We start from the raw sequence: 48,948 nt of genomic DNA, 5'->3' as shown, positions 1-48,948 counted from the left end.
GGCAGGCAGGTGCTCCGCGCGGGCCGGCGGTCGGTGAATCCGCTGGCCGTCGGGCATGGGCATGCCGACAAAAATCAGTCTGTTCGACAATGACTCCGCCTGCCATGCGGACGAACCCGACAGCCGCCTGATCCGTCATCCTTTCCTGTTCCGCTTTATCCATCCCTGCGCGCCATCACGGCCGCGCGTGCCGACAATCACCCTGCCTTCATCCCCCAGGAGCGGATCGTGTTCGTGATTTTCGGTGCATCAGGCAACGTCGGCCTGTCGACTGTAACGACCCTGCGCCGCGCAGGGCACCCCGTGCGCGCGGTGCTGCGCGACGCGCGCCACCGCGAACGCTTCGCGCAGCTCGGCTGCGACGTCGCGCTCGCCGATTTGACGGATGCCCCGGCGGTCGCCGCAGCGATTGCGGGCGCGCAAGCGGTGCAGATGCTGTGTCCGGTGCCCGTCGCCGACAGCGACCCGGCCGCAACGATGGAACGGACGATCGACATCGCGACCGGCGCACTCGTCGCGGACCCGCCGCCGCTACTGCTCGCGCTGTCGGACTACGGTGCCGAGCGCGACGGCAACACGGGCATCACGCGGCTCTTTCATCGTATGGAAGAGAAGCTGAAAACGGTGCCGACCCGGCTCACGCTGCTGCGCGCGGCCGAACACCTGCAGAACTGGGCACGCGTGCTGCCGGTCGCGCTCGGCACCGGCGTGTTGCCGAGCTTTCATCATCCGGTCGACAAGATGTTTCCGACGGTCTGGGCGCCCGACGTGGGTGTCGCGGCGGCACGGCTGCTGCTCGATCCGGCGCAACCGGGCAACGGACCGCGCATCGTCAGCATCGAAGGGCCGCGGCGCGTGAGCGTGCGGGATATCGCGGCAACACTCGGCGCGGCGGCCGGGCGCGAGATCGTCGCACGCGAACTGCCGCGCGACGCATGGACCGCAACGCTGCTGCGCGCGGGGCTCGGCGAACGCCATGCGCAGTTGATCGTCGATCTCTACGACGTGCACAACGCGGGGCAGATCGACGTGGAAGCCGGCGTGTCGGAGCGGCTATACGGCGCGACGTCGCCGGAGGATGTGCTCGCGCAACTGCTGCGCCGGGACGGGCGCTGAGCGAAGCGGCGGCTGAAGGCGTGCGCGATGCGCGTTACGCCTGCCGCTGCGTCCTGCTGGTCACCACATACGCCACCGACCCGATCACGATCCCCCAGAACGCGGACCCGAGCCCGAGCCACGTCATCCCCGACGCGGTTGCGAGGAACGTGATCACCGACGCTTCGCGGTGCGCCTCGTCTTCGAAGATCCCGTGCACGTTCGACCCAATTGCGCCGATCAGCGCGAGCCCGGCGAGGATCGCGACGAACGCCTTCGGCAGCGCGAAGAACAGCGTGACGATCGTGCCCGCGAAGAACCCGCCGATCAGGTAGATCACGCCGTTCGCGATGCCCGCGATATAGCGCCGGTCCGGATCCTCGTGCGAATCCTTGCCCGTGCACAGCGCCGCGGTGATCGCCGCGACGACGATCGTGATCCCGCCGAAGCACGCGACGACGAGCGACATCACGCTGGTCGCGGTGATGATCGGCCGCGCGGGCGTGTGGTAGCCCGACACGCGCAGGATCGCCATGCCCGGCAGAAACTGGCCGGTGAGACTCACGACGACGAGCGGCAGCGCGAGGCTGAGTGTCGTGCCGAGCGTCCATTCGGGCGCGATGAAGATCGGCCGCGCGATGCTCGGCGTCACGTTGCCGAGATGCGTCATCCCGAGCAGCGTCGCGAGCGCGGCGCCGGTCAGCAGCACGAGCACGATGCTGTAGCGCGGCAGCACGCGCTTGAAGATCACGTACGCGGCGATCATCCCGAATCCGAGCACCGGCTGCGCGGTGGCGGCGGAGAACGCGTGCATGCCGAACGGCAGCAGGATGCCGGCCATCATCCCGCACGCGATGCCGCGCGGAATGTGGCGCACGAGGCGGTCGAAATAGCCGGTGATGCCGATCGCGAGGATGATCAGCGCGGCGGTGATGTACGCGCCGACGGCCTGGTTCAGCGTCAGTTGCGGAAAGAGGCCGACGAGCAGCGCGGTGCCGGGCGCCGACCATGCGGTGATCACCGGCACCTTCAGCTTCCAGCTCGCGAACAGGCCCGACACGCCGGCGCCGATCGAGATCGCCCAGACCCACGACGACACCATCGCATTGGACGCATGCGCGGCCTGCGCGGCCTGGAAGAAGATCGCGAGTGGGCCCGCGTACGAAATCAGGACCGCGAGAAAGCCCGCGGTAATCGCGGAGATGGACCAGTCGTTGCCGATCGAGCGGATCGCGCCGGGCGAGGTGTTCGGTTGCATCGTCATAGGGGTAACGCGCGCGGCCGGGGGCCGGATCCACGGCGGAAGGTTGTCTGATAGCCCGGAGGTGCCGATATTTTCGGCGCTGTCGATGGAATTGACAATTCATCGACAGATATCAACACTGTTTACTTTTGATAAACAGTCAGGGCGAACGAGATGGACAGATTGCTGGCGATGCGGCTCTTCACGTGCATCGTCGATTCCGGCAGCTTCACGCGCGCCGCGCAGCAGCTCGGCATGCAGCGTGCGTCGGCCACGCAGATCATGAAGCAGCTCGAGTCGCATCTTGGCGCGCGGCTGCTGGTGCGCACGACGCGGCATGTGAGCGCGACGGTCGACGGTGCGGCTTACTACCGGCGCTGCGTGGATATCCTGGACGGGATCGACGAGGCGGAAGCGTCGTTCTCGCACGCGGCGCGCCATCCGCAGGGCGCGCTGAAGGTCGATCTCGCGAGTTCGTTCGCGCGGCTCGTCGTGATTCCGGCGCTCCCCGAATTCTTCATGCGCTATCCGCAGGTCACGCTCGACATCAGCGTCGGCGACCGCCGCGTCGATCTCGCGCGGGAAAGCGTCGACTGCGTCGTGCGGATCGGCGAGCTGACCGATTCGTCGCTGGTTGCGCGCCGCGTCGGCCTGCTCGAGCAGGTCACGTGCGCGAGCCCCGGTTATCTGGCCGCGCATGGCCGGCCGCGCAATCTCGCCGATCTCGCGAAGCATCGGGAAGTCGCGTATGTGTCGGCGTCGAGCGGCAAGCGCGTGCCGCTCGTGTTCGGCACGGACGGCAACGCTCGGACGACGGAGCTGCCCGCATCGGTGTCGGTCAACAACGGCGACGCATACGTGACGGCCTGCGAGGCCGGGCTCGGGATCATTCAGGTGCCGCGCTATCACGTGGTGGAGAAGCTGCGCGGCGGCACGCTGACGGCGATCCTTACGCGGCTGCGCCCGCCGCCGTTGCCGCTGTCGGTGCTGTATCCGCATCGCGGCCATCTGTCGCCGCGGCTGCGGGTGTTCATCGACTGGATCGGCGAGCTGGTGCGCGAGCGCGCCTGGTGACACCGGCGACGCAGGCCCGGCGAGCCGTCACGTACTGATCCGGGGATAGCCGTCGACGGTGGCCACCTGCGCGCCGCTTCCGGTCGACAGCGACGCCGTGCCGCGATCGAACGGATGCACGGGCGCATCGGTCGGCGTCCACGCATGGCGCGCCAGCAGTTCGCGATAGCCGCCGCGAATCACGAAACCGCCGCATTTCTCCGCATACGCATCGCGCCGCATCCGGTACGCGCGCGGCAGGTCATACCACGGCAGCTTCGGCAGGTCGTGATGAACGAGGTGATAGTTGTTGTTCAGGTACAGCAGCCGCATCGCGAAGCCGGCTTCGTTGATCGCGATGCGCGCCTTCGGATGCGGCGCGGCGCGATGCTCGAACAGCGAGCGGATCATCGCGAGCGACAGCGCGGGCCATGTGATCGCCAGCAGGTAGTACCACCACGGCACGCCGATCGACCACTGCAGCCAAGCGAGCAGTGCGGCCACGCTCGCCGCGTGCGTCAGCCACATCGGCAGATAGCGGAAGTCCCCGTGTCGAAGCGAGGCGAACGCGTCGACGAACATCGCCGCGACGCTCGTCGGCGGACCGAATGCCAGTCGTCCGACGAAGGTTGTACGCGCAACGGTGAGTGCGCGACGCCAGCGCGGCAGCTGCACCCACCGGTCGCGCGACACGTAGTTGGTTTCCGGATCGACGCCCGGCACGGTCAGGTCTTCGTCGCGGTGATGGTCGAGGTGCGTGTCGCGATACAGCGTGTACGGATACCAGACCGTCAGCGGCGGATAGCCGAGCAGCCGGTTCACGAACGGGGAACGCGTCGGATGGCCGTGCAGCAGTTCGTGCTGCAGCGACATGTGCCACGCGCCGAGCAGGATCAGCGGCGGCGTCGCGGCCGCGAGCGACAGGCGCTCCGCGCGCAAGAGCAGCAGCACGGCAAGCCAGCCGCCGTAGATCGCGACGACGAGCAGCCAGGTCGGCCACTCGGTGCGGGCAGTGAAGCGGGCGTCCAGCGCGGCGATCGCGCGCGCGTGGTCGACATCGAAGTATTCGGCCATGTGCTGACGGGGACGGATCGGAGGCGGTGCGGGACGCGGAGGATCGAGCGGGGCCGGATCGGGCGCTACCTGCCGGCTCGCGGCGCCTGCCGGCGCGTATTCGTATGCGAACGATATCGGGCCTGCGTCGTGAGCCAAACCAATCGATTCGGATTTGCTTATCGCTGCCGAGCCGATAAGCTTTGGCGCGCGCCGTGCCGGCTCCGACGCCCGTTACGGTACGCGAACCGGTTGACGCCGCGTGCCCGACGATGCATAGAATGCCCGCATGAGCTCATGGATCGCCGCACTGCCGATGTACAACGTGACGCCGCGCCACGCCGCACTGTGGCGCGCGTTGCTGCGCGACGCGCTCCACGCGTTCGCGCGCACCGGCGGCCCTGCCGGCGTTGCGCTGCCCGTCGAGCCGTTCGACGATCTGCACGCGCTGTGGCGGCGCGGCGACCTGCTGCTGTCGCAGACATGCGGCTATCCGTACCGGATGCTCGGATTACGCGATGCCGTGCGGTTGATCGCGACGCCGGCTTTCGATGCGCCGGGTTGCGACGGCGCGCACTACAGCAGCATGCTGGTCGTGTCGGCGCGGGTGCATGACGGCGGCGCGACGACGCTGGCCGGCTGTCGCGGGTTGCGCGCCGCATTGAACGGGCGCGACTCGCACAGCGGGATGAATGCATTCCGGCATGCGGTCGCGCCGCATGCGCATGACGGGCGCTTCTTCGGTTCCGTGCAGACATTCGGCTCGCACCTGGGCGTGCTGCAGGCACTGGCCGCCGGCGACGCCGACTGTGCGGCGATCGACTGCGTGACGTTCGCGTATGTGCGCGACGCGCTACCCGAGCGGTTGAACGACATCCGGATCGTCGGCGCGACGGCGACCGCGCCGGGATTGCCGTTCATCGCGTCGAAGGCGCTCGACGGAGCGCGCGTGCACGCGTTGCAGGCGGCGCTGGATCATGCGGTTGCGGCCGATCCGCAACGCGCGGGCGTGCTGCGGCTGACGGGGTTCGAGCGGTTGTCGCCCGGCGCGTACGACGCGATCGACCGCTTCGAGCAGGACGCCGCCGCGCACGGGTATCCCGAGCTCGCGTGAGCGGGGCGTCGTCCTAAAACGGCAACGTACCGGGCGGCGCATTGCGCACTACCGCAAGCGTCGCGCCGATATGGTCTTCGAGTGCGAGGGCGGCGCGCGCATCGGCGCGGCGCATCGCGGCTTCGAACAGGCACGTGTGCTCCGCATGCACGTCGCGCTTCGAATCGCCGAGCCCGATGCATACGCGCCGGTAGCGTTCGCTCTGCTGCGAGAGCATGCGCAGGATCAGGTAGGTCCACGGCGTCGCGGCCGCCGAGATCAGCGCTTCGTGAAAGCGCCGGTTGCACGCTTCCCACGCGGCGCGGTGCTCGATCGACACCGGCTGCTCCCACGCCGACAGCATGTCGAAGCTCTGGCGCACGCGGTGCGCCCACGCGTCGTCGCCGCGCCGCACCGAGTCGCGCAGCGCATCGACTTCGATATGAATGCGCAGCCGCGTGATCGCTTCCAGATCGTCGACCGACATCGGCGTGACGCGAAACCCGCGCTGCCCTTCGGCCACGACCAGCGCATCGCTGACGAGCCGCGTGAGCGCCTCGCGCAGCGTGCCGGCCCCGACGCCGTACACGTCCTTCAGGTGTTCGACGCGCAGCTTCGCGCCGGGCGGGTAATGCCCTTCGATGATGTGCTGCCGGAGCTGGTGATACGCGTGCTCGCTGAGCGTGCGGGCGTGCGGTTCGGTGTCGTCGGCGGCGGCCGGTTCGAGCGCCGGCAAGGCGTCGTCGAACGGATGGGCGGGCAGGATGGTGTTCATGTCACGCGTCCTCCTGATCCTGTTTGCGGTTGAGGCGATAGCTGAGCTGCGCGCGCGTCAGGCCGAGCAGGCGCGCGGCGGCCGACAGGTTGCCGTTCGCGCGGTCGACGGCTTCGTGCAGCAGCGCGCGCTCGAGGCCGTCGAGCCCGCCGCTGCCCTGCAACTGATCGAGGATCGTTGCGCAGTCGATCGACATCGCGGTCGCCGGCCGGATCTGCCCGGCCCGGTCGACCGTCGCGCCGCCGGGCGAGCCGACGCCGGGGAACAGGTCCTTCGCGTCGACCGGACGGTTCGGGCGCGACAGGATCACCGCGCGCTCGATCAGGTTCTCGAGCTCGCGCACGTTGCCGGGCCAGCGGTAGCCGCGCAGCGCATCGTACGCGTAGTCGGTCAGCGTCGGCGCGGGCTTGCCGTGCAGCGCCGCGAAGCGTTCGAGCATCGCGTCGGCGAGCGGCGCGATGTCGTCCTGCCGTTCGCGCAGCGGCGGAATCAGCACCGGGTACACGTTGATCCGGTAGTAGAGGTCGGCGCGGAACGTGCCGTCCCGCACGGCCTGTTCGAGATCGCGGTTGGTTGCCGCGACGACGCGCACGTCCACCTTCCTGCCGTTGGTCGCGCCGAGCCGTTCGACCTCGCCCTCCTGGAGCACGCGCAGCAGCTTCGCCTGCACGTCGAGCGGCAACTCGCCGATTTCGTCGAGAAACAGCGTACCGCCGTCCGCACGCTCGAAACGCCCGGCGCGCGCGGCTTGCGAGCCGGTGAACGCGCCTTTCTCCGCACCGAACAGTTCGGACTCGATCAGCGCATGCGGAATGGCCGCGCAGTTGATCGCGACGAACGGCTTCGCTGCCCGCGGGCTGAGGCTGTGCAGCGCGCGCGCGAAGCGCTCCTTGCCGACGCCCGTTTCTCCGGTGAGCAGCACGGCGACCTTGGTCGGCGCAGCCGTCTCCAGCAGCGCATAGGCGGCGCGAAACGCATCGGAGCGCCCGACGAGCCGGGTCCGGCCGTCGTCGGGTGTCATCTCCAGGCGCAGAGATTCGACCTCGGTCTGCAGGTCGCGGATCGTGTTGATCAGCGAGTCGGCCTTGAACCACGACGAAATCTCTTCCGCGTCGGGCCATTCGTCGGCCGGCTTGCCGACGATCGTGCAGTGCGGGTCGTGCATACCCACGCAGGACGTTTCCTTGAACAGGATCGTCCGGCCGATGAAGGCGCTCGTGTAGCCGGTCGCATAGCCGATCAGCATCCAGCACACGGGTTCGGGCTGCGGTCCGAACGTGCGGCGGTGCACGTCGGCCTCCCACGAGTGTTCCCAGCGGTATTCGCAGTAGAACGCGCCCGTCGCGGGATCGGCCTCGAAGCGCAGCGGCGTGACCTGCACCGCGCCTTCGAGCATGTGCAGCTGGGGGCCGACATGAAACATGTCGAATAGCGATGCGCCGCTGCGGATCTCGCGGGCGAGCGCCGCGTCGCGTTCGCCCGCGGCGAAGCCGACCCGGGTGAAGAAACGCCGGGTCTGCGCGGGGCCGACGCTTTCCATCAGCTCCTGGCGCAGCGTCGCCAGCGCGCCGGCATGCAGCAGCACCATCCGCTGTCCGGCCAGCCAGATGCGACCGTCGCTCGCCGAAAAATGGATCAGCTTGCGCAGGTCGGTGTCCGGCGGCAAAGGGGGCAGGCTGGGCCGCGTCATGTCTCCTCCATCGAGATTTCTCGTGATTTCAATAATTTTGTCGATCGGCGCCGCGGCGGGTACATCGATTTGATCATTTCATCAAATGCGCCGAAGCGGGTTGCTCAAATGATGAAAAAGGCCGCCGGATATGAGGTTTGGCGCGATCGCCGACGCCTGTTTTCCGTTCTGGTTAACCGCTATTGTGGGTCGCGAAATTGAACTGCGCGTCAGGGCTTTCCCTGAATTATCGAGATTTTTTGCTGCCCCGGCCGAACGTGGCATGGATGCTGCATTGAAGTCCGGCATGGAGGCGACACCGATCATGAATCAGCACCACACCGATCCTTCCCCGCTCGATCCCGGCCGCAAGTGCGTCCGCGTGACCGGCACGAATGTCCGCGGCTTCGTCGAATTCGAGTTGTCGATCGGCGGCGCGCCGGAACTGTTCGTCGAGCTGACGTTGTCTCCTGCCGCCTTCGATGCGTTCTGCCGCGAACAACGGGTGACGCGGCTCGACGTCGAAGCGAACCCATGACCTTGAGGAGCAAGAAGTGACCATCGAGCTGAAGACAGTCGACATCAAGCCGCTCCGGCACACCTTTGCGCATGTCGCGCAGAACATCGGCGGCGACAAGACGGCGACGCGCTACCAGGAAGGCATGATGGGCGCGCAGCCCCAGGCGAACTTCCATTATCGGCCGACCTGGGATCCGGACTACGAGATCTTCGATCCGTCGCGCTCGGCGATCCGGATGGCGAACTGGTACGTGCTGAAGGATCCGCGCCAGTTCTATTACGCATCGTGGGCGACGGCGCGGGCGCGCCAGCAGGATGCGATGGAGTCGAACTTCGAGTTCGTCGAATCGCGCCGGATGATCGGCCTGATGCGCGACGACGTGGCCGCGCGGGCGCTCGACGTGCTGGTGCCGCTGCGCCACGCCGCGTGGGGCGCGAACATGAACAACGCGCAGATCTGCGCGCTCGGCTACGGCACGGTGTTCACGGCGCCCGCGATGTTCCATGCGATGGACAACCTCGGCGTCGCGCAGTACCTCACGCGTCTCGCGCTCGCGATGGCCGAGCCCGACGTGCTGGACGCGGCCAAGGCGGCCTGGACCAACGACGCCGCCTGGCAACCGCTGCGCCGCTACGTCGAGGACACGCTGGTCGTGACCGATCCGGTCGAGCTGTTCATCGCGCAGAACCTCGCGCTCGACGGCCTGCTGTATCCGCTCGTCTACGACCGCTTCGTCGACGAACGGATTGCGCTCGAAGGCGGCTCGGCGGTCGCGATGCTGACCGCGTTCATGCCCGAGTGGCACACCGAATCGAACCGCTGGATCGACGCGGTCGTGAAGACGATGGCCGCCGAATCCGACGACAACCGCGCGCTGCTCGCACGCTGGACGCACGACTGGTCCGCGCGCGCCGATGCCGCGCTTGCACCGGTGGCGGCACGCGCGCTGCAGGACGCCGGCCGGGCCGCGCTCGACGAAGTGCGCGAGCAGTTCCAGGCGCGCGTTGCCAAGCTCGGCATTGCGCTCTGACGACGGGAACCCTCCCCTAACCCAAGGAAAGCCAGCATGTCCAACGTATTCATCGCCTTTCAGGCCAATGAGGACTCCAGACCGATAGTGGAGGCGATCGTCGCCGACAACCCGCGCGCGGTGGTGGTCGAGTCGCCCGGCATGGTCAAGATCGACGCGCCGGACCGGCTGACGATCCGCCGCGAAACGATCGAGGAGCTGACCGGCACGCGCTTCGACCTGCAGCAGCTTCAGGTCAACCTGATCACGCTGTCCGGCCACATCGACGAGGACGACGACGAGTTCACGCTGAGCTGGTCGCACTGAACGCCGCGCAACGCGCACCGACAATACCGGAGACACGAATGGACACGCCAACGCTCAAGAAAAAACTCGGCCTGAAGGACCGCTACGCGGCCATGACGCGCGGCCTCGGCTGGGAGACGACCTACCAGCCGATGGACAAGGTTTTCCCGTACGACCGTTACGAGGGCATCAAGATTCACGACTGGGACAAGTGGGTCGATCCGTTCCGCCTGACGATGGATGCGTACTGGAAATACCAGGGCGAGAAGGAAAAGAAGCTGTACGCGGTGATCGACGCGTTCACGCAGAACAACGCGTTCCTCGGCGTGAGCGACGCCCGCTACATCAACGCGCTGAAGCTGTTCATCCAGGGCGTGACGCCGCTCGAATACCTCGCGCACCGCGGCTTCGCGCACGTCGGCCGGCACTTCACCGGCGAGGGCGCGCGCATCGCGTGCCAGATGCAGTCGATCGACGAGCTGCGGCACTACCAGACCGAAACGCACGCGATGTCGACGTACAACAAGTTCTTCAACGGGTTCCATCACTCGAACCACTGGTTCGATCGCGTCTGGTACCTGTCGGTGCCGAAGTCGTTCTTCGAGGATGCGTATTCGTCGGGGCCGTTCGAGTTCCTGACCGCGGTCAGCTTCTCGTTCGAATACGTGCTGACGAACCTGCTGTTCGTGCCGTTCATGTCGGGCGCCGCATACAACGGCGACATGTCGACCGTCACGTTCGGCTTCTCCGCGCAATCGGACGAGTCGCGCCACATGACCCTCGGCATCGAATGCATCAAGTTCCTGCTCGAACAGGATCCGGACAACGTGCCGATCGTGCAGCGCTGGATCGACAAGTGGTTCTGGCGCGGCTACCGGCTGCTGACGCTGGTCGCGATGATGATGGATTACATGCAGCCCAAGCGCGTGATGAGCTGGCGCGAATCGTGGGAGATGTACGCGGAGCAGAACGGCGGCGCGCTGTTCAAGGATCTCGCGCGCTACGGCATTCGCGAGCCGAAGGGCTGGCAGGACGCCTGCGAAGGCAAGGATCACATCAGCCACCAGGCGTGGTCGACGTTCTACGGCTTCAACGCGGCATCGGCGTTCCACACCTGGGTGCCGACCGAAGACGAGATGGGTTGGTTGTCGGCGAAGTATCCCGACTCGTTCGATCGTTACTACCGTCCGCGCTTCGAGTACTGGGGCGAGCAGGCAAGGGACGGCAACCGCTTCTACATGAAGACGCTGCCGATGCTGTGCCAGACGTGCCAGATCCCGATGCTGTTCACTGAGCCGGGCAACCCGACGAAGATCGGCGCGCGCGAATCGAACTACCTCGGCAACAAGTTCCATTTCTGCAGCGACCACTGCAAGGAAATTTTCGACCACGAGCCGCAGAAATACGTGCAGGCGTGGCTGCCGGTGCACCAGATCCATCAGGGCAACTGCTTTCCGCCCGATGCGGACCCGGGCGCGGAAGGCTTCGATCCGCTCGCCGCGGTGCTCGACTACTACGCGGTGACGATGGGCCGCGACAACCTCGATTTCGACGGCTCGGAAGACCAGAAGAACTTCGCGGCCTGGCGCGGCCAGGCCACGAGCAACTGACCCGCAACCGACACGCAATCTTGACGAGGGCCCGCGAAGCGCCGATGCGCGAACGCGGGCCGACAGGAGACAAACATGGCCGTCATCGCGCTCAAACCCTACGACTTCCCGGTGAAGGACGCCGTCGGGAAGTTTCCGGCGCCGCTGCTCTACGTGTGCTGGGAAAACCACCTGATGTTTCCGGCGCCGTTCTGCCTGCCGCTGCCGCCCGACATGCCGTTCGGCGCTTTGGCCGGCAACGTGCTGCCGCCCGTCTACGGCTATCACCCCGACTTCGCGAAGATCGACTGGACGCGCGTCGAGTGGTTCCGTTCGGGCGAACCGTGGGCGCCGGACCCGGCGAAGAGCCTGGCCGACAACGGCCTCGGGCACAAGGACCTGATCAGCTTTCGCACGCCGGGCCTCGACGGCCTCGGCGGCGCGAGCTTCTGACCGCCACGCGGACGAGCGAACCATCATGAGCCACCAACTTACCATCGAGCCGCTGGGCGTCACGATCGAGGTCGAGGAAGGACAGACGATGCTCGATGCCGCGCTGCGCCAGGGCATCTACATTCCGCATGCGTGCTGTCACGGGCTGTGCGGCACCTGCAAGGTCGCCGTGCTCGACGGCGAGACCGATCTCGGCGATGCGAACCCGTTCGCGCTGATGGATTTCGAGCGCGAGGAAGGCAAGGCGCTCGCATGCTGCGCGACGCTGCAGGCCGACACCGTGATCGAGGCCGACGTCGATGAAGAGCCGGATGCGGAAATCATCCCGGTCAAGGACTTCGCGGCCGACGTCACGCGCATCGAACAGCTCACGCCGACCATCAAGTCGATTCGGCTGAAGCTGTCGCAGCCGATCCACTTCCAGGCGGGCCAGTACGTGCAGCTCGAGATTCCCGGCCTCGGGCAAAGCCGCGCGTTCTCGATCGCGAACGCGCCGGCCGACGTCGCGGCCACCGGCGAGATCGAGCTGAACGTGCGGCAGGTGCCGGGCGGGCTCGGCACGGGCTATCTGCACGAGCAACTGGCGACGGGCGACCGCGTGCGCCTGTCGGGCCCATACGGCCGCTTCTTCGTGCGCCGCTCGGCCGCGCTGCCGATGATCTTCATGGCCGGCGGGTCGGGGCTGTCGAGCCCGCGCTCGATGATCGCGGACCTGCTCGAAAACGGCGTCACCGCGCCGATCACGCTGGTCTACGGTCAGCGCAACGCAAAGGAGCTCTATTACCACGACGAATTCCGCGCGCTGGCCGAACGCCATCCGAACTTCACGTACGTGCCGGCGCTGTCGGAAGGCGCGCCGGATGCGGGCGGCAATGTCGCGCAAGGGTTCGTGCACGACGTCGCGAAGGCGCATTTCGACGGCGACTTCTCCGGACACCAGGCATACCTGTGCGGCCCGCCCGCGATGATCGACGCGTGCATCACGACGCTGATGCAGGGGCGCCTGTTCGAGCGCGACATCTATCACGAGAAGTTCATTTCGGCGGCGGACGCGCAACAGACGCGCAGCCCGCTGTTCCGGCGGGTGTGACATGGACGCGGGCGGCGTATGCGGGACGGTCACGATCGCGCAGACCGACGAGCGCTATGCGTGCGTGTCCGGCGAATCGTTGCTGGCCGGCATGGCGAAGCTCGGCCGGCGCGGCATTCCGGTCGGCTGCCTGAACGGCGGGTGCGGCGTGTGCAAGGTGCGCGTGCTGCGCGGTGCGGTGCGCAAGCTCGGGCCGGTCAGCCGTGCACATGTAAGTGCGGAAGAAGAGAACGACGGCTATGCGCTTGCGTGCCGCGTCGCGCCGGACGGCGACGTCGAGCTCGAAGTGGCCGGCCGGCTCAGGAAGCCGTTCTTCTGCGGCACGGCATGTGCCGGCACGACGGTCATCAACAAGTAACCAGGAGGAGACTCACCATGGGTGTGATGCGTATTGGTCATGTCAGTCTGAAGGTGATGGACATGGAAGCGGCGCTGCGTCATTACGTGCGCGTGCTCGGCATGCAGGAAACGATGCGCGACGCGGCGGGCAACGTCTACCTGAAATGCTGGGACGAATGGGACAAGTATTCGCTGATCCTGTCTCCGTCCGATCAGGCGGGGCTCAAGCATGCCGCATACAAGGTCGAGCACGACGCCGATCTGGATGCGTTGCAGCAGCGCATCGAAGCGTACGGGATCGCGACCGAGATGCTGCCCGAAGGCGCGCTGCCGGCGGTCGGCCGCCAACTGCGATTCCTGCTTCCGAGCGGTCACGAACTGCGGCTGTTCGCGAAGAAGGAACTGGTGGGCACCGCGGTCGGCTCGCTGAACCCCGATCCGTGGCCCGACGACATTCCGGGCTCGGCCGTGCACTGGCTCGACCACTGCCTGCTGATGTGCGAACTGAACCCGGAGGCCGGCGTGAACCGCGTCGAGGAGAACACGCGCTTCATGGCCGAGTGTCTCGACTTTCATCTGGCCGAGCAGGTGATGGTCGGCCCGGGCAACACGATCCAGGCCGCGACCTGGATGTTTCGGAGCACGACGCCGCACGACATCGCATTCGTCGGCGGCCCGCGCAACGGCCTGCATCACATCGCGTTCTTCCTCGACGACTGGGCCGACGTGCTGAAGTCGGCCGACGTGATGGCGAAGAACAAGGTGAAGATCGACGTTGCGCCGACGCGGCACGGCATCACGCGTGGCACCACCATCTATTTCTTCGACCCGAGCGGCAACCGCAACGAGACGTTCGCGGGGCTCGGCTACCTCGCGCAACCCGATCGCCCGGTCACGACGTGGACCGAGGAGGAGCTCGGGCGCGGGATCTTCTTCCACTCGGGCGAGCTGAACGAAGCGTTCACGACCGTCTACACCTGATCTCGCAAGGAGCACGGCGCCATGCATCGAAACGATACGAACCGGAGCGTCGACGTGCGCACGATCGACTGGCTCGCCGCGTCGCGCGCGGCGCAGGCGGCGGCCGAGGCCGCCGGGCGGCTCGGCGTGCGCGTGAACGTCGCGGTGGTCGATGCGGCCGGCCTGCTTGCGGCCTTCGTGCGCATGCCCGGTGCGCCGCTGCATTCGATCGACATCGCGATCGACAAGGCATACACGGCCGCGAGCTTCGGCTTGCCGACCGGCGCGTGGCACGACGCGCTGGCGACGCACTCGGACGCAGTGCGGCAGGGCCTCGTGCTGCGCGCGCGCTTCGTCGCGTTTGGCGGCGGGCTGCCGATCGTCGACGACGGCGCGTTGATCGGCGGCATCGGCGTATCGGGCGGCAGCGAGGCGCAGGACGAGCAATGCGCGCACGCGGGGCTCGACGCAGCCGGCTTCGGCGGCCCATGAAACACGACGCGCGAACAGGCTTCACGCCCCCACGGATCACGGATTCACGACTATCGGTACCCACATCATGTACGACACCGAACCCATCGCCGCGACACGCGGCCCCGCCGGCGGGCAGCCGGAACCGCGGCTCGTCCGCAACTTCATCGACGGCGACTATCGCGCGGGCGAACGCTGGTTCGACAAGCGCTCGCCGCTCGACAACGCGGTGATCGCACGCGTGGCCGAAGCGAGCCGCGCCGATGTCGACGCCGCGGTACAGGCGGCGCGCGCGGCGCTGGCCGGCCCGTGGGGCGGCCTGGGCGTCGCGCAGCGCGTCGAGATCCTGTATGCGGTGGCCGACGGCATCACGCGCCGTTTCGACGATTTTCTCGAAGCGGAAGTGGCCGATACCGGCAAGCCGGTGAGCCTCGCGAGTCATATCGACATCCCGCGCGGCGCCGCGAACTTCAAGGTGTTCGCCGACGTCGTGAAGAACGTGCCCGGTGAAACGTTCGAAATGGCGACGCCGGACGGCGCCGGCGCGCTCAACTACGCGATCCGCCGCCCGGTCGGCGTGGTCGGCGTGATCTGCCCGTGGAACCTGCCGCTGCTGCTGATGACGTGGAAGGTCGGGCCGGCGCTCGCGTGCGGCAACACGGTGGTCGTGAAGCCGTCGGAGGAGACGCCGCAAACGGCCGCGCTGCTCGGCGAAGTGATGAACGCGGCCGGCGTGCCGCGCGGCGTCTACAACGTCGTGCACGGCTTCGGGCCGGGCTCGGCCGGCGAATTCCTGACCACCCATCCGGGCGTGAACGCGATCACGTTCACCGGCGAGACGCGCACCGGCGCGGCCATCATGAAGGCCGCGGCCGACGGCGCGCGGCCCGTCAGTCTCGAGATGGGCGGCAAGAACGCGGCGATCGTGTTTGCCGACTGCGATTTCGACGCGGCTGTCGAAGGCACGTTGCGCTCGTGCTTCGCGAATACGGGGCAGGTCTGTCTCGGCACCGAGCGCGTCTATGTCGAGCGTCCGCTGTTCGAGCGCTTCGTCGCCGCGCTGAAGGCCGGCGCCGAGCGGCTGCGCCCCGGCCGCCCTGAAGCGGAGTCGACCGGCCTCGGCCCGCTGATCAGTCAGGAACATCGCGACAAGGTGCTGTCGTATTACCGCCAGGCGGTCGAACTCGGCGCGACGGTCGTGACGGGCGGCGGCGTGCCCGACATGCCGGACGACCTGCGCGACGGCGCGTGGGTGCAGCCGACGATCTGGACCGGCCTCGGCGACGATTCGCCGATCGCGCGCGACGAGATCTTCGGGCCGTGCACGCTGGTGATGCCGTTCGATTCCGAAGCCGAGGCGATCGGCCGCGCGAACGCGAATGCGTACGGGCTGTCGACCGCGATCTGGACCGGCAACCTGTCGCGCGCGCATCGCGTCGCCGCGTCGATCGACGTCGGCATCGCATGGGTCAACTCGTGGTTCCTGCGCGACCTGCGGACCGCATTCGGCGGCGCGAAGCAATCGGGCATCGGCCGCGAAGGCGGCGTGCATTCGCTCGAGTTCTACACGGAGCTGCGCAACGTCTGCGTGAAGCTCTGACCCACCCGTTACCGACCGGAAAACTTTTATGGACTCCACGTTGATTACCACGCTGGGCGACCGTCTGTACGACGCGATGACGTCGCGCACGCCCGTCGCGCCGCTGACGTCGCAGCACGAAGACCTGTCGGTCGACGACGCGTACCGGATCCAGCAGCGCTTCGTGCAGCGCCGCCTCGATGCGGGCGAGACCGTCGTCGGCAAGAAGATCGGCGTCACGTCGAAGGCGGTGATGGACATGCTCGGCGTGTACCAGCCCGACTTCGGCTACCTGCTGTCGGGCATGGTGTACGGCGAAGGCGAGTGCATCGCGCTCGACACGCTGATCCAGCCGAAGGCCGAAGGCGAGATCGCCTTCGTGCTGAAGCGCGACCTGCTCGGCCCGGGCGTGACGAACGCGATGGTACTGGCGGCGACCGAATGCGTGATGCCGTGCTTCGAGATCGTCGATTCGCGCATTCGCGACTGGAAGATCCGCATCGGCGACACGGTGGCCGACAACGCGTCGTGCGGCGTGTTCGTGCTCGGCGACCGTGCGGTGAGCACGCGCAGCGTCGATCTGTCGACCTGCGGGATGGTGCTCGAGAAGAACGGCGACGTGATCGGCACCGGCGCCGGTGCGGCCGCGCTCGGCTCGCCGGTGAATGCCGTCGCGTGGCTCGCCAATACGCTCGGCCGCCTCGGCATTCCGCTGAAGGCCGGCGAAGTGATCCTGTCCGGCGCGCTCGCTGCAATGGCGCCGGTCGGACCCGGCGACAACTTCCGCGTGTCGATCGGCGGGATCGGCGCGTGCTCGGTACGGTTCGCGTGAGCGTCGCCCGTTCCCCATTTCAGTCAAACGAGGAATTCCCCATGACCCGAAAGATCCGTTGCGCGCTGATCGGCCCCGGCAACATCGGCACCGACCTGCTCGCCAAACTGATGCGCAGCCCCGTGCTCGAACCTGTGTGGATGGTCGGCATCGATCCCGATTCGGACGGCCTGAAGCGTGCGCGCGAACTCGGCCTGAAGACCACTGCCGAGGGTGTCGACGGCCTGCTGCCGCACGTGCAGGCCGACGGCGTGCAGATCGCATTCGACGCGACGAGCGCGTACGTCCACGCGGAGAACAGCCGCAAGCTGAATGCGCTCGGCGTGCTGATGATCGACCTGACGCCGGCCGCGATCGGCCCGTACTGCGTGCCGCCCGTCAATCTGAAGGACCACATCGGCTCCGGTGAGATGAACGTCAACATGGTCACCTGCGGCGGCCAGGCGACGATCCCGATGGTGCGCGCGATCTCGCGCGTGCAGCCGGTCGCATACGGGGAGATCGTCGCGACCGTGTCGTCGCGCTCGGTCGGCCCCGGCACCCGCAAGAACATCGACGAATTCACGCGCACCACGGCGGCGGCCGTCGCGCAGGTCGGCGGTGCGAAGCAGGGCAAGGCCATCATCGTGATCAACCCGGCCGATCCGCCGCTGATCATGCGCGACACCGTGCACTGCCTGACGGAAAGCGCGCCCGACGAAGCGCGCATCGTCGAATCGGTGCACGCGATGATCGCCGACGTGCAGCGTTACGTGCCGGGTTACCGGCTCGTCAACGGGCCGGTGTTCGACGGCAACCGCGTGTCCGTCTATCTCGAGGTCGAAGGCCTCGGCGACTACCTGCCGAAATACGCGGGCAACCTCGACATCATGACGGCCGCTGCCGCGCGCACCGCCGAAATGTTCGCCGAGGAACTGCTGGCCGGGCGCCTCACGCTGGCGTCGGCCGCGCAGGCGGCCTGACGCGCGCAGATGCGACTTCCACGACCGGACAAAGAGGAAACGGCAATGAATCTCAAAGGCAAACGCATCACCGTCCACGACATGACGCTGCGTGACGGCATGCACCCGAAGCGTCACCAGATGACGCTCGATCAGATGCGCTCGATCGCGACCGGGCTCGACGCGGCCGGCGTGCCGCTGATCGAGGTCACGCACGGCGACGGCCTTGGCGGCTCGTCGGTCAACTACGGCTTTCCCGCGCATACCGATGCGGAATATCTCGGCGCGGTGATCCCGCTGCTCAAGCGCGCGAAGGTGTCCGCACTGCTGCTGCCGGGCATCGGCACCGTCGATCACCTGAAGGAAGCGCATGCGCTCGGCGTACATACGATCCGCGTCGCGACGCACTGTACCGAGGCCGACGTCTCGGAGCAGCACATCGCGATGGCACGCAAGCTCGACATGGATACCGTCGGCTTCCTGATGATGAGCCACATGAACAGCCCCGAAGGACTGGTGAAGCAGGCGAAGCTGATGGAGTCGTACGGCGCGAACTGCATCTACATCACCGATTCGGCGGGCTACATGCTGCCCGACGACGTGAAGGCTCGCCTGGGCGCGGTGCGCGATGCGCTGCAGTCCGACACGGAGCTGGGTTTTCACGGCCACCACAACCTCGCGATGGGCGTCGCGAACTCGATTGCGGCGATCGAGGCCGGCGCGAACCGGATCGACGGCGCGGCGGCGGGGCTTGGCGCCGGCGCGGGCAACACGCCGCTCGAGGTGTTCGTCGCCGTGTGCGAGCGGATGGGCATCGAGACCGGCGTCGACGTGTGGAAGATCCAGGACGTCGCGGAGGATCTCGTCGTGCCGATGATGGACTTCCCGATCCGCATCGACCGCGACGCGCTGACGCTGGGCTATGCCGGCGTCTACGGGTCGTTCCTGCTGTTCGCGAAGCGGGCCGGCGAGAAGTACGGGATTCCTGCGCGCGACATCCTCGTCGAGCTCGGCCGGCGCGGGATGGTCGGCGGGCAGGAGGACATGATCGAGGACACCGCGCTGACGCTCGCGAAGGCGCGCGCCGCGCAAGCGAAGCGGGAGGCCGCATGAACCTGTCGATTGACACGATCGAGTCGCTGGCCGCGCATCTCGACGACTGCATGCGCGACGCGCGCGACACGCCGAAGATCACCGACCGTCATCCGGAGATGGACTGGGACGACGCCTACGCCGTGCAGGATGCGATCCGCCGCCGGCAGCTCGCGCGCGGCGCGCGCATCGTCGGCTACAAGGCCGGCCTGACCTCGCACGCGAAGATGCGGCAGATGGGCGTCGACACACCCGTGTTCGGCTTCCTGACCGATATCTGCGATCTGCCCGACGGCGGCGAGTGCGATACGTCCGCGCTGATTCATCCGAAGGTGGAGCCGGAGATCGCGTTCGTGACGAAGGCCGAGCTGAAGGGGCCGGGCTGCCATGTCGGCGCGGTGCTCGCCGCGACCGACTTCGTCGTCGCCGGGATCGAGGTGATCGACAGCCGCTACCGCGATTTCAAGTTCGACCTGAAGAGCGTGGTGGCCGACAACACGTCGGCCGCGCGTTTCGTCGCGGGCGGCCGCCCGCTGGCGGTGGACGGCGTCGATCTGCGCACGCTCGGCATCGTGCTCGAGAAGAACGGGCAGCCGGTCGCGTTCGGCGCCGGCGCGGCGGTGCTCGGGCATCCGGCCGCCGCGATCGCGATGCTCGCGAACCACCTGGGTGCGCGTGGCGAATCGATTCCCGCGGGCAGCCTGATCCTGTCGGGCGGCATCACGGAGGCGGTGGCCGTCGCGGCCGGCGACAACGTGACGCTGCGCGTGCAGGACGTCGGGTCGGTCGGCCTGCGCTTCATTTGAACGTCCTGAACGAAAGGGAGGCCATCGTGCCGGTAGCGCATCTGTACATCCTCGAAGGCCGCGACGACGACAAGAAGGAACGCCTGATCGCCGAGGTCACCGAAGCCATCCATCGCTCGCTCGATGCACCGATCGAATCGGTGCGCGTGATCATCACCGAGATGCCGAAAGCGCACTTCGGGATCGGCGGGCAGAGTGCGAAAAAGCGCGGACGCTGACGCAGCGTGCGCCACGGAAATCGACTGGAGGAGCGTCATGTCAAGCAACCCTGAAATCGGCCGCCGGATCGTCGCGGGCGGCCTCGACACCAATTATCACGACGTCGGCGACGGGCCGCCCGTGCTGCTGATCCACGGCTCCGGCCCGGGCGTCACGGCTTACGCGAACTGGCGGCTCACGATGCCCGCGCTGGCCACGCAGTTCCGCGTGATCGCGCCCGACATGGCCGGATTCGGCGAAACCGAACGGCCGAGCGGGTACACCTATTCGATGGACAACTGGGTCGATCACGCGCTCGGCCTGCTCGATGCGCTCGGCGTCGAGCGCGCGCACGTGATCGGCAATTCGTTCGGCGGCGCGCTGGCGCTTGCGTTGGCGGTCCGCGCGCCCGAGCGGGTCGGCCGGCTCGTGCTGATGGGCGCGGCGGGCACGCGCTTCACGCTGACCGAAGGGCTCGACGCCGTCTGGGGTTATACCCCGTCGATCGCGAACATGCGCGGTCTGCTCGACATCTTCGCGTTCGATCGCACGCTCGTGAACGACGAGCTTGCGAAGCTGCGCTACGACGCGAGCGTGCGGCCCGGCTACCAGGAGGCGTTCGCGAACATGTTCCCCGCGCCGCGTCAGCGCTGGGTCGATGCGCTCGCGAGCGAAGAGACGAAGCTGCGCGCGCTGCCGCACGACACGCTGATCGTCCACGGTCGCGAGGATCGCGTGATTCCGCTCGACAGTTCGATGAAGCTACTGGAGTTGTTGCCGAACGCGCAGTTGCACGTGTTCGGCCGCTGCGGGCACTGGACGCAGATCGAGCACGCCGCACGCTTCAACCGGCTCGTGATCGAGCACTTCAACGAGTAGGCGAACGGCGGGGCGATCAGGGCGGACATAAAAAATCAATTCAGTAGAACGAATATTGGAGACATCGATGAAACGAAAGGCTGCATTCGGACTGGTCTCGCTCGCCGCGTGCGCGGGCATGGCGCTGAGCACGGGCGCGCGGGCGACGGAGGGGGGCGGCGATACGATCGGCGAGGGCGCGGAGGCGTTCTTCGCCGGTGCGTTGCCGCCGGCCGGGCTCTACGGGTTGCTGTACTACACCCATTACCATGCGTCGCACTTCAACGATTCCCACGGCAACAGCTCGGTGCCGGGCTTCAAGCTCGATGCCGACGTGCTGATTCCGCGCGTCGTCTGGATGTCGAACCTGTCGGTGCTCGGCGGGCGCTACGGCGCGTATGCGGTGCTGCCGATGGAGCATCTGGCGCTGGATGCGGGCGGCGCGTCGTTCGACCGCACCAATCTCGGCGACCTGATCGTCAGCCCCGCGCTGATCGCATGGGGTTCGGGTGCGTTGCGCACCGTCGCGGCGATCGAGTTCGTGTTCCCGACCGGCCAGTACGACATGCATGCGGCGCTGAACACCGGCAAGAACTACTACACCGCGCGGCCGGTGTTCGGCGTGTCGTGGTTGCCGAACGACAAGGTCGAGGTGTCCGCGAAGTTCACGTACAGCTTCAACTCGCCGAACAACGACACGCACTACCACTCGGGGAACCTGTTCCACGTCGACTACTCGGCGAGCTATGCGGTCACGCCGAAGGCGCGGGTCGGGCTGTCGGGGTACTTCGTCAAGCAGACGACCGACGACATGCAGAACGGGCAGGCGGTCGGGGGCGACGGTTTTCGCGGACAGGCGTTCGCGATCGGGCCTGGTTTCCGTTACCAGTTCAGCAAGGTCAGTCTGGAAGCGCGCGTCGTGAAGGAGTTTTTCGTGCGCAACCGGCCGGCCGGCGAGGCCGTGTGGGCGAAGGCCGTCATTCCGTTCTGACGCGCCGGCGCGTGCGGGCGAGGCGGCGGGGAACGGGGCGCGGTAAGGCAGTGTCTGGCGATGCTCGGCGGGCGTGCCGCATAAGCGCTGCGGCCCGCCCGTCCGGCATCACCTCGTCACTCTTCGTCCATCAGCCGGACCTTGACCCGCTTGCCCTTGATTTTCCCCGCATTGAGCTTGCGCAGCGCGTCGTGCGCGACGCCGCGCTCGATCGCGACGTAGGTCGAGAACTCGGTCACGTTGATCTTGCCGATCTGCTTGCCGTCGAAGCCCGCGTCGCCGGTCAGCGCGCCGAGCACGTCGCCGGGGCGGATCTTGTCCTTGCGCCCGCCGAGGATCTGCAGCGTCTCCATCGGCGGCAGCAGCGTGCCGTCGCCGGCCGGCTTCAGTTCCGCGAGCGGATGCCATTCGACCTCGCGCTTCTGCGCCTGCTCGATCGCGCCGACGCGGCCCATCTCGTCCATGCTGGCGAGGCTCAGCGCCCAGCCTTCCTGGTCCGCGCGGCCGGTACGGCCGATGCGGTGCACGTGCACTTCGGGGTCGGGCGTCACGTCGACGTTGATCACCGCTTCGAGTTGCGCGATGTCGAGCCCGCGCGCGGCGACGTCGGTCGCGACCAGCACCGAGCAACTGCGGTTCGCGAACTGGATCAGCACCTGATCGCGCTCGCGCTGGTCGAGCTCGCCGTGCAGCGCGAGCGCGTGGAAGCCCTGCGCGTGCAGCACGTCGAGCAGGTCGCGGCATTGCTGCTTGGTGTTGCAGAACGCGATCGTGCTGACCGGGCGGTAGTGATTCAGCAACTGGCCGACCGCGTGCAGCCGCTCGGTTTCCGCCACTTCATAGAAGCGCTGACGGATCTTGCTGTTGTCGTGACGCTCCTCGAGCTTCACTTCCTTCGGGTTGCGCAGGAACTGCTGGCTCAGCTTCGCGATGCCGTCCGGATAGGTCGCCGAGAACAGCAGCGTCTGGCGCGTCGTCGGGCACATCCGCGCGACCTTCGCGATGTCGTCGAAGAAGCCCATGTCGAGCATCCGGTCGGCCTCGTCGAGCACGAGCGTGTTCAGCGCACCCAGCTTCAGGTTGCCGCGGTCGAGGTGATCCATGATCCGGCCCGGCGTGCCGACGACGATATGCGCGCCGTGCTCGAGGCTCTGCGCCTGCGGGCGCATCGGCGTGCCGCCGCACAGCGTCAGCACCTTCACGTTTTCCTCGGCGCGCGCGAGGCGGCGCACTTCCTGCGCGACCTGGTCGGCGAGCTCGCGCGTCGGGCACAGGATCATCGCCTGCACGTCGAAACGGCGCGTGTCGAGGCGCGCCAGCAGCGCGAGCGAGAACGCGGCGGTCTTGCCGCTGCCCGTCTTCGCCTGTGCGATCAGGTCATGGCCGGCCAGCGCGATCGGCAGGCTCGCGGCCTGGATCGGCGTCATGTCGACATAGCCGAGCTGCGCGAGGTTCGCGAGCGCGGCGGGCGTCAGCTGCAGCGCGCTGAACGGCGTGGCGGTCGGTTGGGTCAAGAGATGTCTCCGAGGTAGGGGCGGCCTTCCATCTGCTCGTAGACGACCTTGCCTTCGTCGTCCTCGAAGCGTTCGAGATAGTTGCGGGCGCCGCACAGCGGGCAGCGGAACAGCAGCCCCTGGCCTTCGTCCTTGATGACGACGTCGGACGTCTCCCACTGCGTGCCGCAGCTCTGGTTTCGGCAGGTAAACACGGTCTTTCTCCAGCTGAATTCGGTTGTGCGCCCCTGGCAGGCGGGCGCGGGCGCCGCATGGCCACGGCAGTCGCGCGCACCCGCGGGAGCGGGGCGGAGCGGACGGTGGCGTGAGGGTGCGACGCTGCGGATGATGGATCGGGAGGGCGATTCGGGATCGCGCGTGCCGCAATTCTAGCGGATACCGCGCGCGGTGCCGGGCCGGATGGCGCAGAACCGGCGGAATCGACCGGTTTCGTCCAGCCGCCGCCGGGGTACGGCCGGCGGCGCGCGCCCGATCGCCGGGCGTCGACGCAAAAACGGCCATCCTCGCGGATGGCCGCAGATTGCCCGCCGTCTCCCCGTTCTCCGGAGCGGCCGGCGGTCCGTCATTCAGGTGCGACGGGCGCGGGCGAACGGGCAACGGCGCGCCTGGCCTGCGGCGCGTTGCCGTCCGGCGGATTACAGGGCCATGTCGGCCGCTGCCCTGGCTGGCCGGGCGGGCGCCGCGGCGGCACCCGACGGGGCAGGGGCGCTGAGGTCGATCTTCGGCGGCGGCGCGAGTTGCAGCACGTCGCTCGTGTAGGCCCATTCGTCGACGACCTTCGCCGGGCTGTCGTTCAGCTTCGTGCCGTAGCTCGGCACGATCTGGCGGATCTTCTGCTGCCACTCGGGCGTCGCGACCTTGTCCTTGAACACCTTCTGCATCAGGTTCAGCATGATCGGCGCGGCAGTCGACGCGCCCGGCGATGCACCGAGCAGGCCCGCGATGCTGCCGTCCTGCGAGCTGACGATCTCGGTGCCGAGCTTCAGCACGCCGCCCTTCTTCGGATCGCGCTTGATGATCTGCACGCGCTGGCCGGCTTGCCACAGGCGCCAGTCTTCCTTCTTCGCGTTCGGGAAATATGCCTTCAGCGCGTTGAAGCGGTCGTCGTCCGACAGCATCAGCTGGCCGGCCAGATACTCGACCAGCGGGAATTCGTCGACGCCCACGCGCATCATCGGCGCGACGTTGTGCAAGTTGGTGCTCTTCGCGAGGTCGAAATACGAACCGTTCTTCAGGAACTTGGTCGAGAACGTCGCGAACGGCCCGAACAGGATGATCTTCTTGCCGTCGATGATCCGCGTGTCGAGGTGCGGCACCGACATCGGCGGCGAGCCGACCGACGCCTTGCCGTACGCCTTCGCGAGGTGCTGCTTCACGACGTCGGGGTTGTCGGTCACGAGGAACGAGCCGCCGACGGGGAACGCGCCGTAATCCTTCGCCTCGGGGATGCCCGACGCCTGCAGCAGGTGCAGCGCACCGCCGCCCGCGCCGATGAACACGAACTTCGCGTCGACGGCCTGCGGCGGTTCATCCGAATGCAGCTTGACCCACGACACGTGCCACGTGCCGTCCGCGTTGCGCGAGATCTCGCGCACTTCGCTCGACAGCGACAGCGTGAAGTTCGGCTGCGTCTTCAGGTAGCCGACGAACTGGCGCGTGATCTCGCCGAAGTTCACGTCGGTGCCGATCGGCGTCCAGGTGGCGGCGACTTTCTGGTTGCGGTCGCGGCCCTCCATCATCAGCGGCACCCACTGCCTGATCCGGTCGTAGTCTTCCGAGTACTGCATCCCTCGGAACAGCGGGCTCGCCTGCAGCGCTTCGTAGCGCTTCTTCAGGAAACGGACGTTGTCGTCGCCCCACACGAAGCTCATGTGCGGCGTCGAGTTGATGAACGAATGCGGGTTCTTCAGCACGCCCTGCCGGACCTGCCACGCCCAGAACTGGCGCGAGATCTGGAACGACTCGTTGATCTCGATCGCCTTCGAGATGTCGATCTTGCCGTCCGCCTTCTCCGGCGTGTAGTTCAGCTCGGCCAGCGCCGAGTGGCCGGTGCCCGCGTTGTTCCAGCCGTTCGAGCTCTCCAGCGCCACGCCGTCGAGGCGCTCGACCATCGTCATCGACCAGTCGGGCTGCAACTCGTGCAGCCATACGCCGAGCGTCGAGCTCATGATGCCGCCGCCCACCAGCAGGACGTCGACCTTCTTCGTATCGGCGGCATGCGCGGACGACGCGGCGACGCACAGCGCGAGCGCCGACAGAATTACCCGTAACGTTTTGATCACAGCAGATCCTCTTTTTCAACTTGAATGCATCGGCTTGCCATCCCGCCCGGCGATGCTCGATCGCGACCGGCTCGCCCATCCGGAGATCCGGATCGCGAATCCGGAATTCCGGATCGGCCCTGCTCGCTGTTGTATTTGCGCACGCGAAGTCATTGCGCAGGACACCTTCGGATTGGTGCCCGCCGGTCATGCCGTTGCGCGCGCCGCAGGCATGCGCGACGCGCATCGGCCCTTGCCGCAGGCCTTGCCGTTCGGCGTTGCGGGCTGCGTGGAAAGAGGCCGCGCGCGACGCGTCGAGCGGGGGCGGGACAGAAAGGGGCGCGTAATGTAACCGAACTCGATTAGTGTGTCGCCGGTGCCAAATAGCCCTGGTTTTCGTGGGGATTTTTGCGTGTCCGGGTTTCCGGAATGACGGTGCGCGGCACGGGAAAATTCGCCGGCACGAGGGGGTGCCCCGCATGCGATCGGTGCGCCGCGCGCACCGCCGGTTCTTCATCCGGTCACGGCGTTGCACCGCGACCGGTTACCGCATCACTTCCCGCCGCCGTTTCGGCAGAACTGCTCGTACACCTGCGCGGAATTCGCGAAGCCATGCGCCTTCGCGAGTTCCCACGGGCGCTCGCATTGCTGCGTGCGCTCGCACCATGCGTAACCGGCCGAGCCGATGCAGCCGTGCGCATCGCGGTCGCCGCCGACGATCGGCGGGGCGGCCTGCGCGGTCTGCGTGTCCTGCGTATCCTGCCCGGCGATATCGGCCGGGAGAGGGGGAGGCTGTTGCGTCGCGCATGCGCTCAATGCAAATGCGATGGCGATCGCGGTAGCAATCGACACGGAAGGAATGAAGGGTTTCATTACGTAGCGCTCCATGGGATGACGATCGGCAATGGATGCCCGCGCACGGGCGAAGAGGCGTTCACGCATCCGGTACCGGCACGCGCGACGAGAACTTGATCTCGCGTAACGCGAGGCTCGACTGGATCGACGACACGCCGGCCTGTTTTCGCAGCACGTGCTCGACGAATTCCGCATACGCGTCGAGATCGGCCGCGACGACCTGCAGGATGTAGTCGGCCGCGCCGGTGATCTTGTGGCACGACGTCACTTCGTCGTGACGCCGCATCACATCCTCGAAGTGATCCGAATCCTGGTCCGAATGCATGTTGAACGTGACCTGCACGAACGCGAACACGTTCATTCCGAGCGCGCGGCGGTCGAGGTTCGCCTGGTAGCCGGTGATCACGCCTTCGTCCTCGAGCCGCTTGCGCCGCCGCCAGCACGGCGTGACGCTCAGCGACAGCCGCTCGCCGAGCGTCGCGTTCGACAGCGCGCCGTCTTCCTGGAGCAGGCGCAGCATCGCGCGGTCGACGCCGTCCAGCTCCACTGAAGCGCGATTTTTGCTCATTCCAGGGTCTCCGTAGGCGGTTTTCTCAAAATTGTACGAAACGGAGAGGTGAAAAGCAAAGCTATTGCCGGTAGGCGGCAATAGACTGTTGCCACCCCTCACAGCCCTCACTGCAACGGTCAACCATGCTCACGGTCTACAGCAGCGATCATCATCTGCATCGCGGCGTCGAACTGAAAGACGGCGCGATCACCGATTCGTTCGAGAATCCCCTTCGCGCCGAGACGGTGCTCGCACAGGTTCGCGCGGCCGGCCTCGGCGACGTGATCGCGCCGCGCGCGTTCGGTCGAGCGAGCTATGCCGGCGCGCACAGCGCGCGCTATGTCGACTTTCTCGCCGGCGCATGGGACGAATGGACCGCGACCGGCCGCACCTGCCAGGCGCTGCCGCTCGTGTGGCCGGTGCGCGCGATGCCGGCGGCGGCGACGCTGCCCGAGTTCATCGACGGCAAGCTCGGCTTCTTCGCAATGGATGCCGGCGCGCCGATCAACGCCGGCACGTGGGACGCGGTGAGCGCGAGCGCGAACTCGGCGCTGACCGGCGCCGACCTGCTGTCGAATGGCGGCGCGCGCGCGGCGTTCGCGCTGTGCCGGCCGCCCGGTCACCACGCGGGCCGCGAATACATGGGCGGCTACTGCTACCTGAACAACGCGGCGATCGCCGCGCAGCACGGCATCGCGAGCGGCGCGGCGCGTGTCGCGGTGCTCGACGTCGATTTCCACCACGGCAACGGCACGCAGGACATCTTCTACGACCGTTCCGACGTGCTGTTCGCATCGATCCACGGCGAGCCGCCGGTGTCGTACCCGTACTTCTCCGGCTATGCGGACGAGCGCGGCGCCGGCGCGGGCGAAGGCTTCAACCTGAATCTGCCGCTGCCGAAGGGCACCCAGTGGAGCACCTACGCGACGGCGCTCGACCATGCTGCGGCCGCGATCGCCGCGCATGCCCCCGACCTGCTCGTCGTGTCGCTCGGCGTCGACACGTTCGAGCACGATCCGATCAGCCATTTCCGCCTGCGCTCGCCGGACTATCTGCGCATCGGCGAAACGCTTGCGCGCCTGAAGCTGCCGACGCTGTTCGTGATGGAAGGCGGCTACATGGTCGACGAAATCGGCATCAATGCGGTGAACGTGCTGCTCGGATTCGAAGGGCGCGCGTGAGCGCATCTCGCTTTGCCTCCCATGAACGATGGTCCTGATCACCAACGAAGAGCGACAACGAAGGAGACGAACATGAATCGGCATCAGAAGAAGACGGCATGTGCGGCCGCGGTCGGGCTGGCGTGCGCACTGTCCGCGTTTTCCGCGCGGGCGGATGAAATCGTGCGCATCGGGCACGTCGCGCCGCTGACCGGCGCGATCGCGCATCTCGGCAAGGACAGCGAGAACGGCGCGCGGCTCGCGGTCGAGGAAATCAACGCGAAGGGGCTCGTGATCGGCGGCAAGAAGGTCACGCTGCAGCTCGACGCGCAGGACGACGCGGGCGATCCGCGCCAGGCCACGCAGGTCGCGCAGCGGCTCGTCGACGACAAGGTGGTCGGCGTCGTCGGCCACCACAACTCGGGCACGTCGATTCCGGCATCGCGCGTCTATCGCGACGGCGGCGTCGTGCAGATCTCGCAGGCCGCGACCAACCCGATGTACACGCAACAGGGTTTCAAGACGACCTATCGCGTTGTCGCGACCGATGCGCAGCAGGGGCCCGCGCTCGCCAGTTACGCGGCGAGGAACATGGGGGTCAGGACGGTCGCCGTGATCGACGACTCGACCGCCTACGGGCAGGGCCTCGCGACCGAGTTCGAGAAGGCGGCGAAGGCGTCGGGGATGAAGGTCGTCTCGCACGACGCGACCAACGACAAGGCGATCGACTTCCGCGCGATCCTCACGAAGATCAAGGGCGAGAACCCCGACGCGATCATGTACGGCGGCATGGACGCCACCGGCGGCCCGCTCGCGAAGCAGGCGCGCCAGCTCGGCCTGCGCGCGAAGGTGCTCGCCGGCGACGGCGTCTGCTCGACCGACCTGCCGAAGCTCGCGGGCCCGGCGTCGGACAACGTCGTGTGCTCGGAAGCCGGCATCGCGCTCGAGAAGATGCCCGGCGGCGCGGCGTTCGTGAAGCGCTACGAAGCGCGTTACCACCAGCCGATGCAGGTGTATGCGCCGTTCTCGTACGACGCGGTGTACATCATCGTCGACGCGATGAAGCGCGCGAATTCGACCGACCCGGCGAAGGTGCTGGCCGCGATGCCGGCGACCGACTATCACGGCGTGATCGGCGAAACGAGCTTCACGCCGCAGGGCGACCTGAAGCACGGCGCGATCTCGGTGTTCACCTACAAGAGCGGCAGGAAGGCGCTGCTCGACATCGTCAGGATGTAATGGCAACGGGGCGCGCCGCGCCCCGTTGCGTCACGACGCCTGCGCGCGACGTGGTTCGGCCGGCGGCCGCTGCTGCTGTTCGACGTCGTGCACGATATGCAGCTCGCGCGTGCGGATCGGCAGCGCGCAGTCCGCATCGGCGAGGGTCTTGCGCACCTGGCGCGCGAGACGCCAGCGCATCGCCCAGAACTTGTCGGTATGCGTCCAGACGCGCATGTTCGCGATCGCCGTGCTGTCGTCGAAGCGCATCACCATCACGTCCGGCGCGGGATCGTGCAGCACGTCGGGGTCGGCCGCGGCCAGCGCGCGCAGCGCGTCGAGTGCGCGATCGATGTCGTCGTGCACCGACACTTCCACTTCGAGATCGAGGCGACGCGTCGGATTGCGCGTGTAGTTGCGGATCGCGCTGCCCCACAGCGCGCTGTTCGGTACGTACTCGCAGATGCCGTCCGGTTTCGTGAGCCGCGTCATGAAGAGCCCGACCTCGTCCACCGTCCCCGCGACGCCCGTGCCGCCGTCGATGTAGTCGCCCACCTTGAACGGCCGCAGCAGCAACAGCATGATGCCGGCCGCGATGTTCTGCATCGTGCCCTGCAGCGCGAGCCCGATCGCGAGGCCGGCCGCGCCGAGCACCGCGACGATGCTCGCGGTCTGGATGCCGAGTTGCGACAGCGCGCCGACGATCGCGACGATGCGGATGCCCCACACCGCGACGTCGCAGAGAATCGGCCGCAGCGTGTCGTCGACGCGCTCCTTGTTCGCGAGCAGACGGCTCAGCCAGTTGCCGATGCGCTTCGACAGCCACCAGCCGGCGACGAGCAGCGCGAGCGCGCCGCAGAGCCTGATCGAGAGGGTGGACAACGCGTTCCACAGGAACGTCCAGCGTTCCGGATGAAGATGGTCGAGAAACATGACGGGATTCCGGTTTGAAGAAAGAGAGTGCGGCACGCAGCGTGTCGGCAGCCCTCGACTGTACACGGCACGCCGAGTGTCGAGCGAGCACACCAGGCCGGATTTGCGCGCGGTCCGGCGATGCAATCGCGATTTCGTTCGAGTACGAAGCCGATATCGGACCAAATAGGATTGGTCTTATTCAGTGAAGCAGGGTGCGTCGATACACTCGATTCCTCATTGCCGGATCGCGATGATCGTTCCTCCGCGAGATCCGGCGCTTACCCGATTTTTCATTGATAGCGAGTGACGACGCGATGCGGTTCGACCTGTGTTTACGTCTCGCACGCGAACGAGGTCGTTGCGCGCCACGCGGCGCCGTCCGCTTGCCGAATCACCGCGCGCTGCTGCGCGGTGTCGTCGCGGCGGCGTGGCTTGCCGGCGCGCAGGGCGCGGTGGCGCTGGCATCATCCGGCGCCGCGCCTGTCATGCCCGCGCTGGCGCAGGCGGCCGACCTCTTCGACGTGCCCTTTTTCAATTCCGCCCGCACCGTCTGGGGCGGTCTGCTCGCCTCGACGACGGTGCCGCGTGTCGTGCACGCGTCGGATGCGGCGGGTGCGCGGACGGACGACCGACCTGGCCCATTCGTCGTTCGTGCCGGCGCATGCGCACCGTATGTCGTGCTCTGCGACGCCGCGCGCGATGCGATCGAGCGCGATTACGCGGGCCGCTTCGACTACGGTATTGCATCGCCGTTGCCCGCGATCGGCGTGCCGTTCGCATTTGCGTCGCGCGAGGCCGGCCTGGCATCGGCCGAGCCGTTCATGCTCGTGGAGCCGGCGGGCGGTGCGCGGGTCGGCGCGATCGCCGGCAGCCTGCGTGCCTCGCTCGCGCGTGCGGATCTGCCGGCCGGCGTCGCCGCACAGGTCACGCGCATGCTGGCCGGCCGGCTCGACCTGAAGCAACAGGGTGCCGTGGGCGATACGTTCCGCGTGGCCTTCGAACCGACTGACGACGCATCGTTATCCGGCGACCCGCGCGTGACCGCGCTCGATATCCGCTTTCGCGGCCAGCGCGTCGCGGCGGTGTGGTTTGCCGCCGATGCGCGATCGCCGGGCGCTTACTACGATCTCGACGGCGTGCCGCTCGCCGGCACCCGGTTCGCGCAGCCGGTCAGCGCGACGCGCACCAGTTCGCGTTTCGGCACGCGCGTGCATCCGGTGACGGGTGCGCGTCACGTGCACTCCGGGGTCGATCTCGCCGCGCCGGCGGGCCGCACGGTCCGTGCATCGGAGCGCGGCGTCGTGTCGTTCATCGGCACGGAGCCGGGCGGCTACGGCAAGTACGTGGTGGTGCGGCACGATGGCGGCTATGCGTCGTATTACGCGCATCTGTCGGCGTTCGAGCCGACGCTGCGGACCGGCATGCGGATCGCGCGCGGGCAGCGCGTGGGTGCGGTCGGCAGCACCGGGACGGCGACGGGCCCGCATCTGCACTTCGAGGTGCGGCGGCACAACCGGCCGGTCGATCCGGTCGCGCTGGTGCGGGCCGCGAAGGCGGACGCGCTGAAAGGGCCGCAGCGCGTGGCGTTCGAGCGTGTCGCGAAGGGTGCGCACGCACGGCTCGCGTCGGCTGCGTGGTCGCAGCCGGTGGCGGCCGCGCGGCGGGGTGCGTCGCCGGCCGGCTGACTGCTTTGCTCGTGAAGGGCCGGCAACGGGCCGGTTAAATGAAAAAGCCGCCGAACTTCGAGCGCGCATGCCGTTTGCACGGTACTCCTCATCTCCAAATTGAGTGTCAGTCAGGTGTATCAGGCCAGTGCAGTGCGATATTGGCTGCAAGAATCAGTCTCGTCCGATAGGCACCGTGACAACCGGTCACTATGCTTGCGCGGGTGCGGTGCCGGTGAGGGTGCCCTGTTCATGTTCGGAGTGAGTCGGTCAACGATCTTCGCCGGCGCCGCACCTCATCCCAGTTGCGATCCAGTTTCGGCGTGGGCATTCGGTGGTGGCCGGTGGGCGCGGCCAGGACAGAGAAAGACGATGTTGAAACAGCACGCTGCCATATGCGAGCGCCGAGCGCCTGCGCCGAAACCGGAGCAAGACGATGAGCGCAGCATTTGCTTGCTCGGCTTAGCCAGTGTCCATGCTGCGGACGTGTCAGCAACGTATTGCCTTCACGACACAGCAAGACTATGCCAGACGTCAAAAAAGTACCGTATTACGAAATCAAGACGTCGCCGATTCCATTTTCGCTGCCGAAGTGGAAGGAGCACGCTGGCGCCAACGGATGCATTCCTTTGAATACACCGCAAGGTGTTTGCATGGACAGGCTTGCTCCTGGCGAACCCAAGCTTTTCAAGCTTCTAGATCCCAAGCCATCGACGCATGAGTCGATGAAAACACCGGAGCCAGCAAAGGCTCCGCCAGCAAAGCAGGCCACGCCTCCCAAGCCGTCCGAGCCAGTCGACGCAGAAGACTGCGAAAATCCTCCTCCCTTTGACTTACTGGATGTCCCTGAGGCAATGCAACGAATGAAATGGCCTGTTGCGGCCAAGCTTGCCAGGCGATGGTTTGGTGGCCCCAAGCACGTTTGGGATAACAGCTTCAAGACGAACCAGCCGTTTGACAATACCACCGTCACCCTTGAGTGGGCCCTCAAGTTTGGGAAGGTCAAGGCACGATATAACCAGCTCATCTCGAAAAATATCTACAACAAAAATGCCCGGGGCAAGGTTGAAAGATCTGCTGCATCACGCGGTAAAAGAAAAATTCAGATCTTCGGTGGATTTTGATTTTCAGACGGTTGGCGACAAAGGCAATCTCGTCGAGTTTTGCAAGAAGTGGCAATTTCAACTGGTGAGTGTGTCCAGCTTCGATACTTTGCGGTGCGCACAATTAACGATGCAGCACCCAGGAAACTGGAGTACGGGGACGACACTATTTTTTACTACGACCAATCGAAGTCTTCTCCGTTGCGCTTCATTGCCATGCCGCCATCCAGGATGGACTGGTTGACGGCGAGAATACCGTTGCTGCAACGACTGATCGCGGCCTTTTCATGAGATTGAGAATCAGAGAGTAATGGATTGAGCGGTGAAGGCGCTCCCCATCATCCTCAGGACTGCTGCAGGCGGTGTCGCCGCGTCCTTGGCCAGTGCCATCGCATAGGCGGATTCCCCCGCCAATCCTACCTACGAGGCCTGCCCGCCATTCAAAAAATCACCGGCCACGTCGGCCTCCGGGGGCGCGTCTCGCAAGAACGATCAAATGCGCGTGCCACCGATGACGTATAGACCGGCCGACACCCTCACGGGCACGCTGACGGTCACCCCTTCCGCCGCGGGCGGCAACGCGTATTCCAGCGGTACGACGATCACGAAAGGTACGCTGTCGGTGGCTGTCGATAATGCATTCGGTTGATCATCAGGAAACCTGAATTTTGATCGCGGTACACCGTGACTCGGCAGTGAGCATCAGTGCACGATTACCGGGAATGGAAGCGTGCGGTGAGCGTGGTGATCGGATGGCGGCGAAGGCGATACGTTGATCGGCGGATCGGCGCGGGCATTCGATCGTTTTTGCAGGGGCGCGACCCCGGATTGCCGCCGTGCGATCGATGCAAGCAGAACGGATGACTTTGTCGCCATCCTGCGCTACGCTCCCAACTCCGATACCCCGAGTCGCAATATCATGTCGTTCATCAGCACCGGTGTCGAGTATGGCCTGCATTGCCTGCTCTATCTCGCCGACACTTCCACCGGCGTGCGCGATGCGAGCGTGCGCGATCTGGCCGAGATGCAGGGCGTGTCCGTCGATTACGCGGCGAAGCTGTTCACGCGTCTCGCGAAGGCCGGGATCGTCGTCTCCAGCGAGGGCATTCGCGGCGGCTTCACGCTGGCGAAGCCAGCACGGGACATCTCCGTGCAGGACGTCGTCGCGGCGATCGACGGCGACAAGCGACTGTTCGACTGCCGCGAGGTGCGCGGCCAATGCGCTGTGTTCGAAGGCGACGCACCCGCGTGGGCTACGCGCGGCACCTGTTCGATTCATGCGGTGATGCAGGTTGCGGAGCAGGCGATGCGCGCGGAGCTCGAGAAGCAATCGCTCGCCGATCTCGCCGCGCGCGCCTGGTCGAAAGCGCCGGCCAGCTACGGCCCGAAAGTGATCGACTGGTTTGCCGATCGCGCCGCGAGCCGCGGCGGCGAGCGCTGAGTCGCGCCGTGGTGGCGCGGGATGGCGCGACAACCCGCGGGGCGCGCCTGTCGCCGCCCGCGCATCGTCGGCGCCGGCGCGCCGCTCAGGCCACGACGATCCGCAGCGGATCCGCGGCGGCCAGCGCTTCGGCGCGATCCGCATGCGGCGGATAGATCCACTCGGAATTGATCCGGTGTTTGAGCTGCTTCGCTTCCGTGCCCGTCAGCTTTACTTCGCGCTCCCAGCCTTCCGTATAAACCGCGCCCCACGGGCCGAGGTCGAGGCACGTCACGTACTTCGGCTGACTATACGGAATCTGCTTCAGCCCCAGCAGGTCCGCCGCCGCGTTGTGCCCGGCCGAACGGCCCAGGTTCATCGCGTGCTGGCACGACATCATCGTATGGTTGCCGTCGTCGTCGGTTGCAGCATACGCGACGTCGCCCGTCGCGTAGACGCCCGGCACGCCGTCGACCGCGAGGTTGCGATCGACGTGCAGGCGCCCTGTTGCGTCCCGGCGCCCCGGAATCTGTTCGGTCAACGTGCTCGCACGCAGGCCGGCCGTCCAGATCACCGTGCTTGATTCGATGCGCTCCCCGTCTGCCGTCGTGACGCCGCCCGCGTCGACCGAGGCGACACCCGAGCCGAGCTGCCACGTTACGCCGAGCGTGCGCAGCGCTTCTTCGATGACGGGGCGCGGGCCCGCGCCCAGGTCGGGGCCGATTGCGTCGCCGCGCTCGACGATCACGACGCGCACGTCCGCCTCCTCGCCCAGCGCAGCGCGCAGGCGCGCCGGCATTTCCGCCGCCGTTTCGATGCCCGTGAAGCCGCCGCCCGCGACCACGATCGTATTGCGTGCCGTCGATGCCGGCTGTCGCGCCAGGGCGCGAATGTGCGTTTCGAGTTCGACGGCTTCGTCGGTCTGGTCCACGCTGAACGCGTGCTCCGCGAGACCCGGAATCGCCGGGCGGAACAGACGGCTGCCGGCAGCCAGCACGAGGCGGTCGTAGTCGAGCGTCGACGCGTGACCGTTCGTGCCGAGTGCGTCGACAGTCCGGCGCGTCACGTCGATGCGCTCGACCGTGCCCTGGACGAACTTCACGCCGACCGCATCGAAGATCTCGCCGAGCGGCGCGCGGAAGTTCGCCGGGCCTTCCTCATAAAGGCGCGGCCGAACGTGCAGATGGGCATCCGGCGCCACCACGGTAATTTCCACGTCGGTCCTGCGCTGCTCGTCAAGCAGGCGCGCCGCGCTCAGTGCGCTCCACATGCCGGCGAAGCCGGCTCCGATAACAAGAATGCGATTTGCCACTGCTCAACTCCGGTTGAGTGATGCCTGAGGCCGGTGGAACACCGGCCTTGCCTGATGCATCGATGCGCTCGATAACTACGATTCTATGAGTCGTAGTTATCGAGCGCAAGTCCCGTGTTCGGAACTGGCGGCTGAGAAATCGGGGAATGACCCGGCGAGAGGTCGCGGCGAGAACGGGACGTTGCGTTGCCGTGACGGCGATCGACGTGCGGTCGCACAAGTCGCGCAGCCTTGCTGCGGTGGGCCGGATGTGCCGATTTGCCATGGCGGCGGGGAGCATGCGCCGAGGGCGGTACGGCGTACCCGCACAGGCCGCCACGCCGGGCGGCGTGGCGAGGGTCGGTTGGCCGGGTGCGGCTGCTTAGCCCAGCGGCCAGTTCAGGATCGCGATCCCGTCGTTGTAGTCGCCATCGGTGCCGTCCTCCGAGCCGACGAGCCCGAAATAGGTTTTCTTGAAGATGTCGACCTGGCGCGAACCGATCTTCGACGGCTTGCCGTTCGCTGTCACGACCACGCGTACCTTCCCCTTGCCCGAGTTCAGGACCTGCGTGTTCAGGTTCGCGTCCTGCGTGCCCGCGCCCTGGAACGTCGCGGCCGGTTTCGCGTTGTCGTCGACATAGACGTCGATCGTCTGCTGCGCGGCCGAATTGACGAGCGCGGTCACGCCGAACGCGATGTTCGGCGGCAGGTTGAAGACGCCGTCGCGTTCGCCGCCACCGGTGGTCGCGGGATCGGGCTGCACGGGTTGCGGCGTCGCCTTCAAGAAGTAAGTGACCACTGCGCCGACACCGAACTTCGCCGCTGCGGCGGGCAGCACGCCGGGCGCGCCGGCCCACGTCACCGTGCAGGCGACCACCTGTCCCGCCGCATCGGTCTTCACCTTGTTCTGCCAGCTGCCGACGTCGAAGCTGTACGGAATCGTCGCGATGTCGACGAACACGTCGTACTGCGGCAGCTTCTCGACGAGTTGCGCGGTCATGAACTGACGCATGCGGTCGAGCACCGCCTGATCGCCGTTCGATTGCACGGCGGTGGCGTCGTTGCCGGCGAGTTGCAGGAGCGCGTACAGGTCGTCATGGGTAAACGGTTGTTGCATGTCGTCCTCGTCTTGATGGAGTGTCCGTCTGTGTGCGGCCGGTGAACGCGTTCAAGGGGTCGCGTATGCGGCAATACGTGGAACAGCAATCAATCGGCGATACGTTGGCCCCGTCGCCATTGCGATGCCGGCTGCGGGGCTGACGTGCCCCGCGGCATCGACAGGCTTTTTCAGCCGATCGGCCACTGCAGCACGACGATGCCGTCGTTGTAGTCGCTGTCGTGACCGTCTTCCGATACGACGATCCCGAAATTGACCGTGTATGCCGAGCCATCCGATTTCTTGCCGGTGATCGGCGCGAGCCGAGCGTCGGTGGCCGACGTCTTGCCGTTCACCGTCACTTCGAAGCGCAGCTTGCCGTTGCCCGAATTCAGCGTGGCTTCGCGCGGGCCGTCGCGCGTGGTGAGCTTGTGATAAGCCGCCGGTTCCTTGCTGTCGCCGATGAACAGCTTGATGTGCTGCTGCTCGGCGGCATTCGCGAAGAAGATCGCGCGGAAGTCGGTATTCGGCGGAATCGAAAATTCGCCGGCGCGGTTCGAGGACGTTTGAGAGTCGGCCATGCATGTCTCCTGAAGGTGGATCAATAAGGCGCGCTGCCGCGATGCGCAAACGTTTGCTGTTTCAAACGCGGCGAGGCAAGCATGGCAAAAAATAAATGGAAAAATATTCGGCAAGGAATGGAAATTGACCAGTAAATCGAAAAGCGAAACAGTCCGATTTAATGGCGCAAATTCAAATGCTTGTTAATCGATATATCCATTGAACTATATCGAGGTGTGATGCGATTGTTTGAATAATGGGCGGGAACGCAGGGGAGGGCAGGGGAATCCGGCTTCGGGGCAGACGCTCGGTGTGCGCATATGGCAGCGTGTTGTTTCAACGTCGTCTTTCTCTGTCGTGGCCGCGCCCACCGGCCACCGCCGAACGCCCACGCCGAAACCGGATCGAGACAAGGAGGGGTGCGGCGCCGACGGAGATCGTGGACCGGCTCGTTCTCCCGAACTCGAACAGGACACGCCACCGGCACCGCACCCGCGAAAGCATAGCGACCGGCGCTTGCCGCGCCTATCGGACGAGACTGATTTTGCGGCCGCTGGAAACCCGCGACCTCGCGCAGCGCCCATTGACAGCCTACGCCGCGTTGTGATTTGATTCCGGCCATGCAAGCCGCCCAGCCGCTCTTCTCGCTACGACTACTAGCCCGTTCTTCCGGGCTGGGTCTGCGGCTGCGCGCTTTCCATCTGCTTCTTTCCTGAAGCGCCAGATTTCCCCCGTATCACCGACCTGGCCCCGGTTATCGACCGGCGTCTGAGTTCGTCCTTCTTCCGTACCGCTCCGTCCCGGTCGTTCAACCGCCAAGGCCGTCGTTCGCCGTACCGCTTTGCAGTTGTGCCGCCTTTTGCCGTTTTTACCGCCGCGCGCGCAGCCGGCCGCCATCCGTGACGGCTGCCGCGCGGCGGTTACCCGACCCACCGACCGAGGACCGAACATCATGATGCTGAAGAACCCCGCGACGAAGTACCGACCGTTCACGCCCGTCAACTTGCCGAACCGCACCTGGCCGTCGCGCACGATCACGCAGGCGCCGATCTGGATGAGCACCGACCTGCGTGATGGCAACCAGGCGCTGTTCGAGCCGATGGACGCCGCGCGCAAGATGCGGATGTTCAAGACGCTGGTCGCGATCGGCTTCAAGGAGATCGAGGTGGCGTTCCCGTCTGCGTCCGAGACCGACTTCAACTTCGTGCGCGAACTGATCGAAGGCGGCCATATTCCCGACGACGTGACGATCGAGGTGCTCACGCAGGCGCGCGACGACCTGATCGAGCGCACGTTCGACGCGTTGCGCGGCGCGAAGCGCGCGATCGTGCACCTGTACAACGCGACCGCGCCGGAATTCCGCAAGATCGTGTTCGGCCTCGAGCGCGACGGCGTGAAGCAGCTTGCGGTGAACGCGGCGCGCACGATCAAGCGTTTCGCCGATGCGGCAACCGATACGCAGTTCACGCTCCAATACAGCCCCGAAACCTTCACGGCGACCGAGCTCGATTTCGCGAAGGAAGTATGCGACGCCGTGTTCGACGTCTGGCAACCGACACCCGAGCGCAAGGCGATCGTGAACCTGCCCGCCACCGTCGAAGTCGGCACGCCGAACTTCTATGCGGACCAGATCGAATGGATGCACCGCAATCTCGCGCGCCGCGATGCGTTGATCCTGTCCGTGCATCCGCACAACGACCGCGGCACCGCGGTCGCGGCGGCCGAACTCGCGGTGATGGCCGGTGCTGACCGTATCGAGGGTTGTCTGTTCGGCAACGGCGAGCGCACGGGCAACGTCGATCTCGTGACGCTCGCGCTGAACCTGTACACGCAGGGCGTCGATCCGGGCCTCGATTTCTCGCAGATCAACGAAGTCGCGCGCACGGCCGAGGAATGCACGCAGTTGCCGATCCATCCGCGCCATCCGTACGTTGGCGACCTGGTGTTCACCGCGTTCTCCGGCTCGCACCAGGATGCGATCAAGAAGGGCTTCGCGGTGCAGCGCCCCGACGCCGTATGGGAAATGCCGTACCTGCCGATCGACCCGAGCGATCTGGGCCGCACCTACGATTCGATCATTCGCGTGAACAGCCAGTCCGGCAAGGGCGGCATCGCGTACCTGCTGGAGCAGGGCTATGGCATCGCGCTGCCGCGTCGTCTGCAGGTCGATTTCAGCGCGGCCGTGCAGCGCCTGACCGACGACAGCGGCCACGAGGTGACGAGCGCGCAGATCTGGTCGCTGTTCCAGCAGGAATACGTGGAAGGCGATGCGCCGCTGCGTTACGTCGGCCATGAACTGACCGAGCGCGACGGCCGCGAGACGATCGCGCTGACCGCCGATGTGCACGGCGAGCGCCGCGTGCTGCGCGGCGAAGGCAACGGCCCGCTCGACGCGCTGATGCACGCGCTGCGCACGCCGCTGCGGATCCAGCACTACGAGGAGCGCGCGCTGTCGCAGGGCGCCGATGCGAAGGCGATCGCGATCGCCGAGCTGGCCGGTGCGGGCGTGCGCGGCAGCGCGTTCGGCGTCGGCATCGATGCGAACCTGACGACTGCGTCGATTCGCGCGGTTATCAGCGGCGTCAATCGCGCGTATGTGCGTGCGGACGAAGCGGCGCAGGCGACGTTTTTTGCCGCGCAGCCCGCGGCGGAGGCCGCCGCGTAAGCACGGCGGTGGCGGCCGTGCCGCGCGATCGGCACGGCTGCTCGATATCGCGCCTGACATACCTGACAGGGGAAGAATTCCGGCGATGCGCGTATCGTTCCCCCGGCGCAGGCGGAACGAATCGTCTGCCGATACCATGAGCCGTGCCGCGCGCGTGTCGCCGGCATGGCATTCGCGGCGGCCCGGCGCGTCAGGGTTGTGAACTCCGTGCTTCCGGCCGCCCGCTCCGTGGTTCTTCCATTCAATCGGCCCGCTGCCGGGCCCATCGCGAGGCAAGCATCATGACGAAACCCGATTCCCTGAAAGGCGAGGTCAAGGAGCAGGCGCAGCAGGCCGACCGCCACAACCTGGCACGGCCGAACGTCAACGGTGCGTTGTGGGCGCGCGGCCTGACGACGCAGCGTGTGGCCGACCTGTTCAGAACCCTGCCCGGCCTGCCGGGGCACTGGATGCAGTTGCAGAACGAGGTCAACGCCGGCAATCGCTACTTCTATGGCGTTCAGAACGGCCACCAGACGACCGACGAAGGGAAGGAACTGATCCGCTGGATCGCCGATGCCGTGGTTGGCGCCGCGCAGAAGGCCGGGTTCGATTTTCCGCTGCAGCAGCTTCGGTTTACCGCCGACACGGGCTGGCTGAAGCTTCAGCGCGTGTCGGGGCGCGTGATGGTGCTGTCGCGGCCCTGAGGCACGCGGCGCGCGCAGGGCCATGCGCCGCTACGCTGCCGTGGGCGGTTTCACGCATTCGATCGTGAACGGCCGTTTGGCGCACGTGGCTGTATTTACGCGGCCGAAGGGCATCACCGCCCGAATCGCCGCGAGAGGGTGTCCTTCAGCCGCGCGGCAGTGATCTCGCCCATGTGCGACTCGACGAGTTCGCCGTTCGCGTTGAAGAACAGCGTCGTCGGCAATCCGCGCGATCCGTACGCGTGCATCGCATGCAGCGAAGGATCGAGCAGCACGTTGTCGAAGCGCAAACCCTGCTGCTCGAGGAACGCACGCACCGCTTGCGCGTCTTCTCCCTGGTTGAGCATCAGCACCGTGATGTCCGGGTGATCGCGCTGCGCTTGCTCGAGGATCGGCATCTCGCGCCGACACGGCGCACACCACGTCGCCCACAGGTTCACGACGACCGGCTTGCCGGCATAGCGTTGCGGCAGCACGGGCGTCGCATCGAGCGCGTCGAGCCGCATCGCGGTGAACGGCGGCGCGCTGCGCTGCAGCGTCGCGAGCGTGCCTTGTGCGATGCCCCATGCCGCGAGCCCCACGACAATGCCGGCTGCCGCCGGGCGGCGCAGCGCCGGCAGCCGACGCAGCCGCCACGCGGCGAACACCAGCGCGGCCGCGATGCCGATGCGCCAGTCGAAGCCGCCGTCGCCGAGCGCGACGATCGATCGCGGCGCGGCCGCATAGTCGCGCCACCACTGTGCGACGTAGCCGACACGCGCGGCGATCAGCCCGAACAGCAGCACGTCGAGGATCAGGCTCGACGCGGTCTTGTGCTGGCCGTCCGGCGGGCGGCGCTGCATGAAGCGCGCGACGAGCCACGCCAGCAGCGCGGCGGCGGCTACCGCGACGACGCGGATCGAAAAGGGACCGATGCTCAACATGGGAAGGAAAGGCTGGGGATGGGGGATCGACCGGCGGTCATGTCACGTTTCGACCCCGCGTCATGCGCGCGGGTTCCGGGTTTTTCCTGCGCCGGCGCGCGGCGCGCATCGTTCGACGGATGAGACGCGCGTATGCGCGCTCCGGCATTCAGGACGACGTCGCATTCAAGCAGGCATCCCGAGTATCGGGTCGAACCGAAGATCGTGCATGCCCGCGCGGGTCACATCCCGTGGCCGTTGGAGCGAGCCGCCGAGCCGCCGAGCCGGTACGCGGTGAAGAACTCGGCCCACGGCGAACCGGCGGCAACCGGCACGTGCAGCGCTGCCGTTCGCTGCTTCAACGCGGTAAATACGTCGTTGATGCGCGCCGTCTGCGCGGGATCGTTGAACGGCCGCGGCCGCACCCGGCCGGCTGCGAACGCACCGTAGGCGATCGCGAGCAGGCGCGCACTGTCGTCGAACGAGAAGATCGAGCCGTTGATCGCTTCGACGAGGCGCGGCCGGTCCTCTTCGCGTGACGCGGCGAGGCACTGGTACACGATTGCCGATACCTCGTGCAGATCGTTCGCGCGCAGCAATGCCGGCAGCTTCGACGCGATCCGGTCGGCCGGTTCTTCCTGTACGGCCTTGCCGAAGTCGAGCACGGCGGCCATCGGATTGCTGTCCTGCTTCGCGCGGTCGAGCGCCGATGCCTGCGACGCGAGCGCCGCTTGCGCGCCGTCGGCGGGAGCGGCTTGCAGCACCGCCGCCACCTGCTGTTGCCATTCCGGAAAAATCATCCGCACGTTGCCGAACTGCTCGCCGCCCTGTGCGGCCGGGTCCCACCGATAGACGATCGTGCCGCCGTGAATGAACGGCGAATACAGATGCTCGGGCGTTTGCGGCAGCGGCCGCCGGTTGATCGCCAGCCACGCGAGCGTCAGCCAGTCGTAACGGCCGGTGGCCGGCACCGACGGGCTCGAACTGGCGACGACCTGCCACGTGCCGCGGTTCGCGTAGCGGCGGCGTGCATCGGGCACCGCGACGGTCTGCTGTTTCGCGGTGTCGAAGTAGGTGTTGCCGGTGACGATCTCGCCGCTGTCCCTGGCGGGCGTGACGGTGGCGATGACCCACGACGCACCGTCGGGCGAACGATAGTCGGACGGCTGCAGCGTGGCGACGTCGTGCACCATGCGCGTTTCGGCGGCGACGGGGCTCGGCGGGAGACTGGCGGGACCGGAGACGATACTCGGCATGGACTTTCCTCGAAATCGGGTGCGTATCGTCGAGCGGCGACGATGAGCGATGGAGCACGGGGTTTCTCGTAACTGTAGAACGTCGCCCCCGGAAACGGAAACCGGCCGGCGCGAGCCGACGCAAGCCGGGCCGCGCTCGAACCGCGCGCACGCGCGCGGCCGCTCCGGCTTACCATCGCCTTCCGGGCCGACGCACCTTACACTGAACCGAAGCGCAGATGACCGACACGAAGACCATCACCGAACACTGGACGTATGTCGCCGACCAATGGATCGACTGGGCCGGCAGACCGGGCCACGATGCGTTCTGGACATATCGGGCGGGGCTTGCCGCATATATCGGTCGCGGAACCGGCCGCGCGCTGGAGATCGGCTGCGGCGAGGGCCGCGTGAGCCGCGAGTTGAAGGCGCTCGGTTATGACGTGACGGCGAGCGATGCGGTTCCCGCGATGCTCGACGCCGCGTGTCGCGCCGATTCCGCGCACCGCTACGCGCTTGCCGACGCCGCGTCGCTGCCGTTCGATCCGGCCGGCTTCGACATCGTGATGGCGTACAACGTGCTGATGGATCTCGACGACATGCCGGCTGCGCTGCGCGAGGCGCGCCGCGTGCTGAAGCCGGGTGGGCTGCTGTTCGTGTCGCTCGTGCATCCGTTTCGCGATCGCGGCCGCTTCGCGGGGCCGCAGCCCGACGCGCCGTTCGTGCTCGAAGGCACGTATTTCGGCAGCGCGCATTTCGAGGGTGTGGAAACCCGCGATGGACTGTCGATGCACTTCGCGGGCTGGTCGTTGCCGCTTCAGGTTTACATGGATGCGCTGGAGGCGGCCGGTTTTGCGATCGTGTCGCTGCGCGAGCCGTTGCCCGACCGCGCGGATACGGACCCGTTGAAGCAGTGGTCGCGCGTGCCGCTGTTTCTGTGGATCAAGGCACGGCCGCTGGATTGAATTCCCCGCGGCCGCGCAGCGTGCTGCGTGATCAACGCGGCAACACCTTTCGATAGATCACGAATCCCGTTTTCTCCGCGACGGTGTCGTAGAGCCGCATCGCGGTGTGATTCGTTTCGTGCGTCTGCCAGTACACGCGCTCGGCGCGATGCGCGCGGGCGGCGTCGTACACGGTTTCGATCAATGCGCGGCCCACGCCCTTGCCGCGCTCGCTGTCGAGCGTGAAGAGATCCTGCAGGTAACAGGTCGGGCCGGCGAGCGTCGTGCTGCGGTGATACAGGAAATGCACGAGCCCGACCAGGCGGCCGTCGCGTTCCGCGACACGCGCATGCACGGGCTCGTAGCCGTCGAAGAAGCGCGACCACGTGAGCTGCGTGATCTCGCGCGGCAGCGCGGTGTCGTCGAAGCGGCCGTAGAAGCGGCTGTAGCCGTCCCACAGCGGCAGCCAGTTGTCGAAATCGTCTTCCCGCACCGGGCGTACGGTCAGGCTGGTGTCTGTAGCGTTCATGGTCGCGAACCTCTCGAGGATGGAATCAAGCGTTCCCGGCGTGGCCGGAAACGGGAGCAGGCATCTACGATAGAAAGTTCGTGGCACCATGTGTAGACCCATGACACTTCCCCTTTCTGGAGCCACGATGGATTACGCGGTGCTGCTGTCGACCTTCGAGCGTGAAGCGGGGCCGCACACGGTCACGCGGATGTCGCAGCAGCAGCGGCTGTATGCCTGTTTGCGCGATGCGATTCTGAGCGGCCGGATCGCCGAAGGCGCGCGGCTCGCCGCGTCGCGCACGCTGGCCGGAGAACTCGGCATCGCGCGCAATTCGGTGCTGTACGCGTACGAGCGGCTCGCGTCGGAAGGGTTCGTGGCCGGTACGCGGCAGGGTACGGTGGTGGCGCGGATGGGCTTGCGCGGGTCGCAGGCCGCTGCCGCGGCGCGGGCCGGCGATACGACGGTGCTGTCGCGACGTGTCGCACGGACCGAGCGCGCGACGAGCGGTCTCGACGAGTCGCTGCCGTTCATGCCGGGCGCGCCGGCCGTCGACGAATTTCCGCTTGCGCAATGGCGGCGCTGCATCGAACGCGCATGGCGCGCGGCCGGGCCGGCGCAGCTCGGCTACCAGCCGGCGGAAGGCGATGCGGTGCTGCGCGACGCGATCGCCGGTTATCTGCGCGCGTCGCGCGGCGTGCGCTGCGACGCGGAGCAGGTGATCGTCACCGACGGTACGCAGGGTGCGCTCGACCTGTGCGCCCGCGCGCTGGCCGACGCGGGCGATGTCGCGTGGATCGAGAACCCCGGCTACCACGGCGCGCGCAACGCGTTTCTCGCGGCCGACCTGCGCGTCGAGCCGATCGGCGTCGATGCGCAGGGGCTCGCGCCGCATCCGGACGACTGGCGCGCTCGTGCGCCGAAGCTCGTCTACATCACGCCGTCGCACCAGTATCCGCTCGGCGCGGTGATGAGCCTGGAGCGGCGGCTCGCGCTCGTCGCGCACGCGCGTGCGGCCGGCGCGTGGATCGTCGAGGACGACTACGACAGCGAGTTCCGCCACCACGGCACGCCGCACGCGGCCGTGCAGGGGCTCGCCGACGACGCGCCGGTGATCTATCTCGGCACCTTCAGCAAGGTGATGTTTCCCGCGTTGCGGCTCGGCTTCATGGTCGTGCCGCCAGCGCTTGCGCAGCCGCTGCGCGACGCGGCCGGCGCGACGATGCTGCACGGCCGCGCGGTCGAGCAGCGCGCGCTCGCGGATTTCATCGGCGCCGGGCATTTCACGCGGCATCTGCGGCGTATGCGCCGCGTGTATTCCGAGCGGCGCGACGCGCTGCACGACGCGCTGGCGCGGCGGCTGAGCACGCGGCTGACGGTGTCGGGCGGCGCGGGTGGCATGCACCTGTCCGCGCGGCTCGACGTGCCGGTGGCCGACACGGAACTGAGCCGCGTCGCGCAGGCGCACGGGCTGATCCTGCGGCCGCTGTCATCGTTCTGCCTGCCGGGCACCGCGCACGACTACAACGGGCTCGTGCTCGGTTACGGCGGCGTGCCGGCCGAGCGGATGGACGCGCTCGCGCGCCGGATCGGCGAGATGATCGACCGCGTGCTGGCCGGACGGTGATGGCTGGCGCGTAGGGGTGCCGCGGCGCGCTCGTCGGCTTACCCGCGCATCGGCGGATTGAGCCGCGCGAACGCGTCCTGCCGGCGATACGGGAAGTACCGATACGGCGCTCCGACCGCACTCGCCGCGTCGAGCGTCGCGATCTGCGCGTCGGTCAGCGACCAGCCGACCGCGCCGAGGTTCTGGCGCAGCTGTGCCTCGTTGCGCGCGCCGATGATCACCGACGACACGATCGGGCGCTGCAGCAGCCAGTTCAGTGCGATCTGCGGCACGGTCTTGCCGGTTTCCGCGGTGATCGCATCGTGTGCATCGAGTGCATCGACCACGTCGTACAGCCGTCCTTCGTCGACCGGCGGGCCGAAGCCGGCCGTGTCGTGCAGACGGCTGCCTTCGGGCAGCGGCGCGTTGCGCCGGACCTTGCCTGTGAGCCGGCCCCAGCCGAGCGGGCTCCACGCCAGCGCGCGGAGACCCTGGTCCGCGCCGAGCGGCATCAGGTCCCATTCGTAGTCGCGGCCGACGAGCGAGTAGTAGACCTGGCTCGCGACGCAGCGCGACCAGCCGTGGCGATCGGCCGCCGCGAGCGACTTCATGATCTGCCAGCCGGCAAAAATCGACACACCGATGTAGCGCAGCATGCCCGCGCGCACCAGGTCGTCGAGCGTCGACATCGCTTCCTCGACCGGCGTGGCCCGGTCGAATGCGTGAAGCTGCAGCAGGTCGATGTAGTCGGTGTCGAGGCGGCGCAGCGCGTCGTCCACCGCACGGATCAGCCGCGCGCGCGACGTGCCGGCGTCGTTCGGGCCGTCGCCGGTCGGCAGGCCCGTCTTGGTCGAGATCAGCACCCGGTCGCGCCGGATCCGGCGCGCTCCAATGCCGGTTTTCGACGTCACCGTGTCGAATGCGATGCTTCGACGTCCGGCCCGGCCCGACCCCGGCGACGAACGTACACACCATCCACACAACCCGTTGCTTACGTTTCGTCATTTAGCTAATATTAAAAACGTTAAACGAGGCCGAACCCATGGACGACGTCACCCGCATCAGCGCACTGGCCAACGAAAGCCGCCTGGCCGTGATGCGCTGGCTCAAGCAGCCGCGCAAGCATTTTCCGCCGCAGCCGCACGGCGACTTCGACGAACTCGGCGTGTGCTGCACCTACATCACCGAGAAGCTCGGCATCGCGCCGGCGACGACCACGCGCCACATGCGCATCCTCGCGGATGCCGGGCTTGTCCGGGCGACGCGCGTCGGCAAGTTCACGTATTACAAGCGGATCGACGATGCGCTGCATCGACTGGGCCGCGACCTCCTGCAACTCTGATCCTCACAGAGGCAATCGACATGGATGAACTCGCCCTGCTGGCCGACGCCGACCGGCGCGCGCATGACTACCTCGCATCGACGGACGAACGGCGCGTGTATCCCGACGCCGCCGCGCTGGCCGGGCTGGCCGCATTCGACGAGCCGCTGCCCGATACGGGCCGCCCGGCCGACGACGTGCTGCGGTTGCTCGACGAGCAGGGCACGCCCGCGACCGTCGCATCGAACGGCCCGAACTACTTCGGCTTCGTGATCGGCGCGACGCTGCCCGCGGCGGCCGCCGCCGAGCGGCTGATGCTCGCGTGGGACCAGTGCGCGTCGTCGTTCGCGAATTCGCCGGTGGCCGCGACGATCGAGCGGCAGGCCGCGCGCTGGGTCGTCGACGTGCTCGGGCTGCCCGAAGGCAGCGCGGTCGGCTTCGGCACGAGCGCGACGGCCTGTACGCTCGTCGCGCTGGTCGCCGCGCGGCGCGCGCTGCTTGCGCGCAAGGGCTGGAATGTCGACGAGGACGGCCTGATCGGCGCGCCCGAAGTGAAGGTCGTGCTCTCCGAACTCGCGCACATCACGGTGAAGAAGGCGCTGCGCGTGCTCGGTTTCGGGATGAAGCGCCTCATCGTCGCACCGGTCGACACGCATGGCCGCATCGATCCCGCGCAATTGCCGCCGCTCGACGACATGACGATCCTGTGCGTGCAGGCCGGCGAAGTGAACACCGGCGAGTTCGATCCGTTCGCGACGCTGATTCCGCGCGCGAAAGCCGCCGGCGCATGGGTGCACGTGGACGGCGCGTTCGGCCTGTGGGCGCGCGCATCGGCGAAGCGTGCGCTGACCGACGGCATCGACGGCGCGGACAGCTGGACGACCGACGGCCACAAATGGCTGAACACGCCGTACGACGGCGCGATGGCGATCTGCCGCGACGCGGCCGCGCTCGCGACCGCGATGAATAGCGACGCCGTCTACCTGAGCGGCGCGCAGGATGCGCAGAAGAACCTGAACCTCGAATTTTCGCGGCGCGCGCGCGGCATTCCCGTTTGGGCCGCGTTGCGCTCGCTCGGCCGCGCCGGCGTGGCGACGATGGTCGAGCGGCATTGCGCGCAGGCGTCGCGCGTCGCGGACGGGCTGCGCGCGGCCGGCTACGACGTGCTCAATCGCGTGGTGCTGAATCAGGTGCTCGTGCGCGCCGGCACCGACGACGAGACGCTCGCGATCCTTCAGGCCGCGCAGGATTCGGGCGACGTGTGGTTCGGGCAAACCGTGTGGCAGGGGCGGCCGGCGTTCCGGATCAGCGTGTCGTCGTGGCGCACCGAGGACGAGCACGTCGATCGTCTCGTCGCACTGCTGACGAAGCTGCGCGGCGTGCACACGGGTTGAGTTGGGCGGTGGCGGTGCGTGCGGCCCGGGCGTGGCGCTTCGGTCGCGCTTCGTCGGTTATGCG

General features: G+C 67.1%; 49 protein-coding genes and 1 pseudogene. 33 read left to right on the top strand and 17 right to left on the bottom strand.

Annotation, left to right across the window (positions count from 1 at the left end):
* Positions 1–228: 228 nt before the first annotated feature.
* Positions 229–1,116: an NmrA family NAD(P)-binding protein gene (locus J7024_RS25540; protein ID WP_124829726.1), complete on the top strand. Its 888-nt coding sequence runs from the start codon at positions 229–231 to the stop codon at positions 1,114–1,116.
* A 34-nt stretch (positions 1,117–1,150) separates the two neighbouring features.
* Here the strand turns inward: J7024_RS25540 and J7024_RS25535 are convergent, their stop codons facing one another.
* Positions 1,151–2,353, bottom strand: coding sequence for a benzoate/H(+) symporter BenE family transporter (locus J7024_RS25535; protein ID WP_234745572.1), 1,203 nt, complete (start codon positions 2,351–2,353; stop codon positions 1,151–1,153).
* Between the two features lie 159 nt (positions 2,354–2,512).
* Between J7024_RS25535 and J7024_RS25530 the strand changes: the two genes are divergently transcribed.
* A complete protein-coding gene (locus tag J7024_RS25530) occupies positions 2,513–3,412 on the top strand; it encodes a LysR family transcriptional regulator (protein ID WP_124829724.1) in 900 nt (299 codons plus the stop codon).
* 27 nt (positions 3,413–3,439) lie between these two features.
* On the opposite strand, the gene J7024_RS25525 is transcribed toward J7024_RS25530, so the two are convergent.
* Entirely contained in the window at positions 3,440–4,465 is a 1,026-nt protein-coding gene (locus J7024_RS25525) for a fatty acid desaturase (protein ID WP_124829723.1), read from the bottom strand.
* A 268-nt stretch (positions 4,466–4,733) separates the two neighbouring features.
* Between J7024_RS25525 and J7024_RS25520 the strand changes: the two genes are divergently transcribed.
* A complete protein-coding gene (locus J7024_RS25520) occupies positions 4,734–5,558 on the top strand; it encodes a phosphate/phosphite/phosphonate ABC transporter substrate-binding protein (RefSeq protein WP_124829722.1) in 825 nt (274 codons plus the stop codon).
* 13 nt (positions 5,559–5,571) lie between these two features.
* Here the strand turns inward: J7024_RS25520 and J7024_RS25515 are convergent, their stop codons facing one another.
* Positions 5,572–6,312, bottom strand: a complete 741-nt coding sequence (locus tag J7024_RS25515) for a GntR family transcriptional regulator (RefSeq protein WP_124829721.1) — start codon at positions 6,310–6,312, stop codon at positions 5,572–5,574.
* Position 6,313: 1 nt separating this feature from the next.
* Positions 6,314–8,002: a sigma-54-dependent Fis family transcriptional regulator gene (locus J7024_RS25510; protein ID WP_124829720.1), complete on the bottom strand. Its 1,689-nt coding sequence runs from the start codon at positions 8,000–8,002 to the stop codon at positions 6,314–6,316.
* A 130-nt stretch (positions 8,003–8,132) separates the two neighbouring features.
* Between J7024_RS25510 and J7024_RS25505 the strand changes: the two genes are divergently transcribed.
* The 17 genes from J7024_RS25505 to J7024_RS25425 all read left to right on the top strand — a co-directional run bounded on the left by J7024_RS25505 (position 8,133) and on the right by J7024_RS25425 (position 22,015).
* The gene (locus J7024_RS25505; protein ID WP_233410062.1) at positions 8,133–8,519 is read left to right on the top strand and encodes a phenol hydroxylase subunit; all 387 of its coding nucleotides are present in this window, start codon (positions 8,133–8,135) and stop codon (positions 8,517–8,519) included.
* Between the two features lie 16 nt (positions 8,520–8,535).
* Positions 8,536–9,531 (top strand): phenol hydroxylase, encoded by a 996-nt coding sequence (locus tag J7024_RS25500; protein ID WP_124829719.1) that lies wholly within the window; start codon positions 8,536–8,538, stop codon positions 9,529–9,531.
* A gap of 36 nt (positions 9,532–9,567) precedes the next feature.
* Positions 9,568–9,837 carry an MmoB/DmpM family protein gene (locus J7024_RS25495; protein WP_124829718.1) on the top strand — a complete coding sequence of 90 codons (270 nt, stop codon included), beginning with the start codon at positions 9,568–9,570 and terminating at the stop codon, positions 9,835–9,837.
* Positions 9,838–9,875: 38 nt separating this feature from the next.
* Positions 9,876–11,426, top strand: a complete 1,551-nt coding sequence (locus J7024_RS25490) for an aromatic/alkene/methane monooxygenase hydroxylase/oxygenase subunit alpha (RefSeq protein ID WP_124829717.1) — start codon at positions 9,876–9,878, stop codon at positions 11,424–11,426.
* Between the two features lie 75 nt (positions 11,427–11,501).
* A complete protein-coding gene (locus J7024_RS25485) occupies positions 11,502–11,858 on the top strand; it encodes a phenol hydroxylase subunit P4 (protein ID WP_124829716.1) in 357 nt (118 codons plus the stop codon).
* Between the two features lie 25 nt (positions 11,859–11,883).
* Entirely contained in the window at positions 11,884–12,948 is a 1,065-nt protein-coding gene (locus tag J7024_RS25480) for an NADH:ubiquinone reductase (Na(+)-transporting) subunit F (protein WP_124829715.1), read from the top strand.
* A gap of 1 nt (position 12,949) precedes the next feature.
* Entirely contained in the window at positions 12,950–13,306 is a 357-nt protein-coding gene (locus J7024_RS25475; RefSeq protein WP_175761438.1) for a 2Fe-2S iron-sulfur cluster-binding protein, read from the top strand.
* A 17-nt stretch (positions 13,307–13,323) separates the two neighbouring features.
* On the top strand, positions 13,324–14,268 hold the full coding sequence (locus J7024_RS25470) for a catechol 2,3-dioxygenase (RefSeq protein ID WP_124829713.1): 945 nt from the start codon (positions 13,324–13,326) through the stop codon (positions 14,266–14,268).
* Positions 14,269–14,289: 21 nt separating this feature from the next.
* Positions 14,290–14,739, top strand: coding sequence for a GlcG/HbpS family heme-binding protein (locus J7024_RS25465; RefSeq protein ID WP_124829712.1), 450 nt, complete (start codon positions 14,290–14,292; stop codon positions 14,737–14,739).
* A gap of 67 nt (positions 14,740–14,806) precedes the next feature.
* A complete protein-coding gene (locus J7024_RS25460) occupies positions 14,807–16,318 on the top strand; it encodes a 2-hydroxymuconic semialdehyde dehydrogenase (protein WP_124829711.1) in 1,512 nt (503 codons plus the stop codon).
* Positions 16,319–16,346: 28 nt separating this feature from the next.
* Positions 16,347–17,129, top strand: a complete 783-nt coding sequence (dmpE, locus tag J7024_RS25455) for a 2-oxopent-4-enoate hydratase (RefSeq protein WP_096500762.1) — start codon at positions 16,347–16,349, stop codon at positions 17,127–17,129.
* A 41-nt stretch (positions 17,130–17,170) separates the two neighbouring features.
* Entirely contained in the window at positions 17,171–18,091 is a 921-nt protein-coding gene (locus tag J7024_RS25450) for an acetaldehyde dehydrogenase (acetylating) (RefSeq protein ID WP_124829710.1), read from the top strand.
* Positions 18,092–18,136: 45 nt separating this feature from the next.
* Complete coding sequence (gene dmpG, locus J7024_RS25445; protein WP_124829709.1) at positions 18,137–19,183, top strand: 4-hydroxy-2-oxovalerate aldolase; 1,047 nt, start codon at positions 18,137–18,139, stop codon at positions 19,181–19,183.
* Positions 19,180–19,968, top strand: coding sequence for a 2-oxo-3-hexenedioate decarboxylase (gene dmpH / locus J7024_RS25440; RefSeq protein WP_124829708.1), 789 nt, complete (start codon positions 19,180–19,182; stop codon positions 19,966–19,968). The genes dmpG and dmpH overlap by 4 nt, the downstream gene beginning before the upstream one ends.
* Positions 19,969–19,994: 26 nt before the next feature.
* Positions 19,995–20,186, top strand: a complete 192-nt coding sequence (locus J7024_RS25435) for a 2-hydroxymuconate tautomerase (RefSeq protein WP_105132058.1) — start codon at positions 19,995–19,997, stop codon at positions 20,184–20,186.
* Positions 20,187–20,223: 37 nt separating this feature from the next.
* Positions 20,224–21,045: an alpha/beta fold hydrolase gene (locus J7024_RS25430; protein WP_124829707.1), complete on the top strand. Its 822-nt coding sequence runs from the start codon at positions 20,224–20,226 to the stop codon at positions 21,043–21,045.
* Between the two features lie 67 nt (positions 21,046–21,112).
* Positions 21,113–22,015, top strand: coding sequence for a SphA family protein (locus tag J7024_RS25425; protein ID WP_124829706.1), 903 nt, complete (start codon positions 21,113–21,115; stop codon positions 22,013–22,015).
* A 116-nt stretch (positions 22,016–22,131) separates the two neighbouring features.
* Here the strand turns inward: J7024_RS25425 and dbpA are convergent, their stop codons facing one another.
* The 3 genes from dbpA to mqo all read right to left on the bottom strand — a co-directional run bounded on the left by dbpA (position 22,132) and on the right by mqo (position 25,811).
* Positions 22,132–23,529, bottom strand: a complete 1,398-nt coding sequence (gene dbpA, locus J7024_RS25420; RefSeq protein WP_175751138.1) for an ATP-dependent RNA helicase DbpA — start codon at positions 23,527–23,529, stop codon at positions 22,132–22,134.
* Positions 23,526–23,723 (bottom strand): hypothetical protein, encoded by a 198-nt coding sequence (locus tag J7024_RS25415; protein WP_124829704.1) that lies wholly within the window; start codon positions 23,721–23,723, stop codon positions 23,526–23,528. Before J7024_RS25415 ends, dbpA begins: the two co-directional genes overlap by 4 nt.
* 441 nt (positions 23,724–24,164) lie before the next feature.
* Positions 24,165–25,811 (bottom strand): malate dehydrogenase (quinone), encoded by a 1,647-nt coding sequence (mqo, locus tag J7024_RS25410; RefSeq protein ID WP_124829703.1) that lies wholly within the window; start codon positions 25,809–25,811, stop codon positions 24,165–24,167.
* Positions 25,812–25,863: 52 nt separating this feature from the next.
* Between mqo and J7024_RS25405 the strand changes: the two genes are divergently transcribed.
* Complete coding sequence (locus J7024_RS25405) at positions 25,864–26,142, top strand: hypothetical protein (protein ID WP_124829702.1); 279 nt, start codon at positions 25,864–25,866, stop codon at positions 26,140–26,142.
* A gap of 200 nt (positions 26,143–26,342) precedes the next feature.
* Here J7024_RS25405 and J7024_RS25400 read toward each other — a convergent pair whose 3' ends face one another.
* Together J7024_RS25400 and J7024_RS25395 are read right to left on the bottom strand one after the other, a co-directional pair.
* Positions 26,343–26,663 carry a hypothetical protein gene (locus J7024_RS25400; protein ID WP_124829701.1) on the bottom strand — a complete coding sequence of 107 codons (321 nt, stop codon included), beginning with the start codon at positions 26,661–26,663 and terminating at the stop codon, positions 26,343–26,345.
* 61 nt (positions 26,664–26,724) lie between these two features.
* Entirely contained in the window at positions 26,725–27,213 is a 489-nt protein-coding gene (locus tag J7024_RS25395) for an Lrp/AsnC family transcriptional regulator (protein ID WP_124829700.1), read from the bottom strand.
* A 125-nt stretch (positions 27,214–27,338) separates the two neighbouring features.
* Between J7024_RS25395 and J7024_RS25390 the strand changes: the two genes are divergently transcribed.
* Complete coding sequence (locus J7024_RS25390; protein WP_124829699.1) at positions 27,339–28,376, top strand: histone deacetylase family protein; 1,038 nt, start codon at positions 27,339–27,341, stop codon at positions 28,374–28,376.
* A 72-nt stretch (positions 28,377–28,448) separates the two neighbouring features.
* Positions 28,449–29,594 carry a branched-chain amino acid ABC transporter substrate-binding protein gene (locus J7024_RS25385; RefSeq protein ID WP_124829698.1) on the top strand — a complete coding sequence of 382 codons (1,146 nt, stop codon included), beginning with the start codon at positions 28,449–28,451 and terminating at the stop codon, positions 29,592–29,594.
* 30 nt (positions 29,595–29,624) lie between these two features.
* On the opposite strand, the gene J7024_RS25380 is transcribed toward J7024_RS25385, so the two are convergent.
* Positions 29,625–30,506, bottom strand: a complete 882-nt coding sequence (locus tag J7024_RS25380; RefSeq protein ID WP_124829697.1) for a mechanosensitive ion channel family protein — start codon at positions 30,504–30,506, stop codon at positions 29,625–29,627.
* A gap of 296 nt (positions 30,507–30,802) precedes the next feature.
* Here J7024_RS25380 and J7024_RS25375 point away from each other — a divergent pair, with 296 nt between their 5' ends.
* The 4 genes from J7024_RS25375 to J7024_RS25360 all read left to right on the top strand — a co-directional run bounded on the left by J7024_RS25375 (position 30,803) and on the right by J7024_RS25360 (position 34,696).
* On the top strand, positions 30,803–32,173 hold the full coding sequence (locus J7024_RS25375) for a M23 family metallopeptidase (RefSeq protein WP_124829696.1): 1,371 nt from the start codon (positions 30,803–30,805) through the stop codon (positions 32,171–32,173).
* A 503-nt stretch (positions 32,174–32,676) separates the two neighbouring features.
* The gene (locus J7024_RS25370) at positions 32,677–33,276 is read left to right on the top strand and encodes a DUF6402 family protein (protein WP_233410063.1); all 600 of its coding nucleotides are present in this window, start codon (positions 32,677–32,679) and stop codon (positions 33,274–33,276) included.
* Between the two features lie 490 nt (positions 33,277–33,766).
* Positions 33,767–33,904: a hypothetical protein gene (locus J7024_RS25365; protein WP_175751121.1), complete on the top strand. Its 138-nt coding sequence runs from the start codon at positions 33,767–33,769 to the stop codon at positions 33,902–33,904.
* Positions 33,905–34,174: 270 nt separating this feature from the next.
* Positions 34,175–34,696: an RrF2 family transcriptional regulator gene (locus J7024_RS25360; protein ID WP_096500723.1), complete on the top strand. Its 522-nt coding sequence runs from the start codon at positions 34,175–34,177 to the stop codon at positions 34,694–34,696.
* An 85-nt stretch (positions 34,697–34,781) separates the two neighbouring features.
* Here the strand turns inward: J7024_RS25360 and J7024_RS25355 are convergent, their stop codons facing one another.
* From J7024_RS25355 to J7024_RS25345, 3 genes are all read right to left on the bottom strand, one after another.
* A complete protein-coding gene (locus J7024_RS25355) occupies positions 34,782–35,987 on the bottom strand; it encodes an NAD(P)/FAD-dependent oxidoreductase (RefSeq protein ID WP_124829695.1) in 1,206 nt (401 codons plus the stop codon).
* Between the two features lie 361 nt (positions 35,988–36,348).
* Entirely contained in the window at positions 36,349–37,083 is a 735-nt protein-coding gene (locus J7024_RS25350; protein ID WP_124829694.1) for a fucose-binding lectin II, read from the bottom strand.
* Positions 37,084–37,253: 170 nt separating this feature from the next.
* Positions 37,254–37,643, bottom strand: coding sequence for a fucose-binding lectin II (locus J7024_RS25345; protein ID WP_124829693.1), 390 nt, complete (start codon positions 37,641–37,643; stop codon positions 37,254–37,256).
* A gap of 935 nt (positions 37,644–38,578) precedes the next feature.
* On the opposite strand from J7024_RS25345, the gene leuA reads away from it, so the two are divergent.
* A complete protein-coding gene (gene leuA / locus J7024_RS25340) occupies positions 38,579–40,288 on the top strand; it encodes a 2-isopropylmalate synthase (RefSeq protein ID WP_175751160.1) in 1,710 nt (569 codons plus the stop codon).
* Positions 40,289–40,569: 281 nt separating this feature from the next.
* Entirely contained in the window at positions 40,570–40,974 is a 405-nt protein-coding gene (locus J7024_RS25335; protein ID WP_098554555.1) for a peptide ABC transporter ATPase, read from the top strand.
* 113 nt (positions 40,975–41,087) lie between these two features.
* Here J7024_RS25335 and J7024_RS25330 read toward each other — a convergent pair whose 3' ends face one another.
* Both J7024_RS25330 and J7024_RS25325 read right to left on the bottom strand, forming a co-directional pair.
* The gene (locus J7024_RS25330) at positions 41,088–41,897 is read right to left on the bottom strand and encodes a TlpA disulfide reductase family protein (RefSeq protein ID WP_175751140.1); all 810 of its coding nucleotides are present in this window, start codon (positions 41,895–41,897) and stop codon (positions 41,088–41,090) included.
* Positions 41,898–42,118: 221 nt separating this feature from the next.
* The gene (locus J7024_RS25325) at positions 42,119–43,132 is read right to left on the bottom strand and encodes a hypothetical protein (protein ID WP_175770416.1); all 1,014 of its coding nucleotides are present in this window, start codon (positions 43,130–43,132) and stop codon (positions 42,119–42,121) included.
* A 218-nt stretch (positions 43,133–43,350) separates the two neighbouring features.
* On the opposite strand from J7024_RS25325, the gene J7024_RS25320 reads away from it, so the two are divergent.
* Positions 43,351–44,076 (top strand): class I SAM-dependent methyltransferase, encoded by a 726-nt coding sequence (locus tag J7024_RS25320; protein WP_175761432.1) that lies wholly within the window; start codon positions 43,351–43,353, stop codon positions 44,074–44,076.
* 31 nt (positions 44,077–44,107) lie between these two features.
* On the opposite strand, the gene J7024_RS25315 is transcribed toward J7024_RS25320, so the two are convergent.
* A complete protein-coding gene (locus J7024_RS25315; RefSeq protein ID WP_234745571.1) occupies positions 44,108–44,584 on the bottom strand; it encodes a GNAT family N-acetyltransferase in 477 nt (158 codons plus the stop codon).
* Between the two features lie 127 nt (positions 44,585–44,711).
* Here J7024_RS25315 and pdxR point away from each other — a divergent pair, with 127 nt between their 5' ends.
* Positions 44,712–46,190, top strand: a complete 1,479-nt coding sequence (gene pdxR, locus J7024_RS25310; protein ID WP_175770426.1) for a MocR-like pyridoxine biosynthesis transcription factor PdxR — start codon at positions 44,712–44,714, stop codon at positions 46,188–46,190.
* Between the two features lie 38 nt (positions 46,191–46,228).
* Here the strand turns inward: pdxR and J7024_RS25305 are convergent.
* Positions 46,229–47,044: pseudogene (locus tag J7024_RS25305) on the bottom strand (aldo/keto reductase); the annotation flags it as partial.
* Between the two features lie 167 nt (positions 47,045–47,211).
* Here J7024_RS25305 and J7024_RS25300 point away from each other — a divergent pair.
* Together J7024_RS25300 and J7024_RS25295 are read left to right on the top strand one after the other, a co-directional pair.
* Positions 47,212–47,511: an ArsR/SmtB family transcription factor gene (locus J7024_RS25300; RefSeq protein ID WP_040139054.1), complete on the top strand. Its 300-nt coding sequence runs from the start codon at positions 47,212–47,214 to the stop codon at positions 47,509–47,511.
* A gap of 20 nt (positions 47,512–47,531) precedes the next feature.
* Positions 47,532–48,884 (top strand): pyridoxal phosphate-dependent decarboxylase family protein, encoded by a 1,353-nt coding sequence (locus J7024_RS25295; RefSeq protein ID WP_124829687.1) that lies wholly within the window; start codon positions 47,532–47,534, stop codon positions 48,882–48,884.
* Positions 48,885–48,948 lie beyond the last annotated feature (64 nt).

The organism is Burkholderia sp. WTPI3, from assembly GCF_021483755.1.
Lineage (GTDB): Bacteria > Pseudomonadota > Gammaproteobacteria > Burkholderiales > Burkholderiaceae > Burkholderia.
Note: the sequence above shows the minus strand (reverse complement) of the source record. Positions and strands in the feature narration are given on the sequence as shown.

Excerpts from the sequence above, each read along its gene's own strand:
- J7024_RS25510 (WP_124829720.1), bottom strand. The coding sequence starts at position 8,002 with ATGACGCGGCCCAGCCTGCCCCCTTTGCCGCCGGACACCGACCTGCGC.
- J7024_RS25315 (WP_234745571.1), bottom strand. The coding sequence starts at position 44,584 with ATGAACGCTACAGACACCAGCCTGACCGTACGCCCGGTGCGGGAAGAC.
- J7024_RS25380 (WP_124829697.1), bottom strand. The coding sequence starts at position 30,506 with ATGTTTCTCGACCATCTTCATCCGGAACGCTGGACGTTCCTGTGGAAC.
- J7024_RS25300 (WP_040139054.1), top strand. The coding sequence starts at position 47,212 with ATGGACGACGTCACCCGCATCAGCGCACTGGCCAACGAAAGCCGCCTG.
- J7024_RS25520 (WP_124829722.1), top strand. The coding sequence starts at position 4,734 with ATGAGCTCATGGATCGCCGCACTGCCGATGTACAACGTGACGCCGCGC.
- dmpH (WP_124829708.1), top strand. The coding sequence starts at position 19,180 with ATGAACCTGTCGATTGACACGATCGAGTCGCTGGCCGCGCATCTCGAC.
- J7024_RS25350 (WP_124829694.1), bottom strand. The coding sequence starts at position 37,083 with ATGCAACAACCGTTTACCCATGACGACCTGTACGCGCTCCTGCAACTC.
- J7024_RS25465 (WP_124829712.1), top strand. The coding sequence starts at position 14,290 with ATGCATCGAAACGATACGAACCGGAGCGTCGACGTGCGCACGATCGAC.
- J7024_RS25335 (WP_098554555.1), top strand. The coding sequence starts at position 40,570 with ATGACGAAACCCGATTCCCTGAAAGGCGAGGTCAAGGAGCAGGCGCAG.
- J7024_RS25405 (WP_124829702.1), top strand. The coding sequence starts at position 25,864 with ATGCTCGATCGCGACCGGCTCGCCCATCCGGAGATCCGGATCGCGAAT.
- J7024_RS25295 (WP_124829687.1), top strand. The coding sequence starts at position 47,532 with ATGGATGAACTCGCCCTGCTGGCCGACGCCGACCGGCGCGCGCATGAC.
- J7024_RS25535 (WP_234745572.1), bottom strand. The coding sequence starts at position 2,353 with ATGCAACCGAACACCTCGCCCGGCGCGATCCGCTCGATCGGCAACGAC.
- J7024_RS25480 (WP_124829715.1), top strand. The coding sequence starts at position 11,884 with ATGAGCCACCAACTTACCATCGAGCCGCTGGGCGTCACGATCGAGGTC.
- dmpG (WP_124829709.1), top strand. The coding sequence starts at position 18,137 with ATGAATCTCAAAGGCAAACGCATCACCGTCCACGACATGACGCTGCGT.
- J7024_RS25375 (WP_124829696.1), top strand. The coding sequence starts at position 30,803 with ATGCGGTTCGACCTGTGTTTACGTCTCGCACGCGAACGAGGTCGTTGC.
- J7024_RS25330 (WP_175751140.1), bottom strand. The coding sequence starts at position 41,897 with ATGTTGAGCATCGGTCCCTTTTCGATCCGCGTCGTCGCGGTAGCCGCC.
- J7024_RS25325 (WP_175770416.1), bottom strand. The coding sequence starts at position 43,132 with ATGCCGAGTATCGTCTCCGGTCCCGCCAGTCTCCCGCCGAGCCCCGTC.
- J7024_RS25525 (WP_124829723.1), bottom strand. The coding sequence starts at position 4,465 with ATGGCCGAATACTTCGATGTCGACCACGCGCGCGCGATCGCCGCGCTG.
- J7024_RS25370 (WP_233410063.1), top strand. The coding sequence starts at position 32,677 with ATGCCAGACGTCAAAAAAGTACCGTATTACGAAATCAAGACGTCGCCG.
- J7024_RS25470 (WP_124829713.1), top strand. The coding sequence starts at position 13,324 with ATGGGTGTGATGCGTATTGGTCATGTCAGTCTGAAGGTGATGGACATG.
- J7024_RS25505 (WP_233410062.1), top strand. The coding sequence starts at position 8,133 with ATGAGGTTTGGCGCGATCGCCGACGCCTGTTTTCCGTTCTGGTTAACC.
- J7024_RS25485 (WP_124829716.1), top strand. The coding sequence starts at position 11,502 with ATGGCCGTCATCGCGCTCAAACCCTACGACTTCCCGGTGAAGGACGCC.
- J7024_RS25515 (WP_124829721.1), bottom strand. The coding sequence starts at position 6,312 with ATGAACACCATCCTGCCCGCCCATCCGTTCGACGACGCCTTGCCGGCG.
- J7024_RS25450 (WP_124829710.1), top strand. The coding sequence starts at position 17,171 with ATGACCCGAAAGATCCGTTGCGCGCTGATCGGCCCCGGCAACATCGGC.
- J7024_RS25460 (WP_124829711.1), top strand. The coding sequence starts at position 14,807 with ATGTACGACACCGAACCCATCGCCGCGACACGCGGCCCCGCCGGCGGG.
- J7024_RS25390 (WP_124829699.1), top strand. The coding sequence starts at position 27,339 with ATGCTCACGGTCTACAGCAGCGATCATCATCTGCATCGCGGCGTCGAA.
- J7024_RS25490 (WP_124829717.1), top strand. The coding sequence starts at position 9,876 with ATGGACACGCCAACGCTCAAGAAAAAACTCGGCCTGAAGGACCGCTAC.
- J7024_RS25475 (WP_175761438.1), top strand. The coding sequence starts at position 12,950 with ATGGACGCGGGCGGCGTATGCGGGACGGTCACGATCGCGCAGACCGAC.
- J7024_RS25425 (WP_124829706.1), top strand. The coding sequence starts at position 21,113 with ATGAAACGAAAGGCTGCATTCGGACTGGTCTCGCTCGCCGCGTGCGCG.
- J7024_RS25395 (WP_124829700.1), bottom strand. The coding sequence starts at position 27,213 with ATGAGCAAAAATCGCGCTTCAGTGGAGCTGGACGGCGTCGACCGCGCG.
- J7024_RS25400 (WP_124829701.1), bottom strand. The coding sequence starts at position 26,663 with ATGAAACCCTTCATTCCTTCCGTGTCGATTGCTACCGCGATCGCCATC.
- J7024_RS25530 (WP_124829724.1), top strand. The coding sequence starts at position 2,513 with ATGGACAGATTGCTGGCGATGCGGCTCTTCACGTGCATCGTCGATTCC.
- dmpE (WP_096500762.1), top strand. The coding sequence starts at position 16,347 with ATGGACTCCACGTTGATTACCACGCTGGGCGACCGTCTGTACGACGCG.
- J7024_RS25365 (WP_175751121.1), top strand. The coding sequence starts at position 33,767 with ATGACGTATAGACCGGCCGACACCCTCACGGGCACGCTGACGGTCACC.
- J7024_RS25495 (WP_124829718.1), top strand. The coding sequence starts at position 9,568 with ATGTCCAACGTATTCATCGCCTTTCAGGCCAATGAGGACTCCAGACCG.
- J7024_RS25345 (WP_124829693.1), bottom strand. The coding sequence starts at position 37,643 with ATGGCCGACTCTCAAACGTCCTCGAACCGCGCCGGCGAATTTTCGATT.
- J7024_RS25320 (WP_175761432.1), top strand. The coding sequence starts at position 43,351 with ATGACCGACACGAAGACCATCACCGAACACTGGACGTATGTCGCCGAC.
- pdxR (WP_175770426.1), top strand. The coding sequence starts at position 44,712 with ATGGATTACGCGGTGCTGCTGTCGACCTTCGAGCGTGAAGCGGGGCCG.
- J7024_RS25360 (WP_096500723.1), top strand. The coding sequence starts at position 34,175 with ATGTCGTTCATCAGCACCGGTGTCGAGTATGGCCTGCATTGCCTGCTC.
- J7024_RS25385 (WP_124829698.1), top strand. The coding sequence starts at position 28,449 with ATGAATCGGCATCAGAAGAAGACGGCATGTGCGGCCGCGGTCGGGCTG.
- J7024_RS25430 (WP_124829707.1), top strand. The coding sequence starts at position 20,224 with ATGTCAAGCAACCCTGAAATCGGCCGCCGGATCGTCGCGGGCGGCCTC.
- leuA (WP_175751160.1), top strand. The coding sequence starts at position 38,579 with ATGCTGAAGAACCCCGCGACGAAGTACCGACCGTTCACGCCCGTCAAC.